Here is a 57671-nt window from a genome sequence, read left to right as displayed (position 1 = left end):
GTCGTCCGCCGTCTCCAGGACGACGCCCGAGCCCTCGCTGCCGAGCCCGGCGTCGAACGCCGTGCGGTCGATGAGGCCGAGGGCGATCGTGACGTCGCGGAAGTTGAGGCCGGCGGCCTGGACGGCGATGCGGACCTGTCCGGGGGCCAGCGGCTCCTCCACCTCGGGGCACGGCACCCAGGTCAGGTTCTCCAGGGTGCCCTTCGTCGGGATGCCCAGCCGGTGGGGGCCCCTCGCCGGGGGTTCGAGCCGGTGGCCGTCGGGCGCGGCCGCCGCCATGCGCGGCAGCAGGAGGGCGCCGGCGCGCAGCGCGAGCTGCTCCTCGTCGAGGGCGAGGGCGTCGGGGACCGCCGCCCAGGAGGCGTCCTCGTCGTCGATGTCGATCAGGCGGAACCGGCCGGGGTGTTCGGTCTGCGCGGACCGGACCAGGCCCCATGCGGAGGCGCCGGGCAGGCTTTCGACGTCCTCGCCCGCGCCGGTGGTCTGCGCCAGGCGGGTGAGTACGACGAGGGTGGATCCGGCGAGGTCCTCCCGGCCGAGGAAGTCCTGGATCCGCTCCAGTACCCGCTGGGTGGCGGCGGTGGCCGCGGTGAGCGGGTCGGCGCCGTCGGCGGCGGTGAGGAGGTCGTCGGGGCACAGCAGGAGGTGGCGGGGCGGCCGCGCGGCGGGGACCGCGTCCAGGGACGGGTGGAAGGCGGGGCCGGCCGCGCCCGCCCCGGCGAGCCGGGAGGCCGGGCCGCCGGGCGCGCCGAGCACCGCCCACGGCTGCGGGGCGGACGGCCGGGCGGGCTCGGTGACCGGCAGCCACCGCACCGCGTAGAGCGGGAGTTCGCCGTCGCCGCGCGCCGCGCGCAGCTGGGCGGCGGTGGCCGGCCGGAAGGTCAGCGCCTCGACGCGGGCGCACGCCAGGCCGTGTGCGTCGGCGATGGCCAGGCGGACGACGCCGTCGCCGACGGGGGTGAGGCGGACCCGGACGGTGGGCCCGCAGGCGCCGGTGAGGCGTACGCCGGACCAGGAGAAGGGCATCCAGCCCTGCTCCCGCGTCACGGTCAGGGCGCCGCCGGCCACGACCGCGTGCAGCGCCGTGTCGATCAGCGCCGGGTGCAGGGCGAATGCGGCTCCGGCGGGGTCCCGGGCCTCCTCGGGCAGGGTGGCGAGGGCGAAGAGGTCCGCGCCGCGCCGCCAGACCTCGCGCAGTCCGCGGAAGGCCGGGCCGTAGTCGAAGCCCCGGTCCGCGAGGGAGTCGTGGAGGCCGTCGAAGCCGATCGGCTCGGCGCCGGGCGGCGGCCAGGCGGCGAGGGCGCGCGCGTCGTCGGCGACGGCATCGGCGGCAGGGTCGGCGTCGGCCCCGGTATCGGCGGCGGGTGCCCGGTCCGCGCCGGTGCCGGGGGTGTCCGGGGCGAGGGCGCCCATGGCGTGGCGGGTCCAGCCGCCGCCCGCCCCGTCGTCCTCGGCGGGGCGGGCGTACACGTCGAGGGAGCGGCGTCCCGTCCCGTCCGGGGCGCCGGCCACGATCCGTACCCGTACGTCGCCGGAGTCGGGCAGGACCAGGGGGACTTCCAGGGAGAGTTCTTCGACGGCGGCGCACCCGAGCAGCGCGCCCACCGACAGCGCCAGGTCCATGTAGGCCGTCGCCGGGACGACGGCGGAGCCGAACACGGCGTGGTCGGCGAGCCAGGGGTGGGTCCGCAGGGACCACCGGTCGCTGAAGACCGCCTCGCCGGTGCCGGGGTGGTCCACGACGGCGCCCAGGAGCGGGTGCTCCGGGGCGCTCAGGCCGGCGGCGGCGACGTCCGCGCCCTGTGCCCCGGTCAGGAAGTCCATCCAGTAGCGCCGGTGCCGGAAGGCGTACGTGGGCAGGTCGACCGGCTCGCGCGGGCCGAACAGGGCGTCCCAGTCCACGGTGGCGCCCCGTACGTGCAGTTCGGCCAGGGCGGCGGTGAGGGCCTCGGCCGGTCCGCGGCCGCGCCGCGCGGCCGATACGACGAGGGCGTCGTCCACGCCCGCTTCGGCGAAGGCGTCCTTGGTCAGGCCCGCGAGCGTCGAGCCGGGTCCGACCTCGACGAAGACGCCCGCTCCGGCCGCGCGGGCGCGTTCGAGCGCCTCGTGGAAGCGGACGGGTGCGCGGACGTGCTCCACCCAGTGCGCGGCGGAGGTCAGCTCGCCGGGGGTGGCCTCGCGGCCCAGCAGGGTGGAGACGACGGGCACGGACGGCTCGCCGGGCGCGGCGAGCGGCGGGAGGGAGCGTGCGAAGGCGTCCAGGACGGGGTCCATGAGCGGGGAGTGGAAGGCGTGGTCGACGGGGAGCAGCTTCGCCGACCGGCCGTCGGCCACGAGGCGGTCCCGCAGGGCGTGCACCTCCTCGCGCAGGCCCGAGACCACCACCGACGCGGGGCCGTTGACGGCGGCGATCCCGACCCGGGCGTAGCCGCCGAGCAGCGCGGCGACCTCCTCCTGCGGGGCCCGTACGGCGAGCATGGCGCCGGGCTCGGTGACGGTCTGCATGGCCCGGCCGCGGGCGGCCACGATGCGGATCGCGGTGTCCAGGTCCAGGGCTCCGGACACGTGGGCGGCGGCGATCTCGCCGACGGAGTGGCCGATCAGGTGGGTGGGCGGCGGCAGGTGGCGCTCCAGGACCCGGTACAGGGCGATCTGGAGGGCGAACAGCGCGGGCTGCATGACGTCGGTGCGGTCGCGCCCTTCGGGCTCGTCGGCGAGGAGCAGGGGCCGCAGGGCGAAGGGGAGGTGTGCGTCGAAGCGGGCGCAGACGTCGTCGAGGGTGCGGGCGAAGAGCGGGTGGGCCGCGTACAGCTCCCGTGCGACGCCGGTCCACGCGGCGCCCTGGCCGGGGAACATGAAGACGGTGGCGCCGTGCGCGGCGGTGGCGTCGCGCACCACGGCCGGGGATCCGGCGCCGTCGGCGAGCGCGGCGAGGGCGGTGAGCAGTTCGTCGCGGGTGTGCCCGAGGACCACCGCGCGGTGCTCGAAGTGCGCCCGGGTGCGGACCAGCGACGCGCCGACGGCGGCGGGGTCCGCCTGCGGTGCGGCGGCGAGGTACGTGCGCAGCTTGTCCGCCTGCGCCCGCAGGGCGGGCTCCGAGCGGGCGGACAGCGCCCACGGCACGGGGCCGGGGAAACCCGCGGCGGGGGCGGGGGCGGCGTGGTCGCCGCCGGGTGCCGCCGCGTCCCCGGGCGCGGGCTCGTCCCGGGGTGCCTCTTCGAGGATGAGGTGCGCGTTGGTGCCGCTGGCGCCGAAGCTGGAGACGCCGGCCCGCCGGGGGCGGCCCGGCGCGCCGGGCCACTCGCGGGCCTCGGTGAGCAGTTCGACCGCGCCGGCCGTCCAGTCCACGTGGGTGGTGGGGCGGTCCACGTGCAGGGTCCTGGGCAGGACGCCGTGCCGCATCGCCATGATCATCTTGATGATCCCGCCGACGCCGCCGGCCGCCTGGGTGTGGCCGATGTTCGACTTGAGGGAGCCCAGCCACAGGGGGCTGGCCGGGTCCCGCTCCTGGCCGTAGGTGGCCAGCAGGGCCTGCGCCTCGATGGGGTCGCCGAGCGTGGTGCCGGTCCCGTGCGCCTCCACCACGTCGACGTCGGCCGCCCGGACGCGGGCGTTGGCCAGCGCGGCCCGGATCACGCGCTGCTGGGCCGGGCCGCTGGGTGCGGTCAGGCCGTTGGAGGCGCCGTCCTGGTTGATCGCGGAGCCGCGGATCACCGCCCAGATCCGGCGCCCGGCCCGCCGGGCGTCGGAGAGCCGTTCCAGAACCAGCATGCCGACGCCCTCGGAGAACCCGGTGCCGTCCGCCGCGTCGGCGAACGCCTTGCACCGGCCGTCCGTCGCCAGGCCGCGCTGGCGGGCGAACTCCCGGAACACCTGGGGCATCGCCATGACGGTGACCCCGCCGGCCAGCGCCAGCCCGCACTCGTCCTGGCGCAGCGACTGCACCGCCTGGTGCACGGTCACCAGCGACGAGGAGCAGGCGGTGTCGACGGACACCGCCGGGCCCTCCAGGCCCAGCGCGTACGAGACGCGCCCGGAGGCGACGCTGAGCAGCGAACCGGTCTGCGCGTAGCCCGAGATGGCCTCGGGGGTGCGGTAGTGGTTGCCGTACCCGAAGTAGGCGAGCCCGGCGAACACGCCGGTCCGGCTGCCGCGCAGGCCGTGCGGGTCGATGCCGGCCCGTTCCAGGGACTCCCACGCGGTCTCCAGGAGGAGGCGCTGCTGGGGGTCGGCGGCGAGCGCCTCGCGCGGGTTGATCTCGAAGAACTCGGCGTCGAAGTCGCCCGCGCCGTCCAGGAAGCCGCCGGAGCGCGTGTAGCAGGTACCGGGCCGGTCCGGATCCGGGTCGTAGAGGCCCGCCAGGTCCCAGTTGCGGTCCTCGGGGAAGTCCGAGACGGCGTCGGCGCCCGCGGCGACGAGCTCCCACAGCGCCTCCGGGGAGGTGGCCCCGCCCGGGAACCGGCAGGCGACGCCCACCACCGCGATGGGCTCGGCGGCGGCCTCCGTCAGCTCCTTGAGCCGTCCCCGCGTCTCCAGCAGCTCGATCGACGTCCGCTTGAGGTACTCGAGAACATCGGCGTCGTTGTCGTTGGTCATCGTTCTCCCCTAGCCGAGTTCTCTGTCCAGTAGCGCGAGAAGGTCTCCCGCCGAGGCCGAACTGATCCGGTCGGCGATGCCCGCCGGTGTTCCCGCTTCCGTGCCCGCGCCCGCGCCCGCTCCCGTGCCCGCTCCCGCGCTCGTGCCCGTGCCCGCCAGTGAGCGGACCCGGCCCTGCAGTTCGCCGAGCAGCGTGGAGAGGGTGGTCCGTTCCTCCTGTGCGAGCCGCAGGAAGGCCTCCTCCAGCCGGGCGCCCAGTCCTTCGATCTCCAGGGCCAGGTGGCCGGCCGGGGACGGCGGGGACCCGGGGGCGGCGGGGGCGAGGCGCTCGTGCAGGAAGCGGGCCAGCGCGCTCGGGTTGGGGTGGTCGTAGACGAGGGTGGCGGGCAGCTTCAGGCCGGTCACCGCGGCCAGCCTGTTGCGCACCTCCAGCGCCGTGAGCGAGTCGATGCCCAGCTTCCTGAAGGTCGTCGCGGGGCCGATCCGCCGGCTGTCCGGGTGGCCCAGGACGAGCGCGGTCTGGGTGCGTACGGCGTCCAGCAGCGCCGCCCCGGCCTCGGCGGGCGCCAGCGTGGCCAGCCGCCGCGCGAGGCCGTCGCCGGCCCGCTCCCCCGGCGCCGGGACGCCGGACCCGGCGGAGCCGGCGGGCGCGGCGGGCCCTGCGGCCAGGGAGCGCAGGAGCGGTGAGGCGGCGCCCGGCGCGGTGGGGTCCAGCCGGGCGGGCACCAGGACCGGCGCGTCCAGCGAGAGCGCCAGGTCGAAGAGGCCGAGCCCCTCCCGCGAGGCCAGCGGCAGCACGCCCTGGCGCCGCAGCCGGGCGACGTCGGCGTCGTCGATCCCGGCGACCATCTCGCTGCGTTCGGCCCAGAAGCCCCAGCACAGGGAGGTGGCCGGCAGCCCCGAGGCCCGGCGGGCCTCGGCCAGGCCGTTGAGGAAGCCGTTGGCCGCCGCGTAGTTGGCCTGCCCCGCGGTCCCGAGCACGCTCGCGATCGAGGAGAACAGCACGAACGCGGACAGGTCCAGGTGCCGGGTGAGCTCGTGCAGGTACCAGGCACCGTTCACCTTCGGTGCGAGGACGGGGCGCAGCCGGTCCTCGGTGAGCGCCTCGACGACTCCGTCGGCGAGCGCGCCCGCGCAGTGGACCACCGCGCTCAGCGGGTGCCCGGCGGGCGCGGCGGCCAGGAGCGCGGCGACGGACTCGCGGCGGGTGACGTCGCAGGCCACGATCTCGACCCGGGCCCCCGCCGCGGTCAGTTCCTCCCGCAGCCGGGCCGCCTGCGGGGCCGCCGGGCCCCGTCGGCCGGCCAGCAGCAGGCTCCGTACGCCGTGCCGCTCCACGAGGTGGCGGGCCAGCATGGCGCCCAGGCCGCTGGTGCCGCCCGTGATGAGCACCGTCCCGGAGCCGAGGGCGGGAAGGGCGGGCCCCGGGTCCGGGGCCGGTCCGGCGCGGACCAGTTCGGGGGTGCTCACCTCGCCGGCCCGGATCTTGAGCTGGTCCTGCCCGCCGGCGGCCGCCGCCGCCAGGCGGGCCCACGAGGCGGGCTGCCCGTCGGTGTCCACGAGCGTGAACCGGCCGGGGTTCTCGGTCTGCGCGGTGCGCAGGAACCCCCAGACGGCGGCGGCCGCGGGGTCGGGGTGGACGACCCGGTCGTCGGCGACCGCGTCCCGCGTCACGACGACCAGGCGGGAGGCGGCCAAGCGGTCGTCGGCGAGCCAGTCCCGCGCCCACCGCAGGATCCGGTGCAGGCCCTCCTCGACGGCGGCCGGCACATCGGCGCCGCCGGTCGCGGGCCGGGCCGCGACGGCGATGACGAGGGGCGGTACCGGGCCGTCGGCGGCGGCGAGTTCGCCGAGGTCCGCGAAGACCTCCGCGCCGTCCGCCAGGGCTGCGGGGAGCGTGCCCGGGGTTCCCAGCACCGCGTACCGGGGCGCGCCGGGGGCGGCGGGGACGGCGAGGGGGGCCCAGCCGACCCGGTGCAGCGCGTCGCTCCGGTCGAAGCCCAGCGCGCTCAGCTCCCGGACGTCGGCGGGCCGCAGTTCCAGCGCGGCGACGCCGCCGACGGGGGCGCCGGTGTGGTCGGCGAGGGTCAGGGACAGCGCGTTCTCGCCCGCCGGGGCCAGGCGCACGCGCAGCGCGCCCGGTACGGCGCGCTCCACGCGCAGGTCCGTGCAGCGGTACGGCAGCCAGCCCCCGGGCCCGGAGCCGTCGACGAAGCGCCCGAGTCCGACGGGGAGCAGCGCGGCGTGCAGCAGCGCCGGGTGGACGCGGTACCCGCCGCCCGCGCCGTCGGCGGCGGGCGGCTCCAGCTCCGCGAAGAGGGTGTCGTCGCGGCGCCACACCCCGCGCAGGCCGCGCAGGAGGGGGCCGTGGCCGATGCCGAGGGCGGCCAGCCGGGCGTACTCGTCCTCGAAGGGCACCTCGACCGCGCCCGCCGGGGGCCAGTCGGTGAGGCCTTCCCCGGGGCCTTCGGCGGCGGTGGCGGCGGTGGCGGAGCCCGCGACGCCGACGGCGTGGCGGGTCCAGTCGGACGCGCCCGCGGCCCGGGAGTGGACGGTGATGGTGTGCTCGCCGTCGACCAGGACGCGGATCTCGCGCTCGGCCGTCCGCGCCAGCACCAGCGGTGCCTCCAGGGTGAGTTCCCCGACGGCCGCGTGGCCGGCCCGGCCGGCCGCCCAGGCCGCCAGTTCCATCAGGACGGCGGCCGGGACCAGGACGGCGCCGTGGACGACGTGCTCGGCGAGCCACGGCCGGCGCTGCGGTGACAGGCGTCCGCTGCCGGCCACGCCGCCGGGCTTGCCGTCGCCGGGCAGTTCGATCACGGCGTCGAGCAGCGGGTGGTCCGAGGCGGCCGCGGTGGCGGCGGCGCCCTCCGCCGGGGTGTCGAGCCAGTAGCGCCGGCGCTGGAAGGCGTACGTGGGCAGTCCGGCCCAGGAGCCGCCGGTGTCGCCGGCGCCGGCGAGGGCCGCCCGCCAGTCCACCTCGGCGCCCGCGACGAAGGCCTGGGCGGCGGACCGGTGGAAGCGGTCGAGGCCGCCCTCGCCGCGGCGCAGGGTGCCCACGACGGTGGTCTCGGCGTCCGCGCCGTCCAGGGTCTGTTCCACCGCGGTCGTCAGGCCCGGGTGGGGGGAGGCCTCGACGAAGCAGCGGAAGCCCTGTGCGGCCAGGGCCCGGGTCGCCTCCTCGAAGCGGACCGGCGAGCGCAGGTTGGTGTACCAGTACGCGCCGTCCATCGTGGTGGTGTCCAGCCAGTCGGCCGTCACGGTCGAGAAGAACGGCACCTCGGCCGGGCGCGGCCGCAACCCGGTCAGCAGGCGGCCCAGTTCCTCGCGGACCGGCTCCACGTGGGCGCAGTGCGAGGCGTAGTCCACGGGAACGCGGCGCACCCGTACCTCCTCGGCCTCCAGGGCGGCCAGGAGCGCGTCCAGTTCGCCGGCGTCGCCCGAGACCACGACGGAGGAGGGGCCGTTGACCACGGCGACCGACAGCCCGTCCGTCAGCCGGGCGCGCGCCTCCCGCTCGGGCAGGGCGACCGAGGCCATGGCGCCGAGCCCCGACAGCGCCAGGATGGCCTTGGCGCGCAGGGCGACCACCTTCGCGGCGTCCTCGACGGACAGGGCGCCCGCGACGCACGCGGCGGCGATCTCGCCCTGCGAGTGGCCCACGACGGCCGCGGGCAGCACCCCGTGGGAGCGCCACACCTCGGCCAGCGAGACCATCACGGCCCACAGCACGGGCTGGACGACGTCCACCCGTTCCAGCGCGTCGGCGTCCCCGAGCACCTCGTACAGGGACCAGTCCACGTACGGGGACAGCGCGTCGGCGCACTCGCCCATCCGGCGGGCGAACACCGGTGAGGCGTCCAGCAGTTCGCGGCCCATCCCGACCCACTGCGAACCCTGGCCGGGGAAGACGAACACCGTCTTGCCGACGGCCTTCGCGGTGCCGCGGACCACGCCGGGGGCGTTCGCGTCATCGGCGGCGGCGGTCAGGGCGGCGAGGAGTTCCTCCCGGCCGGCGCCGATGACCACCTGGCGGTGCTCGAAGAGCGAGCGCGTCGTCACCAGGGCGTGGGCCACGGCGTCGGGCGGCAGGTCCGGATCGGCGGCGACGGCGTCGCGCAGGCGCAGGGCCTGTTCGCGCAGGGCCTCGGGCGAACGGGCGGAGAGCACCCACGGCGCGGCGGTCGCGGGGGCGGCGGGGGCGGCGGTCGCGGGGGCGGGGGCGTCCGCCGGCTCGGGGGCCTGTTCGAGGATCAGGTGCGCGTTGGTGCCGCTGATCCCGAAGGCGGAGACCCCGGCCCGCCGGGGGCGGCCGGGCGCGGTGGTCCATTCCCGGGCCTCGGTGAGCAGCTCCACGGACCCGGCGGACCAGTCCACGTGCGTCGTGGGGCGGTCCACGTGCAGGGTGCGCGGCAGCACCCCGTGCCGCATCGCCATGATCATCTTGATGGTGGCGCCGACTCCGGCGGCCGCCTGCGCGTGGCCGATGTTCGACTTGAGCGAGCCCAGCCAGAGCGGTCCGGCCGCTCCGCGGTCCTGGCCGTAGGTCGCCAGCAGCGCCTCGGCCTCCATGGGGTCGCCGAGCCGGGTGCCGGTGCCGTGCGCCTCCACCGCGTCCACGTCGGCCGTGCCGAGGCCGGCATCGGCCAGGGCGGCCCTGATGACCCGGCGCTGGGCCAGTTCGTTCGGTGCGGTCAGGCCGTTGGAGGCGCCGTCCTGGTTGGTGGCGGTGCCGCGGATGACCGCCCAGACGCGGTGTCCGTGGCGGCGGGCGTCCGAGAGCCGTTCCAGGACGAGCACCCCCGCGCCCTCGGAGAAGCCGGTGCCGTCCGCCGTGTCCGAGAACGCCTTGCACCGCGCGTCGTGCGACAGGCCGCGCTGGCGGGCGAGCTCGACGAGCAGGCCCGGGGTCGGCATGGCCGACACGCCTCCGGCCAGCGCCAGGGTGCACTCCCCGGAGCGCAGGGACCGCACGGCCTGGTGGACGGCGACGAGCGAGGAGGAGCACGCGGTGTCGGTCGAGACGGCCGGGCCCTCCAGCCCGAGGACGTACGCCACCCGGCCCGAGGCCACGCTGGTGTGCGATCCGGTGAGCGCGAAGCCCTCCACCTCGGCGGCGGCCCCGCCGCCCATCCGCGGGCCGTAGTCGGCGGCGTAGATGCCGGTGAACACGCCGGTCGGCGAACCGCGCAGCGCGGCCGGGTCGATGCCCGCCCGTTCCAGCGCCTCCCAGGAGGTCTCCAGCATCAGCCGCTGCTGCGGGTCCATGGCGAGGGCCTCGCGCGGGCTGATGCCGAAGAACGGCGCGTCGAACTCCGCGAGGTCGTGCAGGAACCCGCCCGAGCGGGTGTACGTCGTCCCGGGCGTCCTGGCGTCCGGCGCGTCCGGCGCGTACAGCGCCTCCAGGTCCCAGCCCCGGTCGCGGGGGAAGTCGCCGACGGCGTCCACGCCGCCGGACACGACTCCCCACAGCCCTTCGGGGGACGTCACCCCGCCGGGGAAACGGCACCCCACACCCACGACCGCGATCGGCTCGCGGGCGGACTCCTCCAGCTCGCGCACACGCTCGCGCAACTCCTGCGCGTCGCCGACGGCGCGTCGCAAGTAGGAACGGAGCTTGTCGACTTCCTCCACCGGGACCTCCCCCTACGGATACTCGGAAAACGGGCGCGGTTACACGTATCCGCGGTCGATCAGCGCGTACAGGTCGTCGTCACCGGTGCTGTCCGGGGCCGGTTCCTCCCGCGCCGTCGGCGCGGCCCCGGGCTCCTGTGGTTCCAGGAGGGAGAAGAGGTGGCGGGCGAGGGCCTGCGCGGTGGGGTGGGTGAAGGCCACGGTGGCCGGGAGCCGTACGCCGGCCGCCGCGGCGAGCCGGTTGCGCAGCCCCACCGCCAGCGAGGAGTCGAAGCCCAGGTACTTGAAGGTGTCCGTCGGCCTCGCCTCCAGGGCGGCGCCCGTCACCGGCGTGCCCTTGGCGCGCAGCAGCGCGGCCGTCTCGGCGCACACCAGGGTGAGCACCGCCTCCTGCGAGCCCAGGTCCGCCGCGGGCCCGGCCGGGGCGGGGCCCTCCCCGGGGGCGGTCAGCCAGTACCGCTGCCGCTGGAAGGGGTAGGTCGGCAGGGCGATCCGGCGGGGCCGGTCCGCGGCGAGGGCCGCCTCCCAGTCCACGGGCAGGCCGCGTACGTGCAGTTCGGCGAGGGAGGCCAGGACCCGTCCGGTGCCCCCGTCGTCCTTGGTGAGGGTGCCGACGACCACCGGTGCGGCGGACAGGGCGTCGGCGGTCTCCTCGACCGCCACCAGCAGCACCGGGTGCGGGCTGATCTCGATGACGGTGCCGTGTCCGTGTTCGATGACGCGCCGCATGGCGGCTTCGAAGCGGACCGTCCGGCGCAGGTTGCGGAACCAGTAGGCCGCGTCCATCTCCGCGGGGTCGATCGGCTCGCCGGTCACCGTCGAGTAGAGCGCCACCGCCGAGGGCCGGGGGGTGATCCCGGCGAGCCCCCGCGTCATCGGTTCCTCGAACCGGTCCAGCAGCGGCGAGTGGCCGGGGACGGTCGACTTGATGAGCCGGGCCCGCACCCCCCGGGCGGCGCAGGCCGCGACCAGTTCCCCGACGGCGTCGCCCTCGCCCGAGACGGTGGTCGAGTTCGGTCCGTTGACCGCGGCGATCCCGATCCGCGCGCCCCACGGACCCATCAGCTCGCGGACCCGCGCTTCGGGCAGCAGGATCCCGGCCATGGCGCCCTGTCCGGCGACCGTGGCGAGCAGCCGGGACCGCAGGGCCACGATCCGGGCCGCGTCGGGCAGGCTCAAGGCGCCCGCGGTGTGGGCGGCGGCGATCTCGCCCTGGGAGTGGCCGATCACCGCGTCGGGGGTCACCCCGAGCGAACGCCACACCCGGGCGAGGGAGACCAGCATGGCGAACAGCGCCGGCTGGACGACGTCGATGCGCTCCAGCGGGGCGGCCCCTTCAGCGCCGGTCACCACGTCCACCAGCGACCAGTCCGTCCAGGGGGCCAGGGCCTCGGCGCAGTCGTCGATCCCGCGCCGGAAGACCTCCGACTCGGCGTACAGCCGCCGGCCCATGCCGGTCCACTGCGAGCCCTGGCCGGGGAAGACGAAGACGACCGGGGCCGCCGGGCCGGTGGTGACCCCGCGGACGGCGTGCGGCGCGTCGCCGCCCGCCGCCAGCAGGCCGAGACCGGCCAGCGCTTCCTCGCGGCCGGCGCCGAGGACGACCGCCCGGTGCGCGAACCGGGTGCGCGTCGTGAGCAGGGAGTGGGTGATGTCGGCGGGCGCGAGCGAGGCGTCCGCGGCGACGAGGTCCCGCAGCCGGGCGGCCTGCTCCCGCAGGGCCGGCTCCGAGCGCGCCGAGAGCACCCACGGCAGGACGCGGGCGGCGCCGGGGCCCTCGTCCGCCCGCCCGGGGCGGGGCCGTGCCGGGCGTCCGGGGGCCTGTTCGAGGATCACGTGGGCGTTGGTGCCGCCCATGCCGAAGGCCGACACGCCCGCGCGGCGCGGCCGCCCGCCGGTGTCCGGCCAGGGCCGCGGGGTGCGCGGGACGTCGAAGTCCCGGTGGAAGTCGGGGATGCGGGGGTTGGGGGTGCGGAAGTTCAGGCTCGGCACCAGCAGGCCGCGGTCCACGCAGAGCGCCGCCTTGACGAGGCCGACCAGGCCCGCGGCCGGCTCCAGGTGGCCGACGTTGGTCTTCGCGGAGCCGATCACCAGGGGGCGTGCGCGTCCGGTCCGCCGGAACACCTCGCGCAGGCCGGCGATCTCGGCGGGGTCGCCCATGCGGGTGCCGGTTCCGTGGGCCTCGACGTAGTCGACGCCGTCGAAGGGGACGCCGGCCCGCTCCAGGGCGGCCAGTACGGCGGCCGCCTGGCCCTCGGGGCTCGGGTCGGGCATCCGGCTGGAGGCGCCGCCGCTGCCGACGCCCCAGCCGCGCACCACCGCGTACACGTGGTCGCCGTCGGCCTCGGCGAGGTCGAGCCGCTTCAGGACGACGAACGCCCCGCCCTCGCCGCGGACGAAGCCGGCGGCCCGCTCGTCGAAGGTACGGCAGCGGCCGTCGGGCGAGAGGGCGCCCAGGTTCGCCAGGGCGAGTCCGGCCTCCGGGTCGGTGATCAGGTGCACGCCGCCCGCGATGGCCGCGTCGACGGCGCCGGCGCGGATCCGTTCGCAGGCCAGGGCCAGACAGACGAGCGAGGAGGACTGGCCGGAGTCCGCGCAGAAGCTCATGCCGCGGACGTCGAACAGGCCGGAGATGCGGTTGGCGATCAGCGCGCCGCTCGATCCGAGCGCGGCGTAGTGGTCGTCGCGGTCGCTGCCGGAGCGCCTGCGCAGCTGGTCGTAGCCGGAGGGCGCGGTGGCGACCACCACGTCGATCTCGCGGCCCGCGAGCGTGCCCGCGGCCAGTCCGGCGTCCTCGACGGCCTCCCAGGCGAGCTCCAGCCCGAGCCGCTGCACGGGGTCCATGGCGGCCGCCTCGGCCGGGCCGGTGCCGAAGAACTCGGCGTCGAAGCCGTCGATGGAGTCGAAGTACGAACCCGTCTTCAGGGTGGCCCCGTCCGGATGGGACGCGTACGCCGAGCCGGGCGCCCGGTGGTCGGGGAACTGTCCGACGGTCGACCCGCCGTCGGCCAGCAAGCGCCAGAACCCCTCCAGGCCGTCCACTCCGGGAAAGCGGCACGACATGCCGATGACGGCGATGTCGGCGGCTGCGCCACTCATACGAATTCCTTCCGGTTCCCTCGGCATGCGGCTCGTGCGGCGGTACGGGTCGGCGCGCGGTGCGCGGTAGGGGTCTCAGCGGGGGCGGGCCAGCAGCTCCAGCAGTTCGTCCGGCGCGTCCATGAAGTCGTAGTGACCGCCGTCGACCACCCGGAACTCGACGGAGCCGGCGTAGCGGCGCCAGCCCTGGAGCTCCTCCAGGCTGACGTCGGGGTCGTCGCGCCAGTGCACGACGGTGACGGGGCAGTCCACCGGAGCCGGTTCGGTCCGGCGGTAGGCGGCGGCGGCGGCGTGGTCGTCCAGCAGGACGGACATGCCCATGTCGATCATGTCGGGGCGCGGTTCGATCCCGCGGCCCCGCAGGAAGGCCCGCAGCTCGGCGCGCAGTTCGGGTTCGGTCATGGTGAGCATCCGGTCGCGCGAGGCGTCGTGCGGGGCCGGCTGGCCCGAGACGAAGAGGCGCTGCGGAGCGGGCAGGCCGAGGGCGGCGAGGCGCAGGACGGCCTCGTACGCCGGCAGCGCGCCCGCGCAGTGGCCGAAGAGGGCGAAGGGCCGGTCCAGCAGGGGTTCCAGGGCTTCGACGAGGCCTTCGGCGAGGTTCTCGTAGGTGCCGTAGTGCGGGTGGCCGAGACGGTTCTCGCGGCCGGGGAACTGCACCGGGCAGACCTCGGCGTCGCCGACGGCGGCCGGCCAGGCGCTGAAGGCGGAGGCCCCGGATCCGGAGAAGGGCAGGCAGAAGAGCCGGGCCGGGTGGGCGTCGGACCGGGGCCGGACGAACCAGGGCGAGGGGGCGGTGGTGGATCCGGTCGTCATGGGGTCCGTCGTTTCTGGCCGACGATGGGGAGGTGGGTCATTCCGGCGATGAAGTACGACCGCAGGTGCTGCGGTTCGCCGGCGAGCTCGATGGACTCGAACCGCAGCAGCAGTTCCTCGAAGAAGACGCGCAGCGTCATCCGGGCGAGCGGGGCCCCGATGCAGAAGTGCGCTCCGAACCCGAAGGCGGCCTGGCGCTTGGCTCCGGCCCGGGTGATGTCGAAGGTGTGCGGGTCGGGGAAGAGGGTCTCGTCCCGGTTGGCGGAGCCGATCCAGGCGACGACGGCCCCGCCGGCCGGCACGGTGCCGCCGCCGATCTCGACGTCGTCCACCGCGTACCGCATGAAGTTGCAGGCGGCCGAGGTCCAGCGCAGCCCTTCCTCGACCAGGTTCGGGACGAGCGAGAGGTCGGCCGCCGCCTTGGCGTACTGCCCGGGGTGCTCGATGAGCGCCAGGGCGGTGCCCGAGACGGTGTGCGGCGTGGTCACGTTGGCGCCCAGCAGGATGCTGTAGCCGTCGAGGGCGATCTCCTCGTCGTCCAGGGGCGCGCCGGTGGGACGCAGGACGCCCATGAGGTGGTGGAGCAGGCTGTCGCCCTGCTCGCCGGCGGTCCGCCGGGTACGGACCCAGTCCTTGACGTAGGCGACGAGCTCGTGGTGGGCGATGGCCAGGGTCGCGGCCTCGCTGCCGAGCCGGAAGTGCGGGTCCGAGGGGGCCGTCACCATCGCGGTCAGCCGGACGAGTTCCTCCCAGTCCTTCTCCGGGATGCCCAGCAGCGGGCCGGTGACCATGGCCGGCAGGAGCAGGGCCTGCTCGGCGAGGTCGAAGACCTCTCCGTCGAGGGCCGGTTCGAGGAAGCGGGCGACGGTGCGGCGGATCGACTCCTCCCAGGAGGCGACCGCCCGTGCGGTGAGCCTGGAGCCGAGCGGGCGGCGGACCTCGGCGTGCCGGGGCGGGTCGGTGGAGGTCATCAGGACGCCGGCCGCGACGTCGTCCGTGCCGAGGTGGGTGGGGACGGTACCGCGCTCCGAGGTGAACTCGCGGTGGTCGGCGAGGACCCTGCGGACGTCCTCGTAGCGGGTGACGGACCAGAACTCGCGGCCGTCCGGCAGGACCTGGTGGTGCAGGGGCGCCCCGGCGCGCATCGCGTCCCAGACCGGGTGCGGATCGCCCGAGGAGTAGAGGTCGAGGTCGAAGAGGTCGACGGCGTCGAGGTCGACGGCCCGCCCTGGGCCGGGCGTCAACCTCACGCCGCGGCCCTCCCCGCTTCGATCAGCGCGGCGACGCGGGCCGGGGTCTGCGCCAGGTAGAAGTCGCGGACCGACAGCTGGACGCCGTACTCCTGCGCCACCTGCTCGATGATCTTGATGCCGATCAGCGAGTTCCCGCCGCGCGTGAAGAAGTCGTCGTCCACACCGATCCCCTCGGAGCCGAGGTGGCGCTCCCACAGCCCGGCGATCCGCTGGGCGAGCGGCTGCGGGGTGTCCGCGGGCGCCTGCTGCGGCCGGGCGTCCGTCTCGTCCTGTCCACCCCGCGGGTGGAGCGCCTGCGGCGACGATTCCATTTCCAGTCTTCCCTTCGTCCGCCGACCGGGAAATGCCCGCTCGCGTCCTTTTCGGCCCGTGGGGCCCTTTCGCGCCGTCCCGCCGGCGAGACGCATTTCCTGAAGAGCCGAATGGAGGGTCGCGTGAATTCACGTCCGCGCACACCGTGGCGGGCGGCGGCCGGTGCGCGCCGGCCGGAGGGGTTGAGCGCGGGCCCGCGGGCTGCGTGCGGGGCCCGGATCCGTCCCGCCGGCGGGACGGCGAGTCCGGCCGCCGTCCGTCCCGCCGCGGCCCGGTGTTCCTTGACCGCCTGATCCGCGTTCAGTGAACGTGGGGGTGATTCAAGGACGTTAGAGGCTCAGTGGAGTGAGGGGGAACGACGTGGAAGACACCGGTGTGGATGCGGACGTGGTGATCGCGGGGGCCGGGCCGACCGGCCTGATGCTCGCCTGTGAGCTGCGGCTGGCGGGTGTGGAGGTGCTGGTCGTCGAGCGGCTCGCGGAGCCGACGGGCGAATCGCGGGCCGGCGGAATGCATGCGCGGACCCTGGAGGTGCTGGACCAGCGCGGAATCCTGGAGCGTTTCCTGGAGGCCGGCGAACTGCAGCCGGTCGGGCATTTCTCGGGTCTTTATCTGGAATTCGACGAGTCCGAGTCGAGGCACCCCTATCCGCTGATGATCCTGCAGTCCGCGATCGAGCGGCTGCTGGAGGAGCGGGCCGCCGAGCTCGGCGTGCGGGTGCGCCGGTCCGCCGAGGTGTGCGGGATCGTCCAGGACGGGAGCGGTGTGAGCGTCGCGCTGAACACCGGGAGGCCGGACGCCGCGACGCTGCGCGCCCGCTACCTCGTGGGCTGCGACGGCGGGCGCAGCGCGGTGCGCAGGCTCGCGGGCATCGACTTCCCCGGCACCCCGGCGACGATGACCGCGCTGATCGGCGACGTCGAGCTGCCCGGTCTGACCGAGGACTACGTGTGGGTGCGGCGCTGCGCGGGCGGGGACTTCTCGGCGATCGCCTTCGAGCCGGGCTGGTTCCGGGTGATCACCTCCGAGTACGACCGGGTGGTGGACCGCGACGAGCCGACCACCTTCGAGCAGCTGCGGGAATCGCTGGTCCGGCTGGCGGGCACCGACTACGGCATGCACAGCCCGCGCTGGGTGTCCCGGTTCAACGACGCCGCCCGGCAGGCCGCCCGCTACCGGCAGGGCCGGGTGCTGCTGGCGGGCGACGCGGCGCACATCCACTTCCCGGCCGGCGGGCAGGGTCTGAACATGGGGGTGCAGGACGCGGTCAACCTGGGCTGGAAGCTCGCCTCGGTGGTGTGCGGCCGGGCGCCGGAGAGCCTGCTCGACAGCTATCACGCCGAGCGCCACCCCGTGGGGGCGCGCGTGCTGCACAACACCCGGGCGCAGTCGGCGCTGGCCCGCCCGGGACCGCAGGCCGACGCGCTGCGCGAGGTGTTCGGCTCGCTCATGGTCTTCGACGACGTCAACGCGCACCTGCGCGGCATGCTGACCGCCCTGGACATCCGCTATCCGGCCGACGCGGACCACCGGCTGGCGGGCCGCCGGGTCCCCGACGCCGGGCTGAAGACGCCCGGCGGGGACACCCGCGTCCACGCGCTGCTGCACGCCGGCCGGCCCGTCCTGCTGGACCTGGGGGGCGGCGGCGCCGGGCTCGCGGACGCCGTCCGCGGCTGGGCCGGCCGCGTCGACCTCGTCGGGGCGCGCAGCGAGGAGGACTTCTGGCCCGTCCCGGCCGTGGGCGAGGTGCCCGCGCCGGCCGCGCTGCTCGTCCGCCCGGACGGTCACGTGGCCTGGGCGGCCGACGACGCGGGCGACGTCTCGGGGCTGCGCGCCGCCCTCACCGCCTGGTGCGGTCCGGCCGCGCGGGACTGAGCCGGGCGCGCGACGGGCGGCGCGGGGTGCGGCGCGGCGGGCCGGCCGGGCCGGGCGGCGGCGCGGGCGAGGTGGTCACCGCAGGGCCGCCTCCCGGCCGGGGGGTGCGTCGCCCGGGTTCCCGGTCAGGGCGCGGAGCACCTCGTCGGGGCCGGGCCGGTGCACCGAGAACTCCAGGGCGTCGACGGAGTGGAGGGCGAGCCGGTCCAGCAGGTCCCGCAGCGTCCTGGTCTCGCCGTCGCCCGGCACCCGCAGGGTCAGTTCCGCGTCGTCGCGCGCCGCCCCCGTGAGGACCCGCGCCGCCGCGTCGAGGTCGTACGGGTCGGCGAAGCGCAGGCGGACGTGGGCGGCAGGGATCCGGCGCCTGAGCTCCTCGGGGGTGCCCCGGGCGGTCAGCCGTCCCCGGTGGAGCACCGCGATCTGGTCGGCGAGCTGGTCGGCCTCCTCCAGGTGGCGGGTGGTGAGGAAAACGGTGGTGCCCTCGAAGACCAGTTCGCGGACGATGCCCCACACCGTGCGGCGGCCGGGCGGATCGAGTCCGCTCGTCGGCTCGTCCAGGAAGAGCACCTGGGGGTCGCCGACGAGCGTCATCGCCAGGTCCAGCCTGCGGCGCGCGCCGGGGGCGTAGGCCGAGGCCCGCTCGTCGGCCGCGTCCACCAGGTCGAAGCGTTCCAGCAGCCGCGCGACCCGGTGGCCGGCGCGGGGCACGCGCCGCAGGTCGGCCATCAGCCGCAGGTTCTCCCGGCCGGTGAGCAGGCCGTCCACGGCGGCGGTCCGGCCGCTCACCCCGATCGCCGCGCGCACCCGCCCGGTCGCGGTCGCCACGTCGTGCCCCGCGATCCGCACCGTTCCGGCGTCCGGCCGCCGCAGCGTCGTCAGGACTTCGTGCGTGGTGGTCTTGCCCGCACCGGCCGCGCCGAGCAGGGAGAAGACCGATCCCGTGGCGACGGCGAAGTCGACTCCGTCGAGGACGACGTGGTCGCCGTACGCCTTGCGCAGCCCGCGGACCGAAATGGCCGCGCTCCTCATGCCCGCGCAGCCTTCGCCGCCTCCTCCGCGCCTTCGGCGGACCACGCCCCGATGGCGTCCAGCACCGCGGGCCCGGCGTCGACCAGGTACATGTGGTCGCCGGGGAACTCCGCGTAGCCGAATCCGGCCGTGGTCGCCGCCTCCCACTGGCGGGCCTCGTCCGCGGTGACCAGGCCGTCGTCGCTGCCGCGCAGCGAGAGCACCGGCACCGACACCGGTACGTCGGTGCTCGGTACGTAGCTCTCGTGCATCGCGCAGTCCGCCTGGAGGACGGGCAGGATCAGCTCGCGCATCTCCGGGTGGTCCAGGGCCTCGTGGCGGAATCCGGCGAACTCCTCGACCCGGGCGAGGAACTCCTCGTCCGGCAGGCCCGCCGCCCGCCGCTCGCGCTGGGTCCAGGGGCCCGGCGAACCGCTGACGACCAGCCGTTCGACGTGCACGCCGCGCGCGGTGAGCAGGTGGACCAGCTCGTAGGCGAGCACCGCGCCCAGGCTGTGCCCGAACAGGACGGTGCGGGCGCCCTCGCCGAGGTCGGCGACGATGTCGTCGACCGAGCCCTTGGCCGCTTCGTAGACGTCCCGGTACGGCTCCTCCATGATCCGCCGCTCGCGTCCGGGCAGCTCGACGCAGGCCAGGCGCCACCGGCCGGCGGCCGGCTCGCGCCACGGGTGGAAGAAGGAGGGACCCGCTCCCGCGAAGGGCACGCACAGCAGCGTGGTCCGGTCCCCGTGTTCCCTGGACGTGCCGGGTTCTGACACCCCGACCAACCCCAATCATCCGTTCGGTGGTTCGTTGACATGGACCGGGCCCGCCGGGCTCCGCTCAGGCCAGGTCCGCCAGCTTGCGGTTCAGGACCTCGAAGACCTCGGCCACGGGGCCGGGCAGGTTCATCTCGTGGTGGGTGGCGGCCACGTCGTGCTCCTCGATCGTGCCGAGGACGTACGGCTTCCACAGGTGGGCGTACATCTCGTCCTTGAGCGTGGCGTGGAAGAAGACCACGTCGCCGCGGTAGACCGGGGACTCCCAGTCCATCATCAGGTTGGTGTTGTTGGCGAGGACCCCGGCCATGGCGTCCAGGAAGTCCTGCTGGTTCCCGGTGCCGATGTACTGGCCGAAGAACTCCTCCAGTTCGCCCCGGTAGTCCGCCACGGTCTTGTTGCGGTGGATCTCGCTCCAGCCCTGGCCGCCCGGCTGGGAGTCCAGGATGGCGGTGAGGGCGATCTCGTGCCCGCGCCGGTCCAGACCCTCGGCGATGGCCTGGACGAGGGTGCCGCCGTAGGACCAGCCGATGAGGTTGAAGGGGCCCTGCGGCTGCACCGCGAGGATCTCTTCGATGAAGTGGTCGACCATCTCCTCGACCGACTCCACCAGCGGCTGCGCGCCGTCGGCGCCGCGGGACTGCAGGGCGTAGGCCGCCCGGTCGCGCACGTGCGTCACGAAGCTGAAGTAGGCCCAGCCCAGGCCGCCGCCGCCGTGGAAGAACCACAGGGGCTTCTTGCCGGTGCCCGGGTCGCTGTTGAGGGGGAGCACGACCCCGAACGGATCGGCGACCTCGTCGGGTACGGCTCCGGCGAGGAGCAGCGCGGCGAGTTCGGCCACCGTGGGGAACTTGATGATCGTCCGCAGCGGGAGGTCGACGTCGAACTCCTTGCGGATGCGGACGCTGAGCCGGGTGGCCAGCAGCGAGTGGCCGCCGAGCGCGAAGAAGTCGTCGTCGACGGCGACGTGCCGCTTGTCGAGCAGTTCGCCGAAGACGGCGCACAGCTTCTCCTCGAAGGAGTTGCGGGGCGCCTGCCCGCTGACGGCGGGGGTGTGCTCCGACGGCAGGGCCTGCCGGTCGAGCTTGCCGTTCGCGGTCAGCGGGATCCGCTCCAGGGGGATCAGCGCGGCGGGCACCATGTACTCGGGGAGCAGGTCGCGCAGGTGTCCGTCCAGCTCGGCGAGCAGCCCGTCCACCGCGGCGCCGGAGCCGGCTCCGGCCGCGGGCACCACGTAGCCCACGACGCGCTTGTCGCCCTGGGCGCTCTCGCGCACCACGACCGCCGCCCGGGCCACGCCGGGGTGCCCGGCCAGCACGTGCTCGATCTCGCCCAGCTCGATGCGGAAGCCGCGGACCTTGACCTGGTGGTCGGTGCGCTCCAGGTACTCCAGCAGGCCGTCCCTGTTCCACCGCACCAGGTCCCCGGTGCGGTACATCCGCGCGCCGGCCGGGCCGAAGGGGTTCGCCACGAACCGTTCGGCGGTCAGCTCCGGCCGGTCCTGGTACCCGCGGGCCACTCCGGCGCCCGCGATGTACAGCTCGCCCCGGACGCCGCGCGGCACGGGGTGCAGCCGCGCGTCGAGCACGTACACCCGGGTGTTCCCGACGGGCAGGCCGATCGCCACGCCCGCCCCGGCCTTCACGGGCGCCATGGTCGACCAGGTCGTCGTCTCGGACGGCCCGTACCAGTTGCCGACCTCGGCGGCCTGCCCGGCCAGTGTCTCGGCCAGCCGCACGGGCACGGCCTCGGCGCCGGTGATGATCCGCAGGCCCTTCGCGGCCTGCGGCTCGTGCGTCAGCAGCATCTGCCAGAAGCCGGGCGTGGCCTGGACGACGCCGACCCCGTGGCGGCGGAGCAGCGCGGTGACGGCCGACGGGTCGGTGACGGCGTCCTTCTTCGCCAGGACCATGGTGGCGCCGCAGACGAACGGGAGGTACAGCTCGGTGTTGGCCATGTCGAAGGAGACGGTGGTGGCGCACAGCATCCGCTCCCCCGGTGCCAGCGGGAACCGGCGCCGGGCCGCGGCCAGGAAGTTGGCGACCGCGCCGCGCGGGACGCTCACGCCCTTGGGGGTGCCCGTGGAGCCGGAGGTGTAGATCACGTACTGGGTGTTGTCCGCGCGGACGCCGACCTCGGGCGGCGTGTCCGGGTGGTGGGCGTAGTCCGCGGCGGCCAGGGCGTCGGCGTCGAGCACCAGCGCCGGTTTCGCCTGCCCGAGGACGAAGTCGGTCCGGGAGCGGGGGTGTTCCGGGTCGATCGGCACGTACGCGCCGCCGGCCTTCAGCACGGCGAGCAGTGCCACCGGCAGGTTCGCGGTGCGGGGCAGGGCGACGGCGACCAGCGACTCGGCGCGCACCCCGCGCTCGACCAGCCAGTGCGCCAGCCGGTTGGAGCGCGCCTCCAGCTCCGCGTAGCTGAGCGTCTCCTCCTCGGCGATCAGGGCGGGTGCCTGCGGGTCGGTCCGCGCCCAGTGGCGCAGGGCGCCGGCGATCCCGTCGTCCAGCGTCGGTTCCGCGGTGTCGTTGACCTCCTCCAGCCGCTCGCGCTCGCCCGCGAGCAGCACGTCGACGTCGCCGACGGGCATGCCGGGGTCGGCGGCCAGCTGCTCCAGGACCCGCGCGTAGCGGGCGGCCATGTCCTCGACCGTGTCCCGGTCGAAGAGCTGGGTGGAGTACGAGATGTCGCCGCGCAGCGCGCCGGTCTCGTCCGTGGTCATGCTGAAGAACACGTCGACCTGGGTGGTCGCCAGGAGTGCCTGGCGGTACTCCACGTCGAGCCCGTCGAGCTCCAGGGACCACTTCTCGGTGTTCTGCCAGCCGCACATCACCTGGAAGAAGGGCCGGTAGGCGGCGGAGCGGTCGGGGTTGAGCTGCTCGACGAGCACCTCGAACGGCACGTCCTGGTGCTCGTAGGCGGTGAGCGCCTTGTCGCGGACCTGGGCGAGCAGGCTCGCGAAGGTCGGGGAGCCGGACAGGTCCATGCGGATGACGAGGTTGTTCACGAAGCAGCCGATGAGGTCGTTCAGCGCCTCGTCGGTCCGCCCGGCGATGGGGGTGCCGATGGGGATGTCCTCGCCCGCGCCGAGCTTGCTCAGCAGGACGCCGAGCGCGGCCTGCATGACCATCGACATGGTCAGCCCGCGCCCGTCGGCCAGCTTCTGCAGGCCGGTCATCACCCGCGCGGGCACCGGGATGGGGACCGCGTCGCCGTCCGTGCCCGCCTCCGCGGACCGCGGCCGGTCCAGCGGCAGGTCGAGCGGCTGCGGGACCCCGGCCAGTTCCTTGCGCCAGTAGGCGATCTGCCGGGCGCCGAGGCTGTCCGGGTCGGCGAGGTCGCCGAGCACCTCGCGCTGCCACATCGTGTAGTCCTTGTACTGCACGGGCAGCGGCTCCCACCCCGGGGCCCGGCCGGCGCGGCGCGCGTTGTAGGCCGCGGCGAGGTCGCGGGCCAGCGGCGCGCCGGAGCTGCCGTCCGAGGCGATGTGGTGGATGACCAGCACCAGGACGTGTTCCTCGGGCCCGGAGCGCAGCAGGCGGGCCCGCAGCGGGATTTCGGCCGTCAGGTCGAACCAGTGCGCGACGGTCTCGTCGACCGCGGCGGCGACGCCTTCGGGGGTGACGTCGAGCACCGGCACGCGCACCTGCTCCGCCGCCCGCGCGGCCGGGAGGATCAGCTGGTGGGGCTCGCCGTCGTCGTCGGTGAGGTAGGTGGTGCGCAGGACCTCGTGCCGGTCGACGATGTCGCGGAGCGCGGCGAGCAGGGCGTCCTCGTCCAGTGGCCCGGTCAGCCGGAACGCCGCCGACACGTTCCAGGTCTCCGCGCCCTCCAGCTGGTGCAGGAACCAGGTGCGGCGTTGCACAAATGACAGCGGAATCATTGCTTCACTCCTCAGGCGAACATCTGGCGGAGACTGGGGCGGCGGGGAGCGGCGGATTCCTCGTGCCACGCGGCGAGCGCGGCCACCGTCGGCAGGTCGAAGACCTTGCGGATGGGGATCTCGGTGCCCAGCGCGGTGCGGGCCCGGCTGATCAGCCGGGTGGCGAGCAGGGAGTGTCCCCCGAGCTCGAAGAAGCTGTCGTCGATGCCGACCCGGTCCAGGCCGAGGACCTCGGCGAACAGCGCGGCCAGGCTCTCCTCGCGGGCGTTGCGGGGCGCCCGGTAGGGGGCGCCGGTGAACTCCGGCTCGGGCAGGGCGGCCCGGTCCAGCTTGCCGTTGGGCATCAGCGGGAACCGGTCCAGGGTCACGAAGGCGGACGGCACCATGTACTCGGGCAGCCGCTCGGCGGCGAACCGACGCAGCTCCTCGGCGGCGGTGCCGGCCGCCGCCACCACGTACGCGACGAGCTGCGTGCCGGTGCCGGACGCCGGGCGGGCGAGGACGGCGGCCTGGCCGACGCCGGGGTGCGCGGTGAGCGCGGCCTCGACCTCGCCGGGCTCGACGCGGAAGCCGCGCACCTTGACCTGCGCGTCCCCGCGGCCCACGTACTCCAGCCGGCCGTCGTCGTTCCAGCGGGCCAGGTCGCCGGTGCGGTACATGCGCGCGCCGGCCGGGCCGAACGGGTCGGCGACGAAGCGTTCGGCGCTCGGGCCGGGGCGGCCGTGGTAGCCGCGGGCCACGCTGCCGCCGACGTAGAGCTCGCCGACGGCGCCCGGCGGTACGGGGTCCAGGGCGGGGCCCAGGACGTAGGTCCGCATGGTGGCGAGCGGGGTGCCGACGGGCTCGGTGCCGGCCCGGGCCGGTGCGCCGCCCGAGGCGGTGTGGGTGGTGGCGTAGAACGACTCGCTCTGCCCGTAGGCGTTGACGACGCGCACGCCCGGGAAGGCGGCGCGCGCCTTCTCGGCGAGGGCGCAGGGCAGGGCCTCGCCCGCGAAGACGAGCGTCTCGACGCTGGTGCGCCCGGCGATGTCGTCGACGAGCTCGGCGAACGCCGACGGCACGGTGGAGATGACGGCGCCGCTCCAGCCGTCGCGTTCGCCGAGGACGAGGACGTCCCGGACCAGTTCGACGATGCCGCCGTGGGCGAGGGTGGTGAAGATCTCGAACACCGAGACGTCGAAGTTGACGGAGGTGCCCGCGAGGAGCCGCTTGCCCGGTGCCATGCCCACGCGCGGGGCGAGCTCCAGCACGCCGCCCACCACGTTCTCGTGGGTGATGGCGACGCCCTTCGGCGTGCCGGTGGAGCCGGAGGTGTACATCACGTACGCCAGCTGCCGGGCGTGGACGGCCGGGGCCGGGCCGGTGGCTTCACCGGCCGGGCCGGGCGCGTCGAGGAGGACGTCCGGGGCGGTGTGCGGCGGCAGGGCGGCGACGGTGGCGGAGTCGGTCAGGACCAGGTGCGGCCGGGCCTGCGCGAAGATGGCCGCGAGGCGGTGGCCGGGGTACTTGGGGTCGAGCGGGAGGTAGGCGCCGCCCGCCTTCAGCACCGCGAGGAGGGCGACGACCAGCTGTGCGGAGCGCGGCAGCGACAGGGCGACCAGCGACTCGGGGCCCACGCCGCGCGCGGTGAGCTCGCGCGCCAGGCGGTCGGCCCGGGCGTTCAGTTCGCGGTAGGTGAGCGAGGTGTCGCCCGCGACCACGGCGACCGCGTCCGGGGTCCGCGCCGCCCGGGCCTCGACGAGGCCGTGGACGGTGACGTCCGGGGCGGTGACGGCGCCGGCGTGGGGCTCGACGAGCAGGCGCTCGCGTTCGGCCGCGTCCAGTACGTCGATGTCCGCGACGCGGAGCCCCGGGGTGGCGGCCAGCTGCCGCAGGATGCGGACGAGCCGGGCCGCGATCGACTCGGCCGCGCCGCGGCCGAAGGAGTCCGGCGCGTACTGGAGGAGGAACGTCAGGTGCGGGTCGGCCGCCGCCATCAGGGCGAGCGGGTAGTTGGTGGCGGTGGACGGGCGCAGGCCCGTGACGGCGATGCCGTCGGCGGCCTCGGCGGCGGCGCCCAGGCCCTCCCGGTCGACGGGGTAGGACTCGAAGACGACCAGGGTGTCGAAGAGGCGGGGCAGGCCGGCGGCCCGCTGGATCTGGGTGAGCCCGTGGTGGTGGTGCTCCAGGAGGGCGGCCTGGCGGCCCTGGAGGCGGGTGAGGACCTCGGCGACGGTGTCGCCGGGTGCGTAGCCGACCCGTACGGGGAGGGTGTTGATGAAGTTGCCGACCATCGAGTCGACGTCCGGCACGGCGGGCGGGCGCCCGGAGACGGTGGCGCCGAAGACCACGTCCCGGCGGCCGGTGAGGCGGCCGAGGAGCAGCGCCCAGGCGCCCTGGACGAGGGTGTTGACGGTGACGCCCCATCCGGCGGCCTGCCGGGCCAGGGCGCGGGCCTCGTCGGCGGGGAGCGCGACCTCGATCTCGCCGACGCCCTGCCCGGCCGCGGTCCCGGAACCGGGGGCGGGGGCGGGGGCGAGCAGGGTCGGTTCCCGGACGCCGTCGAGTTCCTCCGCCCATGCCCGCGCGGACCGCGCCTCGTCCTGTCCGGCGCGCCAGGACAGGAAGTCGCCGTAGCCGGGCGCGGCGGGCAGGGCGGCCCCGTCGCCGTGGGAGGCGTAGAGCAGCAGCAGGTCGCGCATCAGCAGGGGCAGGGACCAGCCGTCGAGGAGCGCGTGGTGGCAGGTCATCACGAGTTCGGCGCGGCCGGGTTCGAGCAGGACGAGCGCGAGCCGCATCAGGGGCGGGGCGCCGGTGTCGAAGTGGGCGGCCCGGTCCTCGGCGAGGAACCCCTCGAACGTCGCCTCGCGGGCGGCCGCGTCGGCGGCGGTCAGGTCGAGGTGCCGCCAGGGCAGGGCGGCCGCCCGGGCCGGGACCACCTGGACGACGTCTCCGTCGGCGCGGTCCACGAAGGCGGCGCGCAGGTTGGGGTGTCGCTCCAGCAGGGCCTGCCCGGCGCGGCGCATCCGTTCCGCCTCGACCGTGCCGTCGAGGTGGAAGACCATCTGCATGTGGTACGGGTCGAAGGAGGATCCGGCGAGCGCGGTGTGGAAGAGCATCCCGGACTGTGCCGGGGTCGCCGGCCAGATCTCGGCCAGGGCGCCGAACCGGGTCTCCCAGGCGTCGATCTCCCGCTGGCCGACCTCGGTCAGGGGTGCGTCGCCCGGGGTCAGTCCGCCCGCGCCGGGGGACGTGGCGTGCCGGGCCAGGGCGGTCAGGGCCCGGACCCACAGTGCGGCCAGCTCGCTCACCTCCGCGCGGGTGAGCACCCCGGTGGGGAAGGCGAGGGAGGCGGTCAGCTCCGTGCCCTCGAGGGTGGGGACGGCCACCGCGTCGATCTCCAGCGCGGACGGCACCGGCAGGTCCGGGCCGGGGTCCGCGCTCAGGTCCCGGTGGGCGGTGTCCGGGGTCCAGCCCCGGCCGCCGCGCAGGTCCTCTGGGGTGGCGGGGGGAGCGCTCCGGCCGCGGTAGGTGAAGCCGATCTGCGGTTCGGTCCCGGTGGCCAGTGCGGCGGCCGTGGCCGGGTTGAGGTGGCGCAGCAGGCCGTAGCCGGCGCCGTGGTCCGGCGCCGCCCGCAGCTGCTCCTTGACGGCCTTGACGGCCCGGCCGGCGGCCGGCCCGCCGGTGAGGGCGGCGGCCACGTCGACGCCGGTCAGGTCCAGGCGCACCGGGTGGGGGGCGCCGAACCGGCCGAGCGTGTGCGACAGGTCGGCGCCGGGCGCGAGCCCTTCCTCGCGGCCCTCGCCCTCGCGGCACACCAGCGTCGGGGAGGCGGGCACGCCGCGCTCCTGGCGCCAGTGGGCCACCGCCAGGGCGAGCCCGGCCAGCAGGGCGTCCTCGGGGCCGGCCCGGAAGGCCTCGGGCAGCGTGGTCAGCAGGGTCTCGGTGGGGCCGGCCGGGAGGGTGATCCGTACGGTGTCCACGGTGGCGGCGACGTCGCGCGCCGGGTCGGGCCGCCGGGCTCCGAGCACGGGTTCCTCGGTGCCGAGGACCTCCTGCCACAGCGGGAGTTCGCGGGCCGCCCGCTGCGGGTCGGCCGCCGCCTCGGTCAGGGCGTGCGCCCAGCGGCGCCACGAGGTGCCCGCCGGGGCGGGCCGCGGCGGGCGGCCGTCGCGGACCCGCTGCCAGGCCTCGGCCAGGTCGGGCAGCAGGATCCGCCACGACGTCCCGTCGGCGACGAGGTGGTGCAGCACGATCAGCAGCCGGTCCGGGCCGGTGGCGCGGGTGAAGCGGACGAACTGCGCCATGACGCCCGCGTCCGGGTCCAGCCGGCCGGCGGCCGCGTCCAGTGCGGCGTGCGCGTCGGTGTCGCCGGGGACCTCCCGCAGCAGCGCGGCCGCGTCGACGGTGCCGGGCGGGGCGATGCGCAGGGCCCCGGCGGTGCGCTCCAGGCGGGAGCGCAGCACGCCGTGCCGGTCCAGTACGGCCCGCAGCGTGGCGAGCAGGCCGGTGCGGTCAATGTCCCCGGGCAGGGTCAGCAGGGTGGACACGGACAGCCGGCCGATGTCGCCGCCGCGCGCGAGGAGCCGCGCCGCCGCCGGGGACAGCGGGGCGGTGCCGACGGCGCCGCCGGGCAGTTCGGCGAGGGTCACCGCCTCCCCGGCCCGGCCGTCGGTCAGTTCCGCGAGGCGGGCCACCGTGCGGTGCTCGAAGACCTCGCGGGTGCTGACGGCGATGCCGAGCGCCCTGGCCCGTACGACGACCTGGATGGAGCGGATGCTGTCTCCGCCGATGGTGAAGAAGTCGTCGTCGACGCCGACCGCGGGCAGGCCGAGGACGCCGGCGAACAGGGCGTGGAAGGCCTCTTCGTGCGGGCCGCGCGGTGCGCGGCCCGCCGGCGCCCGGGTGTGGTCCGGCGCGGGCAGCGCCCGCCGGTCGACCTTGCCGGCCGGGGTCAGCGGTATCCGCGCGAGCGGCACGAGCGCGGCGGGCACCATGTAGTCGGGCAGCCGCCCGCGCAGGTGGGCGGGCAGTTCGGCGAGCAGCGGGCCGATCGCCCCGGGGTCGTCGGAGGCGGGCACGACGTAGCCGACGACGCGCTTGGTGTCCTGCGTGCCCTGGCCGTCCTGGCCGTCCTGGCCGTCCTGGCCGTCCTGGCCGTCCTGCGCGTCCTCGCGGACGACGACCACGGCGCGGGCCACGCCGGGGTGTCCGGCCAGGGCGTGTTCGATGTCGCCGAGCTCGATGCGGAAACCGCGGACCTTCACCTGGAAGTCGGTGCGCCCGACGTACTCCAGGGCGCCGTCGCGGCCCCAGCGCACCAGGTCCCCGGTGCGGTACATCCGGCTTCCGGCGGGGCCGTGGGGGCAGGGCACGAACCGGTCGGCGGTCAGGCCGGGGCGGCCGAAGTAGCCCCGGGCGAGGCCGTCTCCGGCGATGTACAGCTCGCCGCGCACCCCGCGCGGGACGGGCCGCAGCGCGGGGTCGAGGACGTAGACCCCGGTGTTGCCCAGCGGCCCGCCGATCGTGACGGCGCCGCCCTCCGCGACGGGCGCCGTGGTCGACCAGATCGTGGTCTCGGTGGGCCCGTAGACGTTGAGCACCTGCGCGGCGCCGCCGGCCAGCACGTCGGCCAGCCGGGGCGGCAGGGCCTCGCCGCCGACCAGGATCCGCAGCCCCCGCGGGGCGGCCGGCTCGTGCGCCGCCAGGACCTGCCAGAACGCGGGGGTGGCCTGGACGACGGTGACGGCGTGGCGGCGCAGGGCCCGGGCGACGGCCGCCGGATCGGTGACGGTGTCCTTGTCCGCGAGGACCACCGCCGCTCCCGAGACCAGCGGCAGGTACAGCTCCAGGGCGGCGATGTCGAAGGAGACCGTCGTCACCGCGAGCCAGCGGTCGGCGGGTGAGAGCGGGACCCTGCGGCCCATCGTGGCCAGGAAGTTCGCCAGCGCGCCGCGCGGGATCGCGACGCCCTTCGGCGTGCCGGTCGAGCCCGAGGTGTAGATGACGTACGCGGTGTTCTGCGGGTGCACGCGCGGGGCGGGCGCGGAGGCGGGGCAGCGGGCGAGGTCCGCGCCGGCCAGCGTCGCGGGGTCGAGCACGAGCGCGGGGCGGGCGTCGTCGAGGATGTGGGCGATGCGGGACGCCGGGTGGTCCGGGTCGACCGGGAGGTAGGCGGCGCCGGCCTTCAGCACGGCCAGCAGGGCGACGACGAGGTCCGCGCCGCGGGGCAGGCGGACGGCCACCAGCGACTCCGGCCGCACGCCGCGGCCGATCAGCCAGTGCGCGAGCCGGTTGGCCCGCTCCTCCAGCTCGGCGTAGGTCAGGGAGGTGTCCTCGGCGGCGACGGCCAGCGCCCCGGGCGTGGTGCGCGCGTGGTGGGAGAGCGCGCCCGTCAGGTCGGTTCCGGGGCCCGGCTCGGCCGTGTCGTTGACCGTGCGCAGCAGCCAGGTCCGTTCGCCGGCGGCGAGGACGTCGATGTCGGCGATCCGTACGTCCGGGTCGGCGGCGACCCGCTCCAGGACGCGCACGAAGCGGTCGGCGATCGCGGCGGCCGTCGCGGGGTCGAACAGGTCGGCCGCGTACTCCAGGCGGCCGTGGGCGCGGCCGGAGGCGTCCGGGACGATGTTGAAGTACAGGTCGAACTTGGCGGTGGCGGTGCCCACGGCGAGGGGGGTGACGCGCAGTCCGGGGATCTCGATGTCCGGCCACACGAACTGCCAGGCCAGCATCACCTGGAACAGCGGCGGGTAGGAGGTGGACCGCTCCAGGTCGAGCAGCTCCACCAGCCGTTCGAACTGGACGTCCTGGTTGTCGTACGCGGCGAGGGCCTTGTCCCGCACCTGCTCCAGGACCTCGCCGAAGGACGGTCCGTGCGACAGGTCGGCGCGCAGCACCCAGGTGTTGACGAAGAATCCGATGAGATCGGTCAGGGCCTCGTCGGTGCGGCCCGCGATGGGGCTGCCGATCGTGACGTCCTCGCCCGCGCCGAGCTTGCCCAGCAGGACGGCCAGTGCGGCCTGGGCGGCCATCGGCAGGGTGGCGCCGTGCCCGGCGGCCAGCTTGCCGAGGGCCGCGACCACGTCGGACTCCAGCAGGAAGTCGACGTGGCCGCCGCGGTGGCCGGCCACCCGGGGCCGGGGCCGGTCCAGGGGGAGCTCGATGGGCTGCGGGACCCCGTCCAGCTCCTTCTCCCAGTAGGCGAGCTGCGGGGCGGCGACGCCCTCCTCGCCGCCGTCCTCGCCCAGCAGCCGGCGCTGCCACAGCGTGTAGTCCTTGTACTGGACCGGCAGCGGCTCCCAGCGCGGTGCGCCGCCGTCGAGGCGGGCCGTGTACGCGGACACCAGGTCCCGCAGGAAGGGCCCCATCGAGGAGCCGTCCGCGGCGATGTGGTGGAAGACGAACGCCAGGACGTGCTCCTGCGGGGAGACCCGCAGGACGGTGGTGCGCAGCGGGAGTTCCGTCTCCAGGTCGAATCCCCGCGAGACGCTCTCGTGCAGGGCGGCGTCCACCGCGTCCGCGCTCACGTCGGCCACCAGGAAGGCGGGGGCGGTGTCGTGCGGGGGCAGGATCAGCTGTTCGGGCGTGCCGTCCGCGTCCTCGGCGATCAGCGTACGCAGGCTGTCGTGGCGGTTGGCGACGTCGGTGACCGCCGCGTGCAGGGCCGCCGTGTCCAGCGGCCCGTCCAGGCGCAGCACGAAGGGGATGTTGTAGGTCGAGCTCGGGCCCTCCAGGTGGTGGAGGAACCACATCCGGCGCTGGGCGAAGGACAGCGGGATCATCGACGCGTCTCCGATACGGTCATCTGGCCGAGCGTGGGGCGCAGCGGGGGACGGTCCGAGGCGGCCGCGTCGCCGATCTGGACCGCCAGCTGGGCGACGGTGGGGTGACGGAAGACGGTGGTGACCTTGACGTCGACGCCGAGCGCGGTGCGGATGCGGCCGATCAGCCGAGTGGCCAGCAGCGAGTGGCCGCCGTGGTCGAAGAAGTCGGCGTCGACGCCGACCTCGTCCACGCCGAGCAGGTCGGCGAACAGCCGGCACAGGACCTCTTCGCGGGGGGTGGACGGCGCCCGTCCGGCCGCGGCTTCGGTGTGGCCGGGGGCGGGGAGCGCCTTGCGGTCGAGCTTCCCGCTGGGGGTGACGGGCAGTTCGGGAAGCGCGATGACCGCCGAGGGGACCATGTACTCCGGCAGCCGCTCACGGGCCAGGGCCGTCAGGGCCGCCGGGTCCGGGCCGCCGCCGGCCGCCGGCGCGTCGGCGGGCACCACGTAGGCGACGAGCCGCTGGTCGCCGGGGCGGTCCTCGCGCACCAGGGCCACGGCGGCGCCGACGGCCGGGTGTGCGGCCAGGACGTTCTCGATCTCGCCCAGTTCGATGCGGAAGCCGCGGATCTTGACCTGGAAGTCGGTGCGGCCGATGTACTCGACCTGGCCCTCCCGGTTCCAGCGCACCAGGTCTCCGGTGCGGTACATGCGCGATCCGGGCTCCCCGAAGGGGCAGGCCACGAACCGGCCCGAGGTCAGCGCGGTGCGGCCCAGGTAGCCCCGGGCGAGCCCGGTGCCCGCCAGGTACAGCTCGCCGGGGACCCCGGGCGCCACCGGCCGCAGCGCGTCGTCCAGGACGTAGACCCGGGTGTTCCAGACGGGCGTGCCGATCGGCACCCGGTCGGCGCCGGGCACGTGCCGGTGGGCGGTGACCTCCACCGAGGCCTCGGTGGGCCCGTAGAGGTTGTGCACCCCGCAGTGCGGCAGGACCTCGGCGACGGTGTTGGCCAGCGCCGGCGGGAACGCCTCGCCCGCGACCTCGATCCAGCGCAGGGCGGTGCACTCCTTCGCGGCGGGTTCGGCGATGAACGCGCCGAGCAGCGAGGGCACGAAGTCGGCGCCCGTCACCCGCTCGCGCCGGATGAGCTCGGCGAGGTAGGCCGGGTCGCGGCGCCCGTCCGGGCGGGCGATCACCACGGCGGCGCCGGCCTGGAGCGGCGCGAACAGCTCCGGCACCGAGACGTCGAAGCTCGCGGTGGTGCTGAGCAGCACCCGGTCCTCGGGGCCGACGCCGAAGTGGGCGAGGCCCCACGCGAGCCGGTTCATGATGGCGCGGTGGGCGACCTGCACGCCCTTGGGGCCGCCGGTGGAGCCCGAGGTGAAGATGACGTACGCGGCGTGGTCGGGCGACAGCGCGCGCCGCGGGTCGGTGTCCGGCAGGCCGGAGACGTCCGGCAGGTCGCCGTCCAGGACCAGCAGCGGCCGCGCGCCGTCCAGGACGTGGCGCACCCGGTCCTCGGGCAGTTCGGTGTCCACCGGTACGTAGGCGGCTCCGGCCTTGACGACGGCGTAGATCGCCACCATCAGGTCGACGGAGCGCGGGATGCGCACGGCGACGAGCCGCTCGGGGCCCGCGCCCCGCTCGATCAGCCAGTGCGCGAGCCGGTTGGCGCGCCGGTTGAACTCCCCGTACGTCAGGGTCTCGTGCTCGCCGATCAGGGCCACCCGGTCGGGGTCGCGTGCCACCTGGGCCTCGAACGCGCCGGGCAGGGTGTCCGGGGCGACGTCGGCGGCGGTGTCGTTGACCTCGCCGAGCAGCCGGTCCCGCTCGCGCGGCGAGAGCACTTCCAGCGCGCCGACGGTCCGCCCGGGGTCTTCGAGCACCTGCTCCAGGACGCGGACGAGGCGGGCGGCGATCTCCTCGGCGGCCCCGTGGTCGAAGAGGTTGGTCTGGTAGTCGAGGGAGAGCCTCAGGTAGGGGTCGGAGGCGTTGAGGGTGAGCGGGTAGTGGGAGCCGGCGAAGGGGCGGATGGCGTCGATCGTGAAGCCGGCCGAGTCGTTCGCCTCGACGATGCCCTCGCGGTCGATCGGGTAGTTCTCGAAGACGACGATCGTGTCGAACAGGGCCGGCAGGCCGACGCCGCGCTGGATGTCGGCCAGTCCGTAGTAGTGGTGGTCGAGCAGGGAGATCTGCCGGTCCTGGAGGTCGGCGATGACCTCGCCGACGGTCTGTCCGGGCCGGCAGACCACCCGGGTCGGCAGGGTGTTGATGAACAGGCCGACCATTTCGTCCGAGCCGGCCAGGTCGGCCGGGCGGCCGTTGACCGCGGCGCCGAACACCACGTCCCGCTGCCCGGTCAGCTTGGAGAGCAGGACGGCCCACGCGCCCTGGAGGAGCGTGTTGAGGGTGACGCCGAGTCCGGCCGCGCGGCGGGCGAGTTCGCGTCCCTGGTCGATCGACAGCGGGACCTCGACCCGGCCGAGGCGGGAGGCCCCGCCCCGGTCGGGCAGGCCCGCGGCCAGCAGGGTCGGCTGCTCGAACCCGTCGAGCTCGCGCTGCCACCGGGCGGCGGAGGCGTCCCGGTCCTGGCGGGAGAGCCAGCCGAGGTAGTCCCCGTAGCCGCGGACGGGTGCGAGCTCCTCGGTGCCGGCGTACAGCCGGACCAGGTCCTTGATCACCAGGGGTGAGGACCAGCCGTCGAAGAGGGTGTGGTGGGCCGTGATCAGGAGCTTCGCCGTGTGCGGCCCGCGGGTGAGCAGGGCGAGGCGGAAGAGGGGCGGCCGGGCGGGGTCGAGCTGGTCGGCCCGGTCGGCGGCGAGGACCCGGTTCAGCTCGGCGTCCGCCTCCGCCTCGCCCAGACCGCTCAGGTCCAGGTGGCGCCAGGGCACCTCGACGTGCTCCGCGACGACCTGGACCGGATCGCCGTCGGCTCCGGCGAGGAAGGCGGAGCGCAGGTTGGGGTACCGGTCGAGGAGCGCCTGTCCGGCCGCCCGCATGCGCGCCGGGTCGACGTGTCCGCTCAGGTGCAGGACGAACTGCATGTGGTAGACGTCGAAGGCGCCGTCGGCCAGGGCCGCCTGGAACTGGATGCCGGACTGGCCGGGGGCCTGCGGCCACACCTGGACGAGGCGGCCGTAGCGTTCCTCCCACGCGTCGATCTCGGCCTGGCGCACCGGGACCAGCGGGGCGTCGGAGGGGGTGAGCCCGCCCGCCCCGGGACCGTCGGCGTGGGCGGCCATGCCGTGCAGCACCTCGACCCACAGCGCGGCCAGTTCGGCGGTCCGCTCGCGGGTGAGGACCCCGGTGGGGAACATGAAGGCGGCCTGGAGCCGGGTGCCGTCGGGGGTGTCGGTGACGACCGAGTTGACCTCCAGCGCGGACAGGGCGGGCAGGTCCGGGTCGGGCATCGGGATCAGCTCGGAGGACCAGTCGGCCGGGACCCAGCCCTCGGCGCGCAGGTGCTCGGGGACGTCGGCGTCGGAGATCCGGCCGAGGTAGTTGAAGCCGATCTGCGGGGCCGCGTACTCGGCGAGCTGTTCGGCGGTCTCCGGGTTCAGCCAGCGCAGGAGTCCGTAGCCCACGCCCTTGTCGGGGACCGCGCGCAGCTGCTCCTTGACCCGCTTGACGGCCGTGCCGGCGGCGGCGCCGCCGCGCAGCACGTCGGCCAGGTCCACGCCCCGTACGTCGACCCGGGCCGGGTACATGCTGGTGAACCAGCCGACGGTGCGGGAGAGGTCGGCGCCGGGGACGACGTCCTCCTCGCGGCCGTGTCCCTCCAGCCGGACCAGGGTGGAGCGGTCCGCGCCGCGCCACGCGTTCACGGCGAGGGCGAGGGCGGCGAGCAGGACGTCGGTGCCGGTGCCCCGGTACGCGGCGGGCAGCCGGGTCAGCACGGCCTCGGTGACGTCGGCGGGCAGCTGGACCCGTACGGTGTCGAGGGTGGACACCAGGTCCACGGCGGGGTCGAACCGGCGGGCGCCCAGCGGGGGGTTGGGCGCTTCGAGCAGGTCCCGCCAGTACTCCAGTTCCTCTTCGCGCTCCGGGGAGAGCGCCTCGCTCCGCAGCGCCGCCGCCCAGCGGCGGGCGGAGGTGGCGACCGCGGGGAGCTTCGGCACGGCGCCGGAGCGGACCTGCTGCCAGGCTTCGGCGAGGTCGGACATCAGGATGCGCCAGGAGACGCCGTCGACCACGAGGTGGTGCAGGACGAGGAGCAGCCGGCCGGCGCCCGCGTCCGGGGCGAACCAGACGAAGGCGGCCATGGTGCCGGCTTCGGGGTCGAGGCGGCCGGCCGCGGCTTCGAGTTCCGCCTTCGCGGCCTCCAGGGTGGCGGGCTCCTCCCAGCGGCCGTCGCAGTCGACGCGGTGGATCAGCTCCGCCGCCCGTACGGCGCCCTGTGGGCGCACGACGAGGGAGGAGCCGGCGTCGCGCACCAGCCGCGAGCGCAGCAGGTCGTGGCGGTCGAGCACGGCGTCCAGGGTCGCGGCCAGGCCGGTGGCGTCGATGGTGCGGGGCAGCTCCAGCACGAGGGACATGGCGAAGCGGTCGATGCCGCCGCCGTGTTCGAAGACGTGCCGGGCCACCGGCTGCAGATCCATCGGGCCGATGCCGCCGCCCTCCAGTTCCGCCAGTGCGGGGACCTGGTCGCGGCGGTCGGCGGCCACTTCGGCCAGCCGGGCCGCGGTGCGGCATTCGAAGATCTCCCGGGTGGAGACGGTCAGGCCCCGGGCCCGGGCCCGGGCCACGACCTGGATCGAGCGCAGGCTGTCGCCGCCGACGGCGAAGAAGTCGTCGTCGACGCCGACCCGGTCCACGCCGAGGACGTCCGCGTACGCCGCGGTGATGATCTTCTCGGCCTCGGTGCGCGGCTCCCGGTAGGCCTCGCCGGCGAACTCCGGCTCGGGCAGCGCCGCGCGGTCCAGCTTGCCGGTCGGTCCCAGGGGCAGCCGGCCGACGGCCACGAAGGCGGAGGGCACCATGTAGTCGGGCAGCCGGGCCGCGACGAACTTGCGCAGCTCGGCGGCGGAGGCCCCGGCCTGCACGTCGACGTCGCCGATGCCGCCGGCGCCGTCGTCGCCGACGGCGCCCTCGCCGGTGTGCACCACGTAGGCGACGAGGCGGCGGCCGCCGCCCGCGGACACCTCCCGGCTGATCACCACGGCCTCGCTGATGCCGGGGTGGGCGGTGAGCGCCGCCTCGACCTCGGCCGTCTCGATGCGGAAGCCGCGCACCTTGACCTGGCCGTCGCCGCGGCCGACGCACTCCAGCCGGCCCTGCGCGTTCCAGCGGGCCAGGTCGCCGGTGCGGTACATGCGGGCGCCCGCGGGGCCGAAGGGGTTGGCCACGAAGCGTTCGGCGGTCAGGGCGGGGCGGCCGTGGTAGCCGCGGCCCAGGCAGGTGCCGACGACGTACAGTTCGCCGATCACGCCCTGGGGCACCGGGGTGAGGCCCGGGCCCAGCACGTAGGCGCGCATGTTGCCGAGGGGGCTGCCGATGGGCGCGACGTCGCCCTCGGCCCACTGTTCGCCGGCCCCGAGGGCGAAGGCGGTGGCGTAGAAGCTCTCGCTCTGTCCGTAGGAGTTGACGATCCGCGCGTCGGGCAGGGCCTCGCGCACCTGGCGCACCAGCCGGGCGGGCAGGACGTCGCCCGCGAAGACGACGGCGCGCACGTCGGGCGCCTTGTCCAGCCGGCCCAGCAGTTCCCCGAGCACCGAGGGGACGCCGCTGATGACGTGGCCGTCCCAGGCGCCGCGCTCGCCGAGGGCCAGCGCGTTGGCGACCACCTCGACGGTGCCGCCGGTGGACAGGGTGGTCAGCAGCTCGAAGACGGAGACGTCGAAGTTGACGGAGGTGCCGGCCAGCATCTTCCAGCCGGGCGGCACGCCGAGGACGCGGACCAGCTCGCGCACGCCGTTGACGACGCCCCGGTGGGTGATCGCGGCGCCCTTCGGCGTACCGGTGGAGCCGGAGGTGTACATGACGTACGCCAGGTTGTCCGGGCCCAGGGGCGGGGTACGGCGGGCGTCGTCGGGGGCCTCCGCGGGCGTCGGCCAGGCGGCGCGCTCGTCGAGGTCGACCACCGGCAGGCCGTGCGGCGGCAGTTCCCGGCCCGTGGCGGTGTCGGTGACCACGAACCGCGGGCGGGCCTCGGCCAGCACGGTCCGGGCCCGGCCGCCGAGGTACTGCGGGTCCATCGGCACGTAGCCGGCCCCGGACTTGAGGATGCCGAGCAGGGCGACGACGAGCTGCTCGGTGCGCGGCAGCGCCAGGACCACCAGGTCCTCGGGGCCGGCGCCGCGCCGGACGAGCTCCCGGGCGAGGGCGTTCGCCCGGTCGTCGAGCTCGCGGTAGCTCAGCGTCCGCTCCCCGCACACGACCGCCGGGGCGTGGGGGGTGCGGGCCGCCTGGGCTTCGAACAGTTCGGGGACGGTCAGCCCGGAGTCCGCCTCGGCGGTGTCGTTGTAGGTGGTGAGCAGCCGGTGGCGCTCGGCGTCGCCGAGCACCTCGACGGCGCCGATGCCGCGCCCGGCGTCGGCCACGAGCCCGCCCAGGACGCGCACGAACCGCTCGGCGAGGTCCTCGGCGGTGGTCCGGTCGAACAGGTCGGTGGCGTACTCCAGGCGGACGCCCGCCCCGCCGGAGCCGTCGGGGATCATGTTGAAGAACAGGTCGAACTTGGCCGTCCCGGTCTCCAGCGTCTCGGGCTCGACCCGCAGGCCGTCGAACTCCAGCTCGCCCAGCGGCTCCTGCCAGGCGAGCATCACCTGGAAGAAGGGGTGGTAGGCGGTGGACCGGTCCGGGTTGAGCAGCTCCACCAGCCGCTCGAAGGGGATGTCCTGGTTGTCGTAGGCGGCCAGCGCGCGGTCGCGGACCCGGTCGAGGAGCTCGCGGAAGGTCGGGTTCCCGGAGAGGTCGACGCGCAGCACCCAGGTGTTGACGAAGAAGCCGACGAGGTCGCGCAGTTCCTCGTCGGTGCGGCCCGCGATCGGTGCGCCGAGCGGTATGTCGTCGCCGCATCCGAGGTGGTGCAGGAGCACCGCCAGCGCCGACTGCATGACCATGGAGACGGTGATGTCCTGCTGCGCGGCGAGGTCCTCCACCGCCGCGAGGAGACCTGCGCCGACGGGGAACTCGACGAGGCCTCCGTCGGGGCCGGTCCGCTTGGGGCGCGGGCGGTCCGTCGGCAGGGCCAGCGGCTGCGCCATGCCGGCGAGGGCCTCGCGCCAGTAGCCGAGCTGGCGGGCCGCCAGGCTGTCCGGGTCGGACTCGTCGCCGAGCACGTCGCGCTGCCACAGGGTGTAGTCCGCGTACTGGACGGGGAGCGGTTCCCAGGCCGGGGCCGCGCCCGCGCGGCGCGCCGCGTACGCAGCGGTCAGGTCGCGCAGCAGCGGCCCGAGGGACTCGCCGTCCAGGGCGATGTGGTGCACCACCAGGACCAGGGTGTGGGCCCGCGCCGCGGTCCGCACGAGCGTGGCACGGATCGGGACGTCGGCGGCCAGGTCGAAGGTGCGGGCGGCCTCGTCGGCGACGGTCGCCGCCCGCCGCTCCTCGGTGACCTCGACGAGCCGCAGGCCGAAGGGCTCCTCGCCGGAGGGGAGCACCTGCTGGTGGGGGACGCCGTCGCCGTCCTCGACGATGACCGTGCGCAGGACCTCGTGCCGCTCGATGACGTCGTGGAGCGCCGCACGGAGCGCGTCCACGTCCAGCTCACCGGTCAGCCGCAGGGCGAACGCGCCGTTGTAGGTCGGCGAAGGGCCCTCGAAGCGGTCCACGAACCACAGCCGACGCTGCGCGAACGACAACGGAATCATTGTTTCTCCAATATCGGCAGGACTACCAGTGAGCGGTCCGCCGCTCAATTACTGATCGAGTACCGTCAACAGGTCGGCGTTGTAGAAGTCGTCGAGGGAGATCGCGCCCGACGTGGTCGAGAAGTAGCGGTCGATCAGGTCCTGGTGACCGGCCAGCTTGCGGAGCATCTCCGTGCGCCCCTCGGGCTTGAGCTCGGCCACGTTCAGGACGCCCTGGTAGAGGCTGAGGGCGGTGTTGCCCAGGTCGTTCTCGTAGCGCCGCAGGGCCGCCTTGAGGGCGGTGTCGTCGTGCAGCCGCTCGCCGATGTGGTCGGTGAGGGCCTGGGCCTGCACGAAGGCGTCGGTGATGCCCCGGGCGGTGATGGAGTCCTTGTGGTGCACGGCGTCGCCGACCAGGACCCAGCCGGGCCCGTAGGCCTTGCGGAAGTAGTTCTCCTGGTGCCCGGTGCCGTACATCTGCTCCACGCGGGTGCCCGCCGACATGCGCGCGAACAGGTCGGGCGCGGTGGTGCGGACGGCTTCGAGGTAGGCGGACTCCGCCGCCTTGCGGACCTCGTGGTACTCGTCCTGCGGGAAGTACGTCATGACCAGCGTGAGGTCGTCGTTGGTGGGGACGGCCGCCACCCAGCGGCCCGGCCGCTCGTACAGCTCGAAGCCCGCGGAGATCCCGGCCCAGTAGCTGTAGTAGACGCAGGTCATGCGGGCGTGCTCGATGACCTTCGGGGCACCCGCCTTGCGGGCGACCAGCGAGCGCATGCCGTCCGCGCCGACGACGAGGCGGGCCCGTTCGGTGACCTCGGCGCCGTCGGGCGCCGTGTAGCGGACGCCGACGACCCGGTCGTCCTCGAAGAGGAGGTCGTGGGCCGCGCAGCCCTCCCGGAACTCCACCCCGGCCGCCACGGCGCCGGCCGCGAGGATCGGGTCGAGCACGTAGCGCCGCGGCGCGTACGTGGTCCGCTGGCCGTCGACCGGCAGGGAGAAGCCGTCGAGGCGGACCTCGGGGCCCTGGTAGCTCTCGTGGTCGATGGGACGGCAGCCCGCCTCGCGGAGCGCGTCGAGCAGTCCCCACCGGGCGAGGAGCGCCACGCCGGGCTGGTGGAGGTAGTGGGAGGAGAGGGTGTCCTGCGGGAAGGTCGCTTTCTCCAGGAGCAGGACGCGGTATCCCTGCTGCGCGAATAGCATGGCCGTCGGCGAACCCGCACAACGGGCACCTATGACAATCACGTCGTACATGGCGCCTACGCCTCTCTTGGCAGGGTTGTTTCGCCCGGCGCACCACAAGGGGAAAAGAAAAGGGTGGTCAGCGCGGGCATGAATGCGATGCTAGCCGCCGGGCCGGGCGGAATGAACAGGGTCCGGACGCGGCGGAAATGCCTGCCGGGCCCGTGTCGTGGCGCCGTGCCGTGGCGCCGTGCCGTGTCTCGCCGGCGGGACACGGCACGGCGTCGAACACGCCTGACGGCGGGATCCGCTAGGGGGCGACCGCGCCCTGCGACTCGATGTACGCCGAAATGGACGCCACCGTGGAATTGCGGAACATCTGGTCCATCGGGACCTCGGCGCCCAGCTCGTCCAGGAATGCCCCCTGAATGTTGACCATGATCAGGGACTGGCCGCCCAGGGCGAAGAAATCATCGTCGTCGGATATGCCGTCCTGTCCCAGTTCCCGGCACCAAATGGCCCGCACGCGATCGGCAATCATCACAGTCCTCTCGGAATTCATCAAGGTCGGCCGGCTAGGTGGCCGCCGCCACCAGCGCCGCGCGGTCCGCTTTCCCGTGGGGGCTCAGCGGAATTCGAGGGATGCTCAGGAACCGGGCCGGGACCATGCTGCGCGGCAGCGTCTCCAGGAGTCCGGCGCGCAGGTCGTGTTCGGCGGGGGCCTCCCGCGCCGGGACGACGAAGGCGACGAGCTCGGCCTCGCCGGAGCCGGTGTACGTGACCACCACGGCGGCCTCGCGGACCCCGGACAGCCGTGCGAGCGCGCGCTCGACGTCGGTGGGGTCGATGCGCATGCCCCGCACCTTGACCTGGGCGTCGATCCGGCCGAGGACGACCAGCTCGCCGTCGCCGTTCACGTAGCCGCGGTCGCCCGTGCGGTACACCCGGCGCGGCTCCCCGTCGACGGAGAGCGTCGTGAACTTCCGGTTCTCGGGGCCCGCGCCCAGGTAGCCCGCGCCGACGCCGGCGCCGGAGATGCAGATCTCGCCCTGTTCGCCGGGCGCGACGCCGCGCAGTTCCCCGTCGAGCAGGTGGATGTCGGTGTTGTAGGCCGGGGTGCCGACGGGCGGGACGTCGTGTTCGCCGGGCCGGTAGGCGGCGAGGTCGTAGGAGGTCGCGACGTCCGTGCACTCGGCGACGCCGTACTGGTGCAGCAGGGTGCAGGTGTTGCCCTCGCGCCGGGCCCACGCGGTGAGCCGTTCGGTCTTCAGGGCCTCGCCGCCGAAGAGGACGTAGTCGAGCCGGGTGAGGGCATCGCCGCCGCGCGCGGTCTCCCAGTCGACCAGCAGGTACAGGGTGCTGGAGGCGCAGTGGACGGTGCGGATGTCGTGCCGGCCGAGGATGCGGTAGGCCATCATGGCGTCGAAGCTGCGGCTCGCCATCAGGTACTGGGTGGCGCCGCAGAACAGCGGCGTCATCAGGGCGCGCTGGGAGAGGTCGAAGCCGAAGGCGCTGACGACCAGGTTGTGCGACCGGCTGTCCAGGCCGTACTCCAGGCTCAGCCAGTTCATCAGGTTGAACCAGCCCTCGTGGCGCACCGCGGTCAGCTTGGGCGTTCCGGTCGATCCGGAGGTGAAGACCGCGTAGCAGACGTCGTCCCCGGTGACCTCGATGTCGGGCGCGCTCGCGGGGAGCGCGGCCAGCTCGTCGCGGAGGGGGTCGAGGCCGATGACGTCGACGCCCGCCGAGGCGACCATCCCGGCCGTCTCCGCAGAGGCGACGATCAGGGCGAGAGCGGGCACCGTGTCCAGCAGCAGCCGCAGCCGGGCCGCCGGGTAGGCCGGGTCGAACGGTACGTAGGCCGCGCCCGCCTTCAGGGTGCCGAGGATGGCGACGAGCATGTCGGTGGAGTAGTCGAGGCAGACGCCGACCTTCGCGCCGCGGCCGTGTCCGCGCGCGCCCAGCCAGTGGGCGAAACGGTTCGCCCGCGCGTCCAGCTCCGCGTACGTCGTGCGGTGTCCGTCCCACACGACGGCGGGGGCGTCGGGGGTGTCGCGCGCGTGCTCCTCGAAGCGCCGGTGGACGACGGGCGCCGGGGGCAGGGCGACCCGCTTTCCCTGAAGGATCATCAACTGACTCCGATGTGAGGGGTGTCCGGTCGGACGGGCCGTCGGCGCACCGGGGATCCGGGGGATCCGGGGCGGGCCGGCCCTAGGCGGTGGCGCTGTGGCGGTCGGCGCCCGCCAGCATCCGGGCCACCCACTTGTCGACGGGCAGGCCGTGTGCGGCGGCCGTCTTCGAGAGGTGCTCCAGCTGCCCCGCCGACAGTTCGATGGTCAGCGTGGTGACCTCCTGCCGGCGCTCGCCGGCGCGCGTCGCCGCGGCCGGCCGGGGCACGTCCCGCTGCCCGTCGCCGCCGGCCGGGGCGGCCTCGGCGGTGTCGCTCTGCACGGCCAGGCTGGCGCGGACCGACCGGCGCAGCTCGTTGCGCGACCACTTCTGCTGCTCGGCCTTGCGCAGCCAGTAGTCCTGCTCGGGCGGCGCCAGGCGGGCCACCTCGGCGTGGTGGGCGAAGCTCAGGGCGTCGCGCCTGCGGTGGTGCTCGAAGCGCCGGGCCACCCAGGCGTAGTTGCGCAGGGTCTGGTAGTCCAGCCCGGTGCGCTCGATCGCCTCCTTGTACCGGCGCCACCCGTAGGTGGCCTCGCCGTAGATCAGCCAGTCGGCGAGCCACCACGCAGAGGAGTTCACGAGCTCGCGCAGATCGGTGCCGATCTGCTCCCAGGACCGCTCGGGGAGGTTCTGCGGGAGGACCATTCCCGACGTGCGCACCTTGGCCCGGGACCCCGCGAAGGGCAGGACCAGGTCGCGTTGCGCGGGCTCGCCGGTGTCGCCCCCCGGCCCCGCCTTGAAACCGCTCGCGGTCCTCACAGCGCCGCTCGCCACCTTCGTCTCCCCACTCAGAGTGCTTGCCCGGGCGTACGTACCGATCCCCGCGAGGCGGTGCCGCCCGCTCAGTCGGAGGCCATGGCCTCGCGCAGGGTCCTGGGGCGCAGGTCGGTCCAGTGCTGCTCGACGTAGTCGAGGCACTCGGCCCGGGACGCCTCGCCGAAGACCGGCCGCCAGCCCTCGGGCACCGCGGCGAACGCGGGCCACAGGGAGTGCTGCTCCTCGTCGTTGACCACCACGTGGAAGCGGCCGTCCTCGTCATCGAAGGGGTTCGTGCTCAACTCGCACCGTCCTCAACTGTCATGGGGTGACTCGGGATGGGATTGCGCCGGGCGGGTGCGGGACGGGCGGCGCGGGTGCGCCGGCCGCACCCGTTCCCGGGCCGGGGAACGGACGGCGGGCCGATGGGCCCGTCCGCCCTCCGCTCCGCTCCGGGCGGTGGTGCGGGGTCCCGGCCTTCTGGGCCGGGCCCCGGTCGTCGTCGTACGGGCCGGCCGGGCACGGGGCCGGATGGCCGACGGCTCCACTGTAGAGCGGACCCTTTTGAGACACGGTCAAGGTCTCCTGGAGGGGCGGGCGGCGGCGGCCGGGCACCGGAGCGGGCGCTGGAGGACCGCCCGAGGGCGGCCGCACCGGGGCCTGAGCGTGCCTGGTGCCCGCCCCGCGCCGGGCGGCCCACGGTCTACCGTCCGGAGGCGGGCGTCCCGTGCACGGCCCATCCGAGGGGGAGAGATGTACAGCACCCGACCTGCCCTGCGCCTGTTCGTCCTGCACCACGCCGGGGGCTCGCACACGCTGTACCGCCACTGGCCCGCCGGGCTGCCGGACACCTGGGACGTCCGGCTGCTCGACGCCCCCGGCCACGGCTTCCTCCTCGACGTCCCGCAGATCGCGGACGCCGGCCGGCTCGCCGACTTCCTGCTGGGGGCCATCGAGCCCGATCCGGCCCGCCCCTACGCGCTCTTCGGCCACAGCATGGGCGCCCTCGTGGCGTACGAGATCACCCGTCGGGCCGTCGTGCGGGGCCTGCCCCTGCCGGTGTGGATCGGGGTGTCCGCGCGGTCCGCGCCGCAGCTCGTGGGGGCGGGGACGCCGTACCACGGGATGGCGGACGCCGAGCTGCGCTCCGCGCTGAAGCGGCTCGGCGGCACGCCCGACGAGGTCTTCGACGACCCCGAGCTGTGGGCCCTGTTCGAACCGGTCATCCGGGCCGACCTGGCCCTGGTGGAGAACTGGCGGCCCGATCCGGAGGCGGCCGCGCTGCCCGTGGCGCTGTCCGCCTTCGCGGGCGACGGGGACCGCGCCTCGTCACCGCGGCGGATGGCCGGCTGGGCCGGGTACACCGAACGGTTCATGGGCCTGCGGGTCTTCGAGGGCGGCCACTTCTACTTCCAGGACGATCCCCGGCCGCTGCTGCGGCAGATCGCCCGGGACGCGGCCGCGGCCCTCGACGCGGCGGGCGCGGCGCGCCCCGCCTGACGCGGGCGGACCCGCTCAGGCCGTGGCTCCCTCCGGGCGCCCGTCGTCGTACCGGCCGTCGTCCGGCACGACCACCGTGCCGGCGCCCTCCCCGGTGAAGATCTGCGACAGGACGCAGTGCTCGGTCCGGCCGTCGATGACGCGGGCGCTGCGCACCCCGTGCGTCACGGCGTACAGGCAGGCCTCCATCTTGGGGATCATCCCGGAGGCCAGTGCGGGCAGCAGTGCGGTCAGTTCGCCCGCGGTCAGCCGGGGGATCACCTCGTCGCCGTGCGGCCAGTTCGCGTACAGGCCCTCGACGTCGGTGAGGATCAGCAGCGCCTCGGCGCCGAGCGCGGCCGCGAGGGCGGCGGCGGCGGTGTCGGCGTTGACGTTGAACACCCCTCCCCCGGCGGCGTCCTTGTCGTCCTGGGAGCGGGCGATGGAGGAGATGACGGGGATGCGGCCGTCGTCGAGGAGGGCCCGGACGATCCCGGGGTCGACGTGGGCGACCTCGCCGACGCGGCCGATGTCCACGGCCTTCCCGCCGACCCGCGCGTAGTGCTTGGAGGCGGTCATCAGCCGGGCGTCCTCGCCGGTCATGCCGACCGCGTGCGGGCCGTGCTCGTTGAGGAGCCCGACGAGCTCGCGCTGCACCTGCCCGGCGAGGACCATGCGCACGACGTCCATGGTCTCGTCGGTGGTGACCCGCAGCCCGCCCTGGAAACGGGACTCCAGGCCCAGGCGCCGCAGCTGCGCGCTGATCTGCGGGCCGCCGCCGTGCACCACGACGGGGCGCAGGCCCGCGTGCCGCAGGAAGAGGACGTCCTTGGCGAAGGCCGCCTTGAGGTCGTCGTCGACCATGGCGTTGCCGCCGAACTTGATGACGACGGTCTTGCCGTGGTGACGGGCCATCCAGGGCAGCGCCTCGACGAGGGCGCGCGCCTTGGGCAGGGCGCTCACGGTGCGACTCCCTTCTCGGGCGTGCGCCGGTGGCCGCCGCCGACTCCGTACGGGTGCACGGAGCCCGTGACCTCGCTGCCGGGCAGGTCCCCCCGGGGTGTCGCCGCACCCGACGTGCCGGACGCCGCGACGACGACCGCCGCCGGTTCGGCGGGGCCCCGCGCGTACGCCGGGGCCAGGACCGGCAGGACCGCCGGTTCGACGCGCCCTCCCGGCAGTTCGGGCAGGCCGCGGGGCTGGGTCGGCAGCAGGCGCAGGAGCTCGCCCCCCGCGTACCCGCTCGCGGCGGCCACGGCTGCTCGCACTGTCATGAACCCTCCCGTTCGGACATGTCGTTGACGTGCGGGCCGGGCGCCGGGCGCGCTGCCGGCCCGGCTCAGCGCGAGCCGGCGGGCGGCTCGCAGTACTCGGCGTTCAGGATGGGCAGGAGCGTCTCCGCCCCCCAGTTGGCGTTGTAGTTGTAGGTGAGCTGGTGGCGGGCGTCCTCGGTGAAGGCGGACACGGTGATCCAGCCGAAGGTGCCCCCGTCGTGGTACCAGACGGTGCTGCCGCAGCTCGTGGTGAGCCGCTCGATGCCCAGGCCGTAGGACGAGCCCGGGAAGTCGGGGTTCTCGACGGTCGTCTTCATCGCCCGGAGCTGCTGCGGCGGCAGCAGCCGGCCGCGCATGAGGGCCTCGTAGAACCGGTTGAGGTCGGCGGCGCTGGAGATGATGTCGCCGTTGCCCCGCGCCTGGGAGCCGTTCATCTCGGTGACGTCGTCGATCCGGTCCGGCTGTGCGGCGAACAGCCTGGAGTAGCCGCGGCCGCTCGGCTGGGGCAGGCGGACGCCGGTGCCGGGGTGGGACGTCGCCGTGAGTCCGAGGGGGTTGATGATGCGCCGGCGCACCTCGTCCTCGTAGGGCCGGCCGGCGACCTGTTCGAGGACGAGCGCGGCCAGGACGTCGTTGGTGGTGGAGTACCAGTGCCGTACGCCGGGCTGGAACGGCGGTTCGTGGGAGAGCGCCACGCCGATGCGCGAGCGGGGCGTCAGGGTGTCGTACCGGTGCTGGAGGAAGCCGTCGCCGCTGAGGTAGGTGGCGGCGTAGTCCGCGTCGGCCAGGTAGTCGAACAGGCCGCTGGTGTGGTTGAGGAGCTGGCGTACGGTGATCCGGCTGCCGTCGTTGCCGTGGCCGGTGACCAGGCCGGGCAGGTGGCGTTCCACGGAGTCGTCGAGGCTGAGCTTCTTCTCCGCCTCCATCTGGAGCAGGACGGTCGCCACGAAGGTGTTGGTGATGCCGCCGATGCGGAAGCGGTCGTTCTTGCCGCGCGGGGCGCCCGTCTTCAGGTTGCCCACGCCCGCCGCCGTCTTCCAGACGCCGCCCGCGTCCCGCGCCTCGGCGGTGATCCCGGGGACACCGGCCGCGACGGCCGCGTCGATCGCGCGCTGCGTGGCCGGGTGGCCGGCCGCCGTGGACGCCGTGTCCCGCGCCGCCCGGGCGGGCGACGCCTGGGCCGGACCCGTGAGGGCGGTGGCCGCCATCGCGAGCGCCGCCAGGGCGACCACGCCGGCCTTCGTTCTCCTGCGTGTCGTCCTGCGTGTCGTCGTCGTCATCGTCATGTCCCGCTCCCGGGGGTCGTCTTCGCTCGGCTGGTTCGGATACGTGTGCGGCCCGCGGGCGGCGCAGGGAGCCCGGCGGGCGGAACGCGGGAAGGGTCCGCCGGGGACACGGCGGCGGTGGCGGGCGCGTCCCGCGGTCCCGGGCCCCCGCACGGCGCCGGCCTGCCCGGCGCCGGGGACTCCCGGCCGCCGTCCCGTCGACGGGACGGGTCCTGCGGGCGGACACCTGAACGCTCATGTGCCCGGCCGCCCGGAACTCACCGATGATGCCACCGGACGGGGAGGGTCATGCCACCGCAGTGATCTCCGCGCAGGGCTTCGAACGCCACTCCGTCGCTTCTCCAGACCCCCTCGCCAGACTTCTGGCCGGTTATCCAGTCCCTTCCCATGGAGGCATGATGGCTCGTCAGGCCGATCAATCCGCAGGGTCGCGTGGCGGCCCGGCAACCTCTCTCCCCCAGCTCCCGCCCCGGCGGCCGCGTGCGACGGGGGACGCGTCACGGCAGACGCAGGGACCGTGCCAGGGACCGGGACAGGGACCGGGACAGGTACTGACGACCAAGGTGGGCCTGCAGATGCCGACCGGACTGGCCTACGCCGAGTGGGAGCGGGCCGGGCGCCAGCTCGCCGACGTCCTCGACTCGTCGTCCTGGTGGCTGGGCGACTGGCTCGTGTACGGCAAGGACCACTACACCGACCGCTACCAGCGCGGGATCCGCGCGGTCGGCCTCTCCTACCAGACGCTGCGCAACTACGCCTGGGTCTCGCGGCGCTTCGACCTCACCCGGCGCCGGCCCGGCCTGAGCTTCCAGCACCACGCCGAGCTGGCTTCCATGCCGGTCGAGCAGCAGGACCTGTGGCTCGGCCGGGCCGAGCAGGGGCAGTGGACGACCAAGCAGCTGCGCGGCGCCATCCGCGCCGCGCGCCGGGGTGAGCGGCCGGCGCACCCGGCCACCGAGCCGTGCCGCCGCCTGGAGGTGCCCGGCAGCCGGGTCGACTGGTGGGGCAGGGCCGCGCAGCAGCTGGGCGTCGACTTCGAGCAGTGGGTGATGAGCACGCTGGACAGCGCGGCCGCGAACGCCCTGGCGGACCTCGGCGGCCTGGCGGAACTCGGGACGGCCTCCGGGACGAAGGTGGCCGTCAGCGTCTGAGTCCCCGGCGCCGAGGTCCCCGGCGGGTCACGGCAGGTGGCTCATCAGGCCCGCGGTCTGGCGCTTGTAGGTGCACGCGCTCTGCCCGAAGGACACCCGTACCCGGTCGCGGACCTCACCGGGCTGCTCCTGGCTGAGCTTGAACATGCCCTCGGCCCCGGTCACGGTGAACCGGAAGGCGCCCACTCCGGGCAGGATCTCGCGGAAGTAGTCGAGCGACTCGGTCATGTCCCAGCCGTTGCCGAACCGCCCCTCGAAGGCGCGCACGGTGGACTCCACCACGCCCAGGGTCTCCTCCGCCGAGTCGATCCGCTCCACCACGCCCCGGACGTGCACCGAGGTGAAGTTCCAGGTCGGGGCGGCCGGCGTCTTCTCGTACACCGTGGGTGAGACGTAGGAGTGCGGACCGGTGAAGGTCAGCAGCAGGACGCTGCCCGTCTCCAGCTCCGCCCAGTGCGGGTTCTCCCGGTTCAGGTGTCCCAGCAGCGTGGCGCCGGGCAGCCCGGACGACGGGGTCCCCGGGCTCTCGGGATCGAAGATGACCGGCAGGTGCGTGGCGAACGGACCGTCCTCGGGGTTGCCGTTGGCCACCGCGAGCGCCAGCGGGTTGGCGCGGATCAGGTCCACCATCCACGAACCGTCCGGTTCCCGGTAATCATGGGGCACGAACATCCGCATTCTCCTTTCGGAACGCACGAATTCTGAAGATATGCGCCGACGGTACTGGTGTCCCGGCGACAGGACAACCATTCCGGATAACAGCCGCCCCGGGAGCACCGAAAAGGCAGTTCATATCGTCTCCAGGTTGTCTTGAGACGCCCTCCAGGGCAAGACTGCATAACGGTCTCGGGCCACCGTCCAAGTTTTTCAGACGCTAACGGGAGAATTTTCTATGGGCGTATCGGGTAGGCGCAGCCAAGAGGTCTACGACGTGGTCGGTATCGGTTTCGGCCCGTCCAACATGTCGCTCGCGATCGCCCTGGAGGAGCACGGGTCGAGCGCCGCGCAGGATCCGGTCACATCGCACTTCTTCGAGCGGCAGCCCGCCTTCGGCTGGCACCGGAACATGCTGCTGCCCTCGACGACCATGCAGATCTCGTTCCTGAAGGACCTGGTGACCTTCCGGAACCCGCTCTCCCGGTTCAGCTTCGTCTCGTACCTGCACGCCTCGCACCGGCTCGCCCAGTTCGTGAACAACGCGGACTTCGTCCCGACCCGGCAGGAATTCCACCAGTACCTGGAGTGGGCGGCCGCCGGGCTGCGCGACCGGGTCACCTACGGGACCGAGGTCGTCTCGATCCGGCCGGTGACCGAGCCCGGGGCCGCGACCGCCGGCCTCCTGGAGCTGGAGGTGCGCGACGGCGACGGCACCTCGCGGGTGGTCACCGCGCGCAACGTGGCCATCTCCACGGGCCTGGTGCCGCGCCTGCCGGAGGGCGTCACGGCGGACGACCGGATCTGGCACAGCTCGGAGTTCCTGAGCAGGTTCAAGGCCCAGGACCCGCAGGACCTCAAGAGCGTGGCGGTGGTCGGGGCCGGCCAGAGCGCGGCGGAGATCGCCCGCTTCCTGCACGACGCGCTGCCGCACGCCGAGGTCTCGGCCGTCATTCCGTCGTACGGCTACTCCGTCGCCGACGACACCCCCTTCGTCAACCAGCTGTTCGACCCGGGCGCGGTCGACGAGTACTACTTCGGCACCGAGCGGGCGCGGGACGCGTTCTGGCGCTACCACCGCAACACCAACTACTCGGTGGTCGACAGCGACGTGATCCGGGCCCTGTACCAGCGGTCGTACGACGAGCAGGTGCTGGGCACCCAGCGGCTGCACTTCCGCAACCTCACCCGGGTCGAGGAGGTCAGGCGCGTCGGGGACGGCGCCCGGGTGGTGCTGCGCTCGCTGCTCGACGACCGGACGCAGGAGCTGGCCGTCGACGCGCTGGTGTTCGCCACCGGCTACGACGGGCTGGACCCGGCCCGCCTCCTCGGCGAGGACTTCGACCGGCACTTCGAGCGCGACGCGGCGGGCAGGCACCGGGTGGAGCGCGACTACCGCCTGGTCAGCGCGGCCGAGCTGACCTGCGGCGTCTACGTGCAGGGCGGCACCGAGCACAGCCACGGCCTGTCGTCCTCGCTGCTGTCGAACATCGCGGTGCGCAGCGGGGAGATCGCCGACTCGATCGTGCTGCGGCGCACCGAGCGGGAGCTGAACCACGCCCCGGCCGCCACGAAGGAGCCCTCGGCCGCCTGAGCGGGGCGGGCCCGCCCCCGGCCCGCCCCCTCCGGGCCGTCCACGATCCGGCGAATTCTCCGAATACGGTCATGACGGCTTTTTCGAGAATGTCCGCGCCCCGCTTGAGGGGTATTTCAAGGATGTTCGATCCGGTCCTCGAATACTGGCCCCACCGAGCAGGGAAAAGGACGGAAAGCGGAGGCCGAGATCATGACCGTCGAGCTGGTGGGCACCGCCGATCGCACGCCCCGGAGCCGGGAATTCTCCGCCTTGTACGCGGAGGTGCAGCATTTCTATGCGCAGCAGATGCGCATCCTGGACGGACCCGACGCCGGGGGCTGGCCGGACACCTTCACCGAGGACGCCCTGTTCGAAAGGCCGCCGGTGTCCGCGCCGGTACGGGTACGCGCCGGCCGCACCGGCTGCGTGCGCGCCGGCGCGGCCCGCGAGCGGGAGGCGGGCAGCCGCCTCGACCACTGGATCGGCATGCTCGACGTGCGCCCGCAGGCGGACGGCTCGCTGCGCACCCGCTGTTCGGCCCTGGCGTACGCCACGCCCGGCGGCGGCGGTTCCAGGGTCCTGTACGTGTACGTCATGGAGGACGTCCTGGTCCCCGTCCACGGCGCCTGGCGCACCGCCCACCGCCGGGTGACCCGCGACGACCTGGCCTGAGGGCGGCGGGGGCGGCGGCGGCGGGGGCGGGGCGCTCAGACGCCCGTCGTGCCGTCGACGCCCTCGCGCAGGAAGTCGGCGTGGCCGTTGTGGCGGGCGTACTCGTGGATCATGTGCAGCATCACCCAGCGGAGCGAGACCTCCAGGCCGCGCCGGCGTTCGTGGACCACCAGGTCCAGGGTCGGGGCCTGCCGTTCGATGCGCCTGGCGTGCTCGGTCTCGGCCCGCCAGGCGCCGAAGGCGGTGGCCGCGTCCGCGTCGGAGGCCTCGTACGCCGTCTGGAAGTCGAAGTCGTCCGACCACACCAGCGGGACGTCCTGGGCGTCGACCACCCGCCGGAACCAGTTCCGTTCGACTTCGGCCATGTGCCGGACCAGGCCCAGCAGGCTGAGGGTGGAGGGCGGCATCGAGCGGGTGCGGAGCTGGTCGTCGCTCAGGCCGGCGCACTTGAGCTCCAGCGTCTGCCGGTGGAAGTCCAGGTGGCCGCGGAGCATTTCGCGCTCGTCGGCGATGGTCGGCGGGTTCAGGCGTTCGACGGTCATCGCCCGATCCTCTCACCCGGTCGGCGGGCGGCCGGGTTCCGGTACCCCGGCCGCCGCCCGCCCGCTCACCGGTGGCCGGCGGGGCGGGTGGCCTTGCCGTCCAGCCACAGGGTGTCGGAGGCGTCGCGGTGGGAGCCCGACGTCCCGACGTGCTTCGCGTCGATCTTCGCTCCGTGCTTGAGGACGTGGACCAGCGCCATGCCGTGCCCCCGGCCCAGTCCGTGGTCCTCCTTCAGCCACGCGAGGACCGTCGCCGCCTTCGTGGACGGGTCGTCGTAGCCGCGTTCGCCGGCCAGGGCGACGAACTGGCGGGGCGTCAGGCCCGTCTTGGTCTCGATGGTGTCGAGGTACGCCTGGAACGACATGTCTGTTCTCCCCCGGATCGCTTCGTGGCCGCGGTGTGCGTCCGGTGGGTAGACCCCGGCCGCCGCCACAACTCATCGCCGCCCCGGAGATTTTTTCCGCGGACGCGGTCCGTACCCTGGCGGCGACGGAGGCGCTCGCGCGGCTCCCCGAGCGGCTGCTGGGGCGGGAGCGGGACTCCGTCCGGGGAACCGGCGCCGCGGGGTGGGGGGACGGGGCCGTCGTGCTGCGGTGCGGGGTGCGGCCGCCCGCTCCGAGCATCGACAGCTGTGTGGACGTCAACGGCGTCGACTGGGTGCTCGACGACAGCCGGGCCGGGCGCGGCGGGAGGTGGGTGTTCACCACCTACGGGCGCGAGACGGCGGTCTCGGTCGCTTTCGAGGGCGGGCGGACGGCCGGCGACGCCCTGGTGGTCATCAACGCGAGCCTGGGGCACATCGCGCGGACGTCACGCTGCCTGGGAACGGACGACGCGGCAATCGGGTGACATCCCGCCACGAGCGGGGGCCGGCGGCGTTAGCAGGGGGACTTCCCCAATCGGGGGCCCGTTATCCCTCATGCGAAGGACTGCTCGAGAATGCTGAAGAAGATCATGACCGCTGCCGCGGTCTCCGCCGTTGCCGTCGGCGCGGGCGCGGCCATCGCGACCCCGGCCATGGCCATCGGCAACGACAACGGGATCAACACCGTCAACGGCAACGGTGCCCAGCAGGTCTACGGCAACCAGAAGACCTCCGGCGACCTGAGCCCGCAGCTCGGCCTGGTCCAGGGCACCCTGAACAAGCCCTGCATCGGCCTGCCGGCCAAGATCAACGCCCAGTCGCTGGTGGCCCTGGTCAACGTCGGCGTCCAGGACATCAACGTCCTGTCCAACCCGCAGAACCAGCAGTGCACCGAGAACTCCACCCAGGCCAAGGGCGACGAGCCGCTCTCGCACATCCTGGACAACATCCCGGTCCTGTCCGGCAACCTCTCCGCCAACAGCTGACCGTCCGGAAGGGCCGGCCCGGGGCGTCCGCACGAGCGCCCTCGGCCGGCCCTTCCGCACGTGCGGGTCCGGCCCGGTCCGGGACGCGGACCTATGCTCCGGGCGTGAGCGTGAGCAGCGGTGGTGAACGGGTCCTGGTGTACGGCGCGGACGGCCTCGTCCCGGGCGGGGCGGACGGGGAGCCCGCGGCGGCCGACTCGTGGCTCGTCGAGGACGGCCGGGTGAGGGAGTGGGACGCGCACTGGCGCAGGTTCGGCGCGGCGGTCGCCGGGGCGGGCGGGCCGGTGGCGCGACTGGCGGGTTTCCGCGGGGCCGTGGCGGCCGCGCTGCCCCCGGCGGGGTGCTGGTTCCCCCGCGTGGAGCTGGTCGACGGGCGGCTCCAGCTGCGGATGCGGGTGGCGCCGCCGCGGACCGCCGCCGTACGGCTGTGGGTGCAGGGTACGGATCCGCGCCTGCTGCCCCGGCGCAAGGGTCCCGACCTCGCCGCGCTGGGCGGGCTGCGGGCGCGGGCGGTCGCGGCGGGGGCCGACGACGCGCTGCTGCTCTCGCCCGCGGGGACCGTACTGGAGACCGCCACGGCCTCGCTGGTGTGGTGGGAGGGGGACGCCCTGTGCGCGGTCGATCCCGCGCTGCCGGTGCTGGCGGGGGTGACGGCCGGGTGGGTGCTGCGGCGGGCCGGTGAGCTGGGCGTGGAGGTGCGGCTTCGACGGGTACGGCCGCGGGAGTTGAGCGGGCGCGAGGTGTGGACCGTCAACGCGCTGCACGGGCCGCGGCCCGTCACGGGCTGGGTGGGCGCCGGTGAGGGCGACGGGAGCGGCGCCCAGATGACCGCCGGTCCCGCGCCGCGGGTCGCGTGGTGGCGGGCGCGGTGGGCGGCTGCCGGAGAACCGCCGCCCGCGACCGGAACTCACTGGACACCCTCGACCTAGACCCCCTAGGTTTCTCCCTGGATAACCTAGGGAGAGGGGGTGCCCCATGGCACGTGCGGGGCTGAGCGCCGCCGTACTGGTGGCGGCCGCCGCCGACATGGCGGACGAGGACGGGATCGACGGGGTGACGCTGTCCGCGCTCGCGCGGCGGTTCGGCGTCAAGGACGCGAGCCTCTACTCGCACGTACGGAACCTGCGGGACCTGCGGGTGCGGGTCGCGCTGCTGGCCTCCGAGGAGATGACCGCACGGATCGCCGACGCGGTGGTGGGACGGTCCGGCAAGGAGGCGCTGGTCGCCTTCGCCGACGCCTACCGGGCGTACGCCCTGGAGCGCCCCGGCCGTTACGCCGCCACGCAGATGCGCTTCGACCCGGAGGAGGTCGCGGACTCCGCGGGACTGCGCCGCAGCGTCGAGCTGACCTACGGGATGCTCCGCGGCTACGGGCTGCGCGAGCCGGACCTGACCGACGCGGCCCGGCTGCTGCGCAGCACCTTCCACGGCTTCGCCCATCTGGAACTCGGCGGTGGTTTCGGGCACGCCCGCGAGGTCCGCGCGTCCTGGGCGCGGGCGCTCGACGCGCTGCACGTCGCGCTGGCGAACTGGCCGTCGCACGCACCCGGAGAGGAAGAAGAGGAAGAGTGACGGACATCCACGCGATCACGGCCGGGACCCTGAAGGTGCCCGGCGCCACCCTGTACCACGAGCGGCGGGGCAGCGGCCCGCTGCTGTTGCTGATACCCGGCGGCGGGGCCGACGCCGGACTGTACGCGGCCGTCGCCCCCGGGCTCGCCGCGGCCGGGTACACCGTCGTCTCCTTCGACCCGCGCGGCCACTCCCGCAGTCCGCTCGACGGACCTCCCGCCGGTCAGCGGGTGGCGGACTGGGGCGACGACGCGTACCGGCTGCTGGAACTGCACTCCCCGCACGAGCCCGCGTACGTCCTCGGGTGCAGTGCGGGCGCCGTCGCCGCGCTCGACCTGGCGGCCCGTCACCCGGAGCGGCTGCGCCGGGTGGTGGCGCACGAGCCGCCGCTGGTGGAGGTGCTGGCGGAGCCCGCCGCGTACCGGGCCCTGTTCGCGGAGGTCCGTACGCTGCTGCGCGCGCGGGGCGCGGGGGCGGCGATGGCGCGCCTCGGCGAGGGGCTCGCGGCGGACGGGGGCGGGGATCCCGAGGAGGACCGCGAGGAGGACCGCGGCCCGGACCGGGAGCCGGACACGCTGCCGCCCGAGGTCATGGAGATGGCGCCGCGCATGCACGCGAACCAGCCCGGCTTCCTGGAGCACGTGCTGTGCCCGTTCACCTCGTACGTGCCCGACGTGACGGCGCTGCGGCGGGCGGCCGCGGTGCTGGTGACGGCGGCCGGGCGCGACTCCCGGCAGCAGCCCGCCCTGTCGGGGCCGGCCCGGCGGCTGGCGGAGCTGACCGGGGCGGCCTTCGCGGAGTTCCCGGGCGGACACCTCGGATGCACGGAGCGGCCGCGGGAGTTCGCGGCGCGGCTGCTGGAGGTCCTGGCGGACTGATCTCCCCTCCCCCGCACCGCTGGTGACGCCCCGGCAGCCCGCACCCCCGATATCCATCTGTATTGATGCATCAAAAAAGATGGGATATCTTCGCGGTGTGGCCGCCGGGCGTCGCCGGGGGCACGGAGAAGGGGGAGTGGGGCCGTGCGCAAGTGGGCCGGGAATCCTTGGGCGGTGCTCGTCACCGTCGCGCTGGGTTTCTTCATGACGCTGCTGGACCTGACCATCGTCAACATCGCGATCCCGGAGATGACCGCCTCCCTCGGGGCCACGCTCGACCAGGCGCTGTGGGTGGTCAGCGGCTACGCCCTGGTGACGGCCGTACTGCTGATCAGCGCGGGACGCCTCGGGGACCTGTGGGGGCCGCGCAGGCTGTTCGCCGCCGGAGTGGCGGTCTTCACCCTGGCCAGCGTGGCCTGCGGGCTCGCGCCGGGCGCCGGTTTCCTGATCGCGGCCCGCGGACTCCAGGGCCTGGGCGCGGCGTTGCTGGTGCCGCAGACCATGACCCTGATCGTCTCGGTCTTCCCCGCGCAGCGGCGCGGGACCGCCCTGGGCGTCTGGGGCACGGTCGCCGGTCTGGCCACCCTCTCGGGCCCGACGCTGGGCGGGATCCTGGTGTCGACGGCCGGCTGGCGGTGGATCTTCCTGGTCAACGTGCCGGTCGGGATCGCGGCCCTGCTGCTGACCCTGCTCGTGGTGCCGGACGTGCGCACCGGGCGGACCTGCCGCTTCGACCTGACGGGCGTCCTGCTCGCCACGGGCGCGCTGTTCTGCCTGGCCTTCGGGCTCCAGGAGGGTGGGCACTACCGCTGGGGGCCGGGCATCCTGGCGCTGCTGGCCGGGGGTGCGGCGCTGGCCGGGGCCTTCCTGCTGCACCAGCGGGGCGTGCAGCGGCGCGCGCCGCTGGTGCCCTTCGCGCTCTTCCGGGACCGCAACTTCGCGGTGCTCACGGTGGTGGTGGGGCTGCTGTCGATGGCGATGATCGGCCTCGTCCTGCCCTTCAACCTCTACCTGCAGAGCGTGCTGCACCTGAGCGCCGTCAAGGCCGGCCTGGTGCTGGCGCCGTCCTCGCTGGTGTCGATGCTCGTCGGCCCCTGGGCGGGCCGGCTGTCGGACCGGATCGGCGGCCGGTACCCGCTGGTGGCGGGCCTGGCCTGCTACGCGGCGGGGATGCTCGCCCTCGTGCTGATCGCGGGGCCCGTGACGCCCTGGTACGCCTTCGTCCCGGCGACGCTGACGACGGGTCTGGGAGTGGGGCTGGTGGTGGCGCCGATGTCGGCGGAGGCGATGCGCAACGTCGATCCGCGGCTGGCCGGCGCGGCCTCCGGGATCAACAGCACGGTCCGGCAGATCGGTTCGGTCATCGGCGCGGCGGCGGTGGGCGCCCTGCTCCAGGGCCGGCTGGCGGCCGGAGTCGCCCGGGGGGCGACGTACGCCGACGCCTTCGTGGCCACGCTGCACGTGACGGCGGTGCTGCCGATCGCGGCGGTGGTCATCGCGGCGATCGGCTGCCTGCTGCTACGGGGGCACGCGCCGGCCGGGCCGGCGCCGGCGGGCCCGGGCCCGGACGCGCCTCAGGAGACCGGGCCGGCGTTCGCCACCGCGTCCCCGGCCCCGGGCGGCGTACGGTAGCCGCCGGGTCAGGCGCCGGCCGGGGCGTCGAGGGTGAGGCGGGCCAGCATGTCCGGGGAGAGGCGGCGGGCGAGGGCTTCCAGGAGCGCGAGCACTTCGGCCACGTCGACGGGGTCCGCGGTGCCGAGGGCGGTGGCGAGGGCGGCGTCGACGGGGGTCGAGGCCACCTCGGCGCGGCGGTCGCCGACCTCCGGGTTCTGGCGCAGCAGCGTACGGCGGCGGTCGGCCGGATCGGTGGCGGAGATCACCGACCCGGTCTCGCGGAGCCGGGCCACGCACGCGGAGACGGCGCTCTGCGGCAGGCCGGAGCGCGCGGCGACCTCGCCGACCGTCGTGCCGGGGTGTTCGTACACGTCGAGCATCACGATCAGCATCGACCGCGTGCTCGTGGCCCGCTTGCCGACGCCGCCGGTCGGAATGGCCTCCTCGCCGATCTTCATCAGCGTCCGGCCGAGCAGGAAGAGCTGTACTCCGTTCACCCGGCCGACCTTACATCGAAACAGATACATCTGGACTGATCGGCCATCGGCCCGTCAGCCGGTGACGGTCCAGGTGTCGTTGCCGGTGAGGAGGGTGGCGAGGTCGCCCTTGCCCTTCTGGTCGATGGCGGTGTCGAGCTGTTCGGCCATGAGGGTGTCGTAGACGGGGCGGGTGGTGTCGCGGAAGACGCCGATGGGGGTGTGGTGGAGGGTGTCGGGGTCCGCGAGGCGGGAGAG

General features: G+C 74.8%; 32 protein-coding genes and 3 pseudogenes (1 of these 35 running past the window's edge). 11 read left to right on the top strand and 24 right to left on the bottom strand.

Annotated features, from left to right (window positions below; genetic code table 11):
- The 6 genes and pseudogenes from ACGFXC_RS34495 to ACGFXC_RS34470 form a co-directional block, all read right to left on the bottom strand.
- Nucleotides 1–4491: pseudogene (locus tag ACGFXC_RS34495) on the bottom strand (type I polyketide synthase) (its annotated part extends 2091 nt beyond the left edge of the window); the annotation flags it as partial.
- Nucleotides 4492–4605: 114 nt separating this feature from the next.
- Nucleotides 4606–10230, bottom strand: a complete 5625-nt coding sequence (locus ACGFXC_RS34490) for an SDR family NAD(P)-dependent oxidoreductase (protein WP_393718851.1) — start codon at nucleotides 10228–10230, stop codon at nucleotides 4606–4608.
- A gap of 39 nt (nucleotides 10231–10269) precedes the next feature.
- On the bottom strand, nucleotides 10270–13329 hold the full coding sequence (locus ACGFXC_RS34485) for a type I polyketide synthase (RefSeq protein ID WP_393718850.1): 3060 nt from the start codon (nucleotides 13327–13329) through the stop codon (nucleotides 10270–10272).
- A gap of 75 nt (nucleotides 13330–13404) precedes the next feature.
- Nucleotides 13405–14142 (bottom strand): thioesterase II family protein, encoded by a 738-nt coding sequence (locus tag ACGFXC_RS34480; protein ID WP_393718849.1) that lies wholly within the window; start codon nucleotides 14140–14142, stop codon nucleotides 13405–13407.
- A complete protein-coding gene (locus tag ACGFXC_RS34475; RefSeq protein ID WP_393718848.1) occupies nucleotides 14139–15392 on the bottom strand; it encodes a cytochrome P450 in 1254 nt (417 codons plus the stop codon). Before ACGFXC_RS34475 ends, ACGFXC_RS34480 begins: the two co-directional genes overlap by 4 nt.
- A complete protein-coding gene (locus tag ACGFXC_RS34470) occupies nucleotides 15389–15706 on the bottom strand; it encodes a phosphopantetheine-binding protein (protein WP_393718847.1) in 318 nt (105 codons plus the stop codon). The genes ACGFXC_RS34475 and ACGFXC_RS34470 overlap by 4 nt, the downstream gene beginning before the upstream one ends.
- 361 nt (nucleotides 15707–16067) lie before the next feature.
- Between ACGFXC_RS34470 and ACGFXC_RS34465 the strand changes: the two genes are divergently transcribed.
- Nucleotides 16068–17582 carry an FAD-dependent monooxygenase gene (locus ACGFXC_RS34465; RefSeq protein ID WP_393718846.1) on the top strand — a complete coding sequence of 505 codons (1515 nt, stop codon included), beginning with the start codon at nucleotides 16068–16070 and terminating at the stop codon, nucleotides 17580–17582.
- Between the two features lie 75 nt (nucleotides 17583–17657).
- Here the strand turns inward: ACGFXC_RS34465 and ACGFXC_RS34460 are convergent, their stop codons facing one another.
- The 10 genes from ACGFXC_RS34460 to ACGFXC_RS34415 form a co-directional block, all read right to left on the bottom strand.
- On the bottom strand, nucleotides 17658–18611 hold the full coding sequence (locus tag ACGFXC_RS34460) for an ABC transporter ATP-binding protein (RefSeq protein ID WP_393718845.1): 954 nt from the start codon (nucleotides 18609–18611) through the stop codon (nucleotides 17658–17660).
- On the bottom strand, nucleotides 18608–19324 hold the full coding sequence (locus tag ACGFXC_RS34455) for a thioesterase II family protein (protein ID WP_393718879.1): 717 nt from the start codon (nucleotides 19322–19324) through the stop codon (nucleotides 18608–18610). The genes ACGFXC_RS34460 and ACGFXC_RS34455 overlap by 4 nt, the downstream gene beginning before the upstream one ends.
- 109 nt (nucleotides 19325–19433) lie before the next feature.
- Nucleotides 19434–23249 carry an amino acid adenylation domain-containing protein gene (locus ACGFXC_RS34450; protein ID WP_393718844.1) on the bottom strand — a complete coding sequence of 1272 codons (3816 nt, stop codon included), beginning with the start codon at nucleotides 23247–23249 and terminating at the stop codon, nucleotides 19434–19436.
- A gap of 11 nt (nucleotides 23250–23260) precedes the next feature.
- Nucleotides 23261–31009 carry an amino acid adenylation domain-containing protein gene (locus ACGFXC_RS34445; protein WP_393718843.1) on the bottom strand — a complete coding sequence of 2583 codons (7749 nt, stop codon included), beginning with the start codon at nucleotides 31007–31009 and terminating at the stop codon, nucleotides 23261–23263.
- Entirely contained in the window at nucleotides 31006–38802 is a 7797-nt protein-coding gene (locus ACGFXC_RS34440) for an amino acid adenylation domain-containing protein (protein WP_393718842.1), read from the bottom strand. The genes ACGFXC_RS34445 and ACGFXC_RS34440 overlap by 4 nt, the downstream gene beginning before the upstream one ends.
- Nucleotides 38803–38850: 48 nt before the next feature.
- Complete coding sequence (locus ACGFXC_RS34435) at nucleotides 38851–40035, bottom strand: NAD(P)/FAD-dependent oxidoreductase (protein WP_393718841.1); 1185 nt, start codon at nucleotides 40033–40035, stop codon at nucleotides 38851–38853.
- 238 nt (nucleotides 40036–40273) lie between these two features.
- Nucleotides 40274–40504 carry an acyl carrier protein gene (locus ACGFXC_RS34430; RefSeq protein WP_393718840.1) on the bottom strand — a complete coding sequence of 77 codons (231 nt, stop codon included), beginning with the start codon at nucleotides 40502–40504 and terminating at the stop codon, nucleotides 40274–40276.
- A gap of 34 nt (nucleotides 40505–40538) precedes the next feature.
- Nucleotides 40539–42092, bottom strand: coding sequence for an amino acid adenylation domain-containing protein (locus tag ACGFXC_RS34425; protein ID WP_393718839.1), 1554 nt, complete (start codon nucleotides 42090–42092; stop codon nucleotides 40539–40541).
- 82 nt (nucleotides 42093–42174) lie between these two features.
- Nucleotides 42175–42891 (bottom strand): LmbU family transcriptional regulator, encoded by a 717-nt coding sequence (locus tag ACGFXC_RS34420; protein WP_393718838.1) that lies wholly within the window; start codon nucleotides 42889–42891, stop codon nucleotides 42175–42177.
- Between the two features lie 83 nt (nucleotides 42892–42974).
- Nucleotides 42975–43190 carry an MbtH family protein gene (locus ACGFXC_RS34415; protein ID WP_393718837.1) on the bottom strand — a complete coding sequence of 72 codons (216 nt, stop codon included), beginning with the start codon at nucleotides 43188–43190 and terminating at the stop codon, nucleotides 42975–42977.
- A gap of 451 nt (nucleotides 43191–43641) precedes the next feature.
- Here ACGFXC_RS34415 and ACGFXC_RS34410 point away from each other — a divergent pair, with 451 nt between their 5' ends.
- Nucleotides 43642–44388, top strand: a complete 747-nt coding sequence (locus ACGFXC_RS34410) for a thioesterase II family protein (RefSeq protein ID WP_393718836.1) — start codon at nucleotides 43642–43644, stop codon at nucleotides 44386–44388.
- A gap of 15 nt (nucleotides 44389–44403) precedes the next feature.
- Here ACGFXC_RS34410 and argB read toward each other — a convergent pair whose 3' ends face one another.
- The 3 genes and pseudogenes from argB to ACGFXC_RS34395 form a co-directional block, all read right to left on the bottom strand.
- Nucleotides 44404–45282, bottom strand: coding sequence for an acetylglutamate kinase (argB, locus tag ACGFXC_RS34405; RefSeq protein WP_393718878.1), 879 nt, complete (start codon nucleotides 45280–45282; stop codon nucleotides 44404–44406).
- Nucleotides 45283–45344: 62 nt separating this feature from the next.
- Nucleotides 45345–45572, bottom strand: a pseudogene (locus ACGFXC_RS34400) (N-acetyl-gamma-glutamyl-phosphate reductase); the annotation flags it as partial.
- Between the two features lie 134 nt (nucleotides 45573–45706).
- Complete coding sequence (locus tag ACGFXC_RS34395) at nucleotides 45707–46927, bottom strand: serine hydrolase domain-containing protein (RefSeq protein WP_393718835.1); 1221 nt, start codon at nucleotides 46925–46927, stop codon at nucleotides 45707–45709.
- Between the two features lie 236 nt (nucleotides 46928–47163).
- Here ACGFXC_RS34395 and ACGFXC_RS34390 point away from each other — a divergent pair, with 236 nt between their 5' ends.
- The gene (locus tag ACGFXC_RS34390; protein ID WP_393718834.1) at nucleotides 47164–48078 is read left to right on the top strand and encodes an LmbU family transcriptional regulator; all 915 of its coding nucleotides are present in this window, start codon (nucleotides 47164–47166) and stop codon (nucleotides 48076–48078) included.
- A gap of 27 nt (nucleotides 48079–48105) precedes the next feature.
- Here the strand turns inward: ACGFXC_RS34390 and ACGFXC_RS34385 are convergent, their stop codons facing one another.
- Nucleotides 48106–48750: an FMN-binding negative transcriptional regulator gene (locus tag ACGFXC_RS34385; RefSeq protein WP_393718833.1), complete on the bottom strand. Its 645-nt coding sequence runs from the start codon at nucleotides 48748–48750 to the stop codon at nucleotides 48106–48108.
- Between the two features lie 220 nt (nucleotides 48751–48970).
- Here ACGFXC_RS34385 and ACGFXC_RS34380 point away from each other — a divergent pair, with 220 nt between their 5' ends.
- Nucleotides 48971–50326 (top strand): lysine N(6)-hydroxylase/L-ornithine N(5)-oxygenase family protein, encoded by a 1356-nt coding sequence (locus ACGFXC_RS34380; RefSeq protein ID WP_393718832.1) that lies wholly within the window; start codon nucleotides 48971–48973, stop codon nucleotides 50324–50326.
- 192 nt (nucleotides 50327–50518) lie between these two features.
- Nucleotides 50519–50980, top strand: coding sequence for a nuclear transport factor 2 family protein (locus tag ACGFXC_RS34375; RefSeq protein ID WP_393718831.1), 462 nt, complete (start codon nucleotides 50519–50521; stop codon nucleotides 50978–50980).
- 35 nt (nucleotides 50981–51015) lie between these two features.
- On the opposite strand, the gene ACGFXC_RS34370 is transcribed toward ACGFXC_RS34375, so the two are convergent.
- Together ACGFXC_RS34370 and ACGFXC_RS34365 are read right to left on the bottom strand one after the other, a co-directional pair.
- Nucleotides 51016–51522, bottom strand: a complete 507-nt coding sequence (locus tag ACGFXC_RS34370) for a DinB family protein (RefSeq protein WP_393718830.1) — start codon at nucleotides 51520–51522, stop codon at nucleotides 51016–51018.
- Between the two features lie 65 nt (nucleotides 51523–51587).
- Nucleotides 51588–51887: a DUF4287 domain-containing protein gene (locus tag ACGFXC_RS34365; protein ID WP_393718829.1), complete on the bottom strand. Its 300-nt coding sequence runs from the start codon at nucleotides 51885–51887 to the stop codon at nucleotides 51588–51590.
- A gap of 44 nt (nucleotides 51888–51931) precedes the next feature.
- Here ACGFXC_RS34365 and ACGFXC_RS34360 point away from each other — a divergent pair, with 44 nt between their 5' ends.
- The 6 genes from ACGFXC_RS34360 to ACGFXC_RS34335 all read left to right on the top strand — a co-directional run bounded on the left by ACGFXC_RS34360 (nucleotide 51932) and on the right by ACGFXC_RS34335 (nucleotide 56955).
- Entirely contained in the window at nucleotides 51932–52372 is a 441-nt protein-coding gene (locus ACGFXC_RS34360; protein WP_393718828.1) for a DUF3515 family protein, read from the top strand.
- Nucleotides 52373–52462: 90 nt separating this feature from the next.
- Nucleotides 52463–52873 (top strand): rodlin, encoded by a 411-nt coding sequence (locus ACGFXC_RS34355; RefSeq protein WP_393718827.1) that lies wholly within the window; start codon nucleotides 52463–52465, stop codon nucleotides 52871–52873.
- Nucleotides 52874–52977: 104 nt separating this feature from the next.
- A complete protein-coding gene (locus ACGFXC_RS34350) occupies nucleotides 52978–53802 on the top strand; it encodes an aminotransferase class IV (RefSeq protein ID WP_393718826.1) in 825 nt (274 codons plus the stop codon).
- 46 nt (nucleotides 53803–53848) lie between these two features.
- Nucleotides 53849–54445 carry a WHG domain-containing protein gene (locus ACGFXC_RS34345; RefSeq protein WP_393718825.1) on the top strand — a complete coding sequence of 199 codons (597 nt, stop codon included), beginning with the start codon at nucleotides 53849–53851 and terminating at the stop codon, nucleotides 54443–54445.
- Entirely contained in the window at nucleotides 54442–55323 is an 882-nt protein-coding gene (locus ACGFXC_RS34340) for an alpha/beta fold hydrolase (RefSeq protein WP_393718824.1), read from the top strand. Before ACGFXC_RS34345 ends, ACGFXC_RS34340 begins: the two co-directional genes overlap by 4 nt.
- A gap of 174 nt (nucleotides 55324–55497) precedes the next feature.
- Complete coding sequence (locus ACGFXC_RS34335; protein ID WP_393718823.1) at nucleotides 55498–56955, top strand: MFS transporter; 1458 nt, start codon at nucleotides 55498–55500, stop codon at nucleotides 56953–56955.
- Nucleotides 56956–56963: 8 nt separating this feature from the next.
- On the opposite strand, the gene ACGFXC_RS34330 is transcribed toward ACGFXC_RS34335, so the two are convergent.
- The gene (locus ACGFXC_RS34330; RefSeq protein WP_393718877.1) at nucleotides 56964–57395 is read right to left on the bottom strand and encodes a MarR family winged helix-turn-helix transcriptional regulator; all 432 of its coding nucleotides are present in this window, start codon (nucleotides 57393–57395) and stop codon (nucleotides 56964–56966) included.
- A gap of 93 nt (nucleotides 57396–57488) precedes the next feature.
- A pseudogene (locus tag ACGFXC_RS34325) lies at nucleotides 57489–57671 on the bottom strand (2-oxoacid:ferredoxin oxidoreductase subunit beta); the annotation flags it as partial.

Origin of the sequence: Streptomyces sp. NPDC048507 (assembly GCF_043199995.1) — a bacterium.
In the GTDB taxonomy this organism is placed as follows: domain Bacteria; phylum Actinomycetota; class Actinomycetes; order Streptomycetales; family Streptomycetaceae; genus Streptomyces.
The sequence above is the reverse complement of the archived record's forward strand: the minus strand, read 5'-3'. Positions and strand labels throughout refer to the sequence as shown.

Coding starts and splice junctions, on each gene's coding strand:
- ACGFXC_RS34485 (WP_393718850.1), bottom strand. CDS start 13,329: ATGAGTGGCGCAGCCGCCGACATCGCCGTCATCGGCATGTCGTGCCGC.
- ACGFXC_RS34480 (WP_393718849.1), bottom strand. CDS start 14,142: ATGACGACCGGATCCACCACCGCCCCCTCGCCCTGGTTCGTCCGGCCC.
- ACGFXC_RS34470 (WP_393718847.1), bottom strand. CDS start 15,706: ATGGAATCGTCGCCGCAGGCGCTCCACCCGCGGGGTGGACAGGACGAG.
- ACGFXC_RS34460 (WP_393718845.1), bottom strand. CDS start 18,611: ATGAGGAGCGCGGCCATTTCGGTCCGCGGGCTGCGCAAGGCGTACGGC.
- ACGFXC_RS34450 (WP_393718844.1), bottom strand. CDS start 23,249: ATGATTCCGCTGTCATTTGTGCAACGCCGCACCTGGTTCCTGCACCAG.
- ACGFXC_RS34445 (WP_393718843.1), bottom strand. CDS start 31,009: ATGATCCCGCTGTCCTTCGCCCAGCGCCGGATGTGGTTCCTCCACCAC.
- ACGFXC_RS34440 (WP_393718842.1), bottom strand. CDS start 38,802: ATGATTCCGTTGTCGTTCGCGCAGCGTCGGCTGTGGTTCGTGGACCGC.
- ACGFXC_RS34435 (WP_393718841.1), bottom strand. CDS start 40,035: ATGTACGACGTGATTGTCATAGGTGCCCGTTGTGCGGGTTCGCCGACG.
- ACGFXC_RS34430 (WP_393718840.1), bottom strand. CDS start 40,504: ATGATTGCCGATCGCGTGCGGGCCATTTGGTGCCGGGAACTGGGACAG.
- ACGFXC_RS34425 (WP_393718839.1), bottom strand. CDS start 42,092: ATGATCCTTCAGGGAAAGCGGGTCGCCCTGCCCCCGGCGCCCGTCGTC.
- ACGFXC_RS34410 (WP_393718836.1), top strand. CDS start 43,642: ATGTACAGCACCCGACCTGCCCTGCGCCTGTTCGTCCTGCACCACGCC.
- argB (WP_393718878.1), bottom strand. CDS start 45,282: ATGGCCCGTCACCACGGCAAGACCGTCGTCATCAAGTTCGGCGGCAAC.
- ACGFXC_RS34395 (WP_393718835.1), bottom strand. CDS start 46,927: ATGACGATGACGACGACGACACGCAGGACGACACGCAGGAGAACGAAG.
- ACGFXC_RS34390 (WP_393718834.1), top strand. CDS start 47,164: ATGTGCCCGGCCGCCCGGAACTCACCGATGATGCCACCGGACGGGGAG.
- ACGFXC_RS34385 (WP_393718833.1), bottom strand. CDS start 48,750: ATGTTCGTGCCCCATGATTACCGGGAACCGGACGGTTCGTGGATGGTG.
- ACGFXC_RS34380 (WP_393718832.1), top strand. CDS start 48,971: ATGGGCGTATCGGGTAGGCGCAGCCAAGAGGTCTACGACGTGGTCGGT.
- ACGFXC_RS34375 (WP_393718831.1), top strand. CDS start 50,519: ATGACCGTCGAGCTGGTGGGCACCGCCGATCGCACGCCCCGGAGCCGG.
- ACGFXC_RS34370 (WP_393718830.1), bottom strand. CDS start 51,522: ATGACCGTCGAACGCCTGAACCCGCCGACCATCGCCGACGAGCGCGAA.
- ACGFXC_RS34365 (WP_393718829.1), bottom strand. CDS start 51,887: ATGTCGTTCCAGGCGTACCTCGACACCATCGAGACCAAGACGGGCCTG.
- ACGFXC_RS34355 (WP_393718827.1), top strand. CDS start 52,463: ATGCTGAAGAAGATCATGACCGCTGCCGCGGTCTCCGCCGTTGCCGTC.
- ACGFXC_RS34345 (WP_393718825.1), top strand. CDS start 53,849: ATGGCACGTGCGGGGCTGAGCGCCGCCGTACTGGTGGCGGCCGCCGCC.
- ACGFXC_RS34330 (WP_393718877.1), bottom strand. CDS start 57,395: ATGAAGATCGGCGAGGAGGCCATTCCGACCGGCGGCGTCGGCAAGCGG.